General features: G+C 68.0%; 53 protein-coding genes (1 of these 53 running past the window's edge). 43 read left to right on the top strand and 10 right to left on the bottom strand.

Annotation, left to right across the window (positions count from 1 at the left end; all coding sequences use genetic code 11):
* The 6 genes from ACZ6IE_RS09570 to ACZ6IE_RS09545 form a co-directional block, all read left to right on the top strand.
* Positions 1–340, top strand: partial view of a F0F1 ATP synthase subunit delta gene (locus tag ACZ6IE_RS09570; protein WP_464607748.1) — the 3' end only. The gene continues 476 nt to the left of window position 1, outside the view; 340 of the gene's 816 nt are visible here — the last part of the coding sequence; its start codon lies beyond the left edge, outside the window; its stop codon occupies positions 338–340.
* 110 nt (positions 341–450) lie between these two features.
* On the top strand, positions 451–2,088 hold the full coding sequence (gene atpA / locus ACZ6IE_RS09565; RefSeq protein ID WP_464607747.1) for a F0F1 ATP synthase subunit alpha: 1,638 nt from the start codon (positions 451–453) through the stop codon (positions 2,086–2,088).
* A 3-nt stretch (positions 2,089–2,091) separates the two neighbouring features.
* Positions 2,092–2,991 carry a F0F1 ATP synthase subunit gamma gene (locus tag ACZ6IE_RS09560; protein WP_077055383.1) on the top strand — a complete coding sequence of 300 codons (900 nt, stop codon included), beginning with the start codon at positions 2,092–2,094 and terminating at the stop codon, positions 2,989–2,991.
* A 30-nt stretch (positions 2,992–3,021) separates the two neighbouring features.
* Entirely contained in the window at positions 3,022–4,488 is a 1,467-nt protein-coding gene (gene atpD, locus ACZ6IE_RS09555) for a F0F1 ATP synthase subunit beta (RefSeq protein WP_077055384.1), read from the top strand.
* 2 nt (positions 4,489–4,490) lie between these two features.
* On the top strand, positions 4,491–4,760 hold the full coding sequence (locus tag ACZ6IE_RS09550; RefSeq protein WP_077055385.1) for a F0F1 ATP synthase subunit epsilon: 270 nt from the start codon (positions 4,491–4,493) through the stop codon (positions 4,758–4,760).
* 28 nt (positions 4,761–4,788) lie between these two features.
* Complete coding sequence (locus ACZ6IE_RS09545) at positions 4,789–5,565, top strand: YaaA family protein (RefSeq protein ID WP_464607746.1); 777 nt, start codon at positions 4,789–4,791, stop codon at positions 5,563–5,565.
* On the opposite strand, the gene ACZ6IE_RS09540 is transcribed toward ACZ6IE_RS09545, so the two are convergent.
* On the bottom strand, positions 5,525–6,061 hold the full coding sequence (locus tag ACZ6IE_RS09540; protein ID WP_464607745.1) for a methylated-DNA--[protein]-cysteine S-methyltransferase: 537 nt from the start codon (positions 6,059–6,061) through the stop codon (positions 5,525–5,527). The genes ACZ6IE_RS09545 and ACZ6IE_RS09540 overlap by 41 nt on opposite strands.
* Before the next feature lie 150 nt (positions 6,062–6,211).
* Here ACZ6IE_RS09540 and ACZ6IE_RS09535 point away from each other — a divergent pair, with 150 nt between their 5' ends.
* Complete coding sequence (locus ACZ6IE_RS09535; RefSeq protein ID WP_464607744.1) at positions 6,212–7,189, top strand: aldo/keto reductase; 978 nt, start codon at positions 6,212–6,214, stop codon at positions 7,187–7,189.
* A gap of 129 nt (positions 7,190–7,318) precedes the next feature.
* On the opposite strand, the gene ACZ6IE_RS09530 is transcribed toward ACZ6IE_RS09535, so the two are convergent.
* Positions 7,319–7,927 carry a TspO/MBR family protein gene (locus ACZ6IE_RS09530; protein ID WP_464607743.1) on the bottom strand — a complete coding sequence of 203 codons (609 nt, stop codon included), beginning with the start codon at positions 7,925–7,927 and terminating at the stop codon, positions 7,319–7,321.
* A gap of 152 nt (positions 7,928–8,079) precedes the next feature.
* Between ACZ6IE_RS09530 and ACZ6IE_RS09525 the strand changes: the two genes are divergently transcribed.
* Positions 8,080–8,859: a PP2C family protein-serine/threonine phosphatase gene (locus ACZ6IE_RS09525; protein ID WP_238592227.1), complete on the top strand. Its 780-nt coding sequence runs from the start codon at positions 8,080–8,082 to the stop codon at positions 8,857–8,859.
* Between the two features lie 117 nt (positions 8,860–8,976).
* On the opposite strand, the gene ACZ6IE_RS09520 is transcribed toward ACZ6IE_RS09525, so the two are convergent.
* Complete coding sequence (locus ACZ6IE_RS09520; RefSeq protein ID WP_464607742.1) at positions 8,977–9,984, bottom strand: asparaginase; 1,008 nt, start codon at positions 9,982–9,984, stop codon at positions 8,977–8,979.
* Positions 9,985–10,079: 95 nt separating this feature from the next.
* On the opposite strand from ACZ6IE_RS09520, the gene ACZ6IE_RS09515 reads away from it, so the two are divergent.
* Positions 10,080–10,556 carry an OsmC family protein gene (locus ACZ6IE_RS09515; RefSeq protein ID WP_464607741.1) on the top strand — a complete coding sequence of 159 codons (477 nt, stop codon included), beginning with the start codon at positions 10,080–10,082 and terminating at the stop codon, positions 10,554–10,556.
* 51 nt (positions 10,557–10,607) lie between these two features.
* On the opposite strand, the gene ACZ6IE_RS09510 is transcribed toward ACZ6IE_RS09515, so the two are convergent.
* Positions 10,608–11,288 carry a lysophospholipid acyltransferase family protein gene (locus ACZ6IE_RS09510; protein WP_464608622.1) on the bottom strand — a complete coding sequence of 227 codons (681 nt, stop codon included), beginning with the start codon at positions 11,286–11,288 and terminating at the stop codon, positions 10,608–10,610.
* A gap of 245 nt (positions 11,289–11,533) precedes the next feature.
* Here ACZ6IE_RS09510 and ACZ6IE_RS09505 point away from each other — a divergent pair, with 245 nt between their 5' ends.
* Positions 11,534–12,511, top strand: a complete 978-nt coding sequence (locus tag ACZ6IE_RS09505; RefSeq protein WP_464607740.1) for an FKBP-type peptidyl-prolyl cis-trans isomerase — start codon at positions 11,534–11,536, stop codon at positions 12,509–12,511.
* 128 nt (positions 12,512–12,639) lie between these two features.
* Positions 12,640–13,734: a 1-deoxy-D-xylulose-5-phosphate reductoisomerase gene (dxr, locus tag ACZ6IE_RS09500; RefSeq protein WP_464607739.1), complete on the top strand. Its 1,095-nt coding sequence runs from the start codon at positions 12,640–12,642 to the stop codon at positions 13,732–13,734.
* Between the two features lie 9 nt (positions 13,735–13,743).
* Here dxr and ACZ6IE_RS09495 read toward each other — a convergent pair whose 3' ends face one another.
* Positions 13,744–15,282: a Mur ligase family protein gene (locus ACZ6IE_RS09495; protein WP_464607738.1), complete on the bottom strand. Its 1,539-nt coding sequence runs from the start codon at positions 15,280–15,282 to the stop codon at positions 13,744–13,746.
* A 111-nt stretch (positions 15,283–15,393) separates the two neighbouring features.
* Here ACZ6IE_RS09495 and ACZ6IE_RS09490 point away from each other — a divergent pair, with 111 nt between their 5' ends.
* The 16 genes from ACZ6IE_RS09490 (at position 15,394) to rbfA (ending at position 33,415) form a co-directional block, all read left to right on the top strand.
* Positions 15,394–16,938, top strand: a complete 1,545-nt coding sequence (locus ACZ6IE_RS09490) for a M50 family metallopeptidase (protein ID WP_464607737.1) — start codon at positions 15,394–15,396, stop codon at positions 16,936–16,938.
* A gap of 102 nt (positions 16,939–17,040) precedes the next feature.
* Positions 17,041–18,561: a sensor histidine kinase gene (locus tag ACZ6IE_RS09485; RefSeq protein WP_464607736.1), complete on the top strand. Its 1,521-nt coding sequence runs from the start codon at positions 17,041–17,043 to the stop codon at positions 18,559–18,561.
* Entirely contained in the window at positions 18,558–19,220 is a 663-nt protein-coding gene (locus ACZ6IE_RS09480) for a response regulator (protein ID WP_464607735.1), read from the top strand. The genes ACZ6IE_RS09485 and ACZ6IE_RS09480 overlap by 4 nt, the downstream gene beginning before the upstream one ends.
* 119 nt (positions 19,221–19,339) lie before the next feature.
* The gene (locus tag ACZ6IE_RS09475) at positions 19,340–19,723 is read left to right on the top strand and encodes an SHOCT domain-containing protein (RefSeq protein WP_464607734.1); all 384 of its coding nucleotides are present in this window, start codon (positions 19,340–19,342) and stop codon (positions 19,721–19,723) included.
* 113 nt (positions 19,724–19,836) lie between these two features.
* A complete protein-coding gene (gene ispG, locus ACZ6IE_RS09470; protein WP_077055397.1) occupies positions 19,837–20,994 on the top strand; it encodes a flavodoxin-dependent (E)-4-hydroxy-3-methylbut-2-enyl-diphosphate synthase in 1,158 nt (385 codons plus the stop codon).
* 16 nt (positions 20,995–21,010) lie between these two features.
* Positions 21,011–22,075, top strand: coding sequence for an AAA family ATPase (locus tag ACZ6IE_RS09465; protein WP_464607733.1), 1,065 nt, complete (start codon positions 21,011–21,013; stop codon positions 22,073–22,075).
* Between the two features lie 19 nt (positions 22,076–22,094).
* On the top strand, positions 22,095–23,000 hold the full coding sequence (locus ACZ6IE_RS09460) for a DUF58 domain-containing protein (protein WP_464607732.1): 906 nt from the start codon (positions 22,095–22,097) through the stop codon (positions 22,998–23,000).
* Complete coding sequence (locus tag ACZ6IE_RS09455; protein ID WP_464607731.1) at positions 22,987–23,466, top strand: hypothetical protein; 480 nt, start codon at positions 22,987–22,989, stop codon at positions 23,464–23,466. The genes ACZ6IE_RS09460 and ACZ6IE_RS09455 overlap by 14 nt, the downstream gene beginning before the upstream one ends.
* Positions 23,457–24,455 carry a vWA domain-containing protein gene (locus ACZ6IE_RS09450; RefSeq protein ID WP_464607730.1) on the top strand — a complete coding sequence of 333 codons (999 nt, stop codon included), beginning with the start codon at positions 23,457–23,459 and terminating at the stop codon, positions 24,453–24,455. The genes ACZ6IE_RS09455 and ACZ6IE_RS09450 overlap by 10 nt, the downstream gene beginning before the upstream one ends.
* A complete protein-coding gene (locus tag ACZ6IE_RS09445) occupies positions 24,452–25,558 on the top strand; it encodes a VWA domain-containing protein (RefSeq protein WP_464607729.1) in 1,107 nt (368 codons plus the stop codon). The genes ACZ6IE_RS09450 and ACZ6IE_RS09445 overlap by 4 nt, the downstream gene beginning before the upstream one ends.
* Entirely contained in the window at positions 25,555–26,367 is an 813-nt protein-coding gene (locus ACZ6IE_RS09440; RefSeq protein WP_464607728.1) for a hypothetical protein, read from the top strand. The genes ACZ6IE_RS09445 and ACZ6IE_RS09440 overlap by 4 nt, the downstream gene beginning before the upstream one ends.
* Before the next feature lie 59 nt (positions 26,368–26,426).
* Complete coding sequence (locus tag ACZ6IE_RS09435) at positions 26,427–28,202, top strand: proline--tRNA ligase (protein ID WP_464607727.1); 1,776 nt, start codon at positions 26,427–26,429, stop codon at positions 28,200–28,202.
* Between the two features lie 140 nt (positions 28,203–28,342).
* Positions 28,343–29,332, top strand: a complete 990-nt coding sequence (gene nusA, locus ACZ6IE_RS09430; protein ID WP_079728384.1) for a transcription termination factor NusA — start codon at positions 28,343–28,345, stop codon at positions 29,330–29,332.
* A gap of 201 nt (positions 29,333–29,533) precedes the next feature.
* Entirely contained in the window at positions 29,534–29,779 is a 246-nt protein-coding gene (locus ACZ6IE_RS09425) for a YlxR family protein (protein WP_077055405.1), read from the top strand.
* An 84-nt stretch (positions 29,780–29,863) separates the two neighbouring features.
* Positions 29,864–32,698 (top strand): translation initiation factor IF-2, encoded by a 2,835-nt coding sequence (gene infB, locus ACZ6IE_RS09420; RefSeq protein ID WP_464607726.1) that lies wholly within the window; start codon positions 29,864–29,866, stop codon positions 32,696–32,698.
* Positions 32,699–32,848: 150 nt separating this feature from the next.
* A complete protein-coding gene (gene rbfA / locus ACZ6IE_RS09415; RefSeq protein ID WP_464607725.1) occupies positions 32,849–33,415 on the top strand; it encodes a 30S ribosome-binding factor RbfA in 567 nt (188 codons plus the stop codon).
* Between the two features lie 267 nt (positions 33,416–33,682).
* Here rbfA and ACZ6IE_RS09410 read toward each other — a convergent pair whose 3' ends face one another.
* Positions 33,683–34,606, bottom strand: a complete 924-nt coding sequence (locus tag ACZ6IE_RS09410; RefSeq protein WP_464607724.1) for an HhH-GPD family protein — start codon at positions 34,604–34,606, stop codon at positions 33,683–33,685.
* Positions 34,607–34,672: 66 nt separating this feature from the next.
* Here ACZ6IE_RS09410 and ACZ6IE_RS09405 point away from each other — a divergent pair, with 66 nt between their 5' ends.
* From ACZ6IE_RS09405 to ACZ6IE_RS09385, 5 genes are all read left to right on the top strand, one after another.
* Positions 34,673–35,347, top strand: coding sequence for a nucleoside/nucleotide kinase family protein (locus ACZ6IE_RS09405; protein WP_464607723.1), 675 nt, complete (start codon positions 34,673–34,675; stop codon positions 35,345–35,347).
* A 93-nt stretch (positions 35,348–35,440) separates the two neighbouring features.
* Complete coding sequence (gene truB / locus ACZ6IE_RS09400; RefSeq protein WP_464607722.1) at positions 35,441–36,364, top strand: tRNA pseudouridine(55) synthase TruB; 924 nt, start codon at positions 35,441–35,443, stop codon at positions 36,362–36,364.
* Entirely contained in the window at positions 36,361–36,729 is a 369-nt protein-coding gene (locus ACZ6IE_RS09395; RefSeq protein ID WP_464607721.1) for a hypothetical protein, read from the top strand. The genes truB and ACZ6IE_RS09395 overlap by 4 nt, the downstream gene beginning before the upstream one ends.
* Before the next feature lie 41 nt (positions 36,730–36,770).
* The gene (locus tag ACZ6IE_RS09390; protein WP_464607720.1) at positions 36,771–37,220 is read left to right on the top strand and encodes a hypothetical protein; all 450 of its coding nucleotides are present in this window, start codon (positions 36,771–36,773) and stop codon (positions 37,218–37,220) included.
* The gene (locus ACZ6IE_RS09385) at positions 37,217–38,155 is read left to right on the top strand and encodes a bifunctional riboflavin kinase/FAD synthetase (protein WP_464608621.1); all 939 of its coding nucleotides are present in this window, start codon (positions 37,217–37,219) and stop codon (positions 38,153–38,155) included. Before ACZ6IE_RS09390 ends, ACZ6IE_RS09385 begins: the two co-directional genes overlap by 4 nt.
* A 111-nt stretch (positions 38,156–38,266) precedes the next feature.
* Here the strand turns inward: ACZ6IE_RS09385 and ACZ6IE_RS09380 are convergent, their stop codons facing one another.
* Positions 38,267–38,965: a maleylpyruvate isomerase family mycothiol-dependent enzyme gene (locus tag ACZ6IE_RS09380; protein ID WP_464607719.1), complete on the bottom strand. Its 699-nt coding sequence runs from the start codon at positions 38,963–38,965 to the stop codon at positions 38,267–38,269.
* Between the two features lie 168 nt (positions 38,966–39,133).
* Between ACZ6IE_RS09380 and ACZ6IE_RS09375 the strand changes: the two genes are divergently transcribed.
* The 7 genes from ACZ6IE_RS09375 (at position 39,134) to ACZ6IE_RS09345 (ending at position 48,334) form a co-directional block, all read left to right on the top strand.
* Entirely contained in the window at positions 39,134–40,078 is a 945-nt protein-coding gene (locus ACZ6IE_RS09375; protein ID WP_464607718.1) for a sugar-binding transcriptional regulator, read from the top strand.
* A gap of 84 nt (positions 40,079–40,162) precedes the next feature.
* A complete protein-coding gene (deoC, locus tag ACZ6IE_RS09370) occupies positions 40,163–41,125 on the top strand; it encodes a deoxyribose-phosphate aldolase (protein ID WP_407668767.1) in 963 nt (320 codons plus the stop codon).
* Positions 41,126–41,184: 59 nt separating this feature from the next.
* Entirely contained in the window at positions 41,185–42,771 is a 1,587-nt protein-coding gene (locus ACZ6IE_RS09365) for an aldehyde dehydrogenase family protein (RefSeq protein ID WP_464607717.1), read from the top strand.
* A complete protein-coding gene (locus ACZ6IE_RS09360) occupies positions 42,768–43,628 on the top strand; it encodes an aldehyde dehydrogenase family protein (RefSeq protein WP_464607716.1) in 861 nt (286 codons plus the stop codon). Before ACZ6IE_RS09365 ends, ACZ6IE_RS09360 begins: the two co-directional genes overlap by 4 nt.
* Positions 43,629–43,768: 140 nt before the next feature.
* Positions 43,769–45,313 (top strand): SDR family oxidoreductase, encoded by a 1,545-nt coding sequence (locus ACZ6IE_RS09355; RefSeq protein ID WP_464607715.1) that lies wholly within the window; start codon positions 43,769–43,771, stop codon positions 45,311–45,313.
* Positions 45,314–45,545: 232 nt separating this feature from the next.
* On the top strand, positions 45,546–47,798 hold the full coding sequence (locus ACZ6IE_RS09350) for a DEAD/DEAH box helicase (RefSeq protein ID WP_464607714.1): 2,253 nt from the start codon (positions 45,546–45,548) through the stop codon (positions 47,796–47,798).
* A complete protein-coding gene (locus ACZ6IE_RS09345) occupies positions 47,798–48,334 on the top strand; it encodes a hypothetical protein (RefSeq protein ID WP_464607713.1) in 537 nt (178 codons plus the stop codon). The genes ACZ6IE_RS09350 and ACZ6IE_RS09345 overlap by 1 nt, the downstream gene beginning before the upstream one ends.
* A gap of 96 nt (positions 48,335–48,430) precedes the next feature.
* Here the strand turns inward: ACZ6IE_RS09345 and ACZ6IE_RS09340 are convergent, their stop codons facing one another.
* The gene (locus tag ACZ6IE_RS09340) at positions 48,431–48,688 is read right to left on the bottom strand and encodes a mycoredoxin (protein ID WP_077052809.1); all 258 of its coding nucleotides are present in this window, start codon (positions 48,686–48,688) and stop codon (positions 48,431–48,433) included.
* A 94-nt stretch (positions 48,689–48,782) separates the two neighbouring features.
* On the opposite strand from ACZ6IE_RS09340, the gene ACZ6IE_RS09335 reads away from it, so the two are divergent.
* Positions 48,783–49,811 carry a 6-phosphofructokinase gene (locus ACZ6IE_RS09335; RefSeq protein ID WP_077052810.1) on the top strand — a complete coding sequence of 343 codons (1,029 nt, stop codon included), beginning with the start codon at positions 48,783–48,785 and terminating at the stop codon, positions 49,809–49,811.
* Positions 49,812–49,891: 80 nt separating this feature from the next.
* On the opposite strand, the gene ACZ6IE_RS09330 is transcribed toward ACZ6IE_RS09335, so the two are convergent.
* Positions 49,892–52,027, bottom strand: coding sequence for a S9 family peptidase (locus ACZ6IE_RS09330; RefSeq protein ID WP_464607712.1), 2,136 nt, complete (start codon positions 52,025–52,027; stop codon positions 49,892–49,894).
* An 85-nt stretch (positions 52,028–52,112) separates the two neighbouring features.
* On the opposite strand from ACZ6IE_RS09330, the gene ACZ6IE_RS09325 reads away from it, so the two are divergent.
* The 3 genes from ACZ6IE_RS09325 to ACZ6IE_RS09315 all read left to right on the top strand — a co-directional run bounded on the left by ACZ6IE_RS09325 (position 52,113) and on the right by ACZ6IE_RS09315 (position 54,700).
* Positions 52,113–52,952, top strand: a complete 840-nt coding sequence (locus ACZ6IE_RS09325) for an aldo/keto reductase (RefSeq protein WP_464607711.1) — start codon at positions 52,113–52,115, stop codon at positions 52,950–52,952.
* 246 nt (positions 52,953–53,198) lie between these two features.
* Positions 53,199–54,371 carry an anion permease gene (locus ACZ6IE_RS09320; protein WP_464607710.1) on the top strand — a complete coding sequence of 391 codons (1,173 nt, stop codon included), beginning with the start codon at positions 53,199–53,201 and terminating at the stop codon, positions 54,369–54,371.
* The gene (locus ACZ6IE_RS09315; protein WP_079728401.1) at positions 54,368–54,700 is read left to right on the top strand and encodes a peptidase; all 333 of its coding nucleotides are present in this window, start codon (positions 54,368–54,370) and stop codon (positions 54,698–54,700) included. Before ACZ6IE_RS09320 ends, ACZ6IE_RS09315 begins: the two co-directional genes overlap by 4 nt.
* A gap of 85 nt (positions 54,701–54,785) precedes the next feature.
* On the opposite strand, the gene ACZ6IE_RS09310 is transcribed toward ACZ6IE_RS09315, so the two are convergent.
* On the bottom strand, positions 54,786–56,060 hold the full coding sequence (locus ACZ6IE_RS09310) for a uracil-xanthine permease family protein (RefSeq protein WP_464607709.1): 1,275 nt from the start codon (positions 56,058–56,060) through the stop codon (positions 54,786–54,788).
* Between the last annotated feature and the right edge of the window lie 90 nt (positions 56,061–56,150).

Raw genomic sequence — 56,150 nt, 5'->3', positions numbered from 1 at the left:
CGCGGGCAAGGCCTCACCGCAGACGGTCGAGATCGTCCGTCAGCTGGTGCAGCAGCCCCGTGGTCGCCGCATCCGCACGCTTCTGCGTTACGCGGCCGGCATCGCCGCCGACCAGAGCAACCTCACCGTCGCAACCGTCACGGCTGCGGCACCGCTCACCGAGGGGCAACTCGCCCGGCTCCGTGCCGGACTCAGCTCGCTCTACGGTCGAGATGTCAAAATCAACGTGATCGTAGACGCATCCATCATGGGCGGTCTGCGGGTGCAGGTCGGTGACGATGTCATCGACGGCAGCGTTGCATCTCGCCTGCACGACCTGAAGCTCCAGCTCGCCGGCTGATCCAGCTATGCACCGCTGATCCAGCCCAGAGCCGCACACAACACAGACGCACGATCCCTGGGATCGACACATCGGAAGCGCGAACCGTTTCCGCAACTCAAAGGAAAATGATGGCAGAACTAACGATTAGTCCTGATGAGATCCGGAGTGCTCTCAAGGACTTCGTCGCCGCATACGAGCCGGGCAAGGCCGGAACGACCGAAGTAGGCCACGTGATCGACGCCGGCGACGGCATCGCGCACGTCGAAGGTCTGCCGGGCGTCATGGCCAACGAGTTGATCCGCTTCTCCGATGGCACGCTGGGCCTCGCCCAGAACCTCGACGAGAACGAGATCGGCGTCGTCATCCTCGGTGAGTTCGCCGGTATCGAAGAGGGCATGGAAGTCACGCGCACGGGCGAGGTCCTCTCGGTCCCCGTCGGCGACGGCTACCTCGGCCGCGTGGTCGACCCCCTCGGCAACCCGATCGACGGCCTCGGCGAGATCGCCAGCGAAGGCCGCCGCGCCCTCGAGCTGCAGGCGCCCGGCGTCATGCAGCGTAAGAGCGTGCACGAGCCCCTGCAGACCGGTATCAAGGCCATCGACGCCATGATCCCCGTCGGCCGTGGCCAGCGCCAGCTGATCATCGGTGACCGCCAGACCGGTAAGACGGCCATCGCGATCGACACCATCATCAACCAGAAGGCCAACTGGGAGTCGGGCGACACCAACAAGCAGGTGCGCTGCATCTACGTCGCCATCGGCCAGAAGGGCTCCACCATCGCTTCGGTGAAGGGTGCCCTCGAAGACGCCGGAGCCATGGAATACACGACGATCGTCGCGTCCCCGGCCTCCGACCCCGCCGGCTTCAAGTACCTCGCCCCCTACACCGGTTCGGCCATCGGCCAGCACTGGATGTACGGCGGCAAGCACGTCCTCATCATCTTCGATGACCTGTCGAAGCAGGCCGAGGCCTACCGTGCCGTTTCGCTGCTCCTGCGTCGTCCGCCGGGCCGCGAGGCATACCCCGGCGACGTCTTCTACCTGCACTCTCGCCTGCTCGAGCGTTGCGCGAAGCTGTCCGACGAGCTCGGTGCCGGATCGATGACGGGTCTGCCCATCATCGAGACCAAGGCCAACGACGTCTCGGCCTACATCCCCACCAACGTGATCTCGATCACCGACGGCCAGATCTTCCTGCAGTCCGACCTCTTCAACGCCAACCAGCGTCCCGCGGTCGACGTCGGAATCTCGGTCTCGCGTGTCGGTGGTGACGCTCAGGTCAAGTCGATCAAGAAGGTTTCGGGAACGCTGAAGCTCGAGCTGGCTCAGTACCGCTCGCTCGAAGCATTCGCCATGTTCGCGTCCGACCTCGACGCCGCCAGCCGCCGTCAGCTCGCCCGCGGCGCCCGCCTCACCGAGCTGCTCAAGCAGCCGCAGTACTCGCCCTACCCGGTCGAAGACCAGGTCGTCGCGATCTGGGCCGGCACCAACGGCAAGCTCGACGAGGTTCCCGTCGAAGACATCCTGCGCTTCGAGCGCGAGCTGCTCGACTACCTGGGCCGCAACACCGACGTCCTGTCCAAGCTGCGCGACACCAACGTGCTGAGTGACGACATCGTCGCCAACCTCGAGTCGTCGATCGACACCTTCAAGAAGGAGTTCCAGACCGGTGAGGGCAAGCCCCTCAACTCGGTCGGCTCCGAGAAGTTCGAAGAGCTTCCGGCCGAAGAGGTCAACCAGGAAAAGATCGTCAAGGGACGTCGATAACCGATGGGCGCACAGCTCCGGGTCTACACGCAGAGGATCAAATCTGCGCAGACGACCAAGAAGATCACGAGGGCGATGGAGTTGATCTCCGCCTCGCGCATTCAGAAAGCGCAGGCGCGAGTCGCCGCCTCCGGTCCGTACAGCCGCGCGATCACGCGCGCTGTATCGGCCGTGGCGACCTACTCCAACGTCGACCACGTGCTCACCACCGAACCCGAGAAGATCGAACGCGCCGCGGTCGTCATCTTCGCCTCGGACCGCGGTCTCGCCGGTGCGTTCAGCTCACAGGTGCTTCGTCAGGCCAATGAGCTCACCGAGCTGCTGCAGTCGCAGGGCAAAGAGGTCACCTACTTCCTCGTCGGCCGCAAGTCGGTGGCGTACTTCGCCTTCCGTAAGCGAGCCTCAGAGGGACAGTGGACCGGCGGCACCGACTCCCCGTCGTTCGAAACGGCGCAGGAAATCGGTCAGGCCCTGCTGAAGAGCTTCCTCACGGATGCCTCTGAAGGCGGAGTCGACGAGATCCACGTGGTCTACAACCGCTTCGTCAGCATGGTGACGCAGACCCCCGAGGTCGTCCGTCTCCTGCCGCTCGAGGTCGTCGAAGGTGTCGAAGAACCCGACTCCAAGACCGTCCTGCCGCTGTACGAGTTCGAGCCCGACGCCGCAAACGTGCTGGATGCGCTGCTCCCGGTCTACATCGAGAGCCGCCTGTTCAACGCCATGCTGCAGTCTGCCGCGAGCGAGCACGCTGCCCGCCAGAAAGCCATGAAGTCCGCGAGCGACAACGCGGACAAGCTGATCACCGATTACACCCGTCTGCGCAACAACGCGCGTCAGGCGGAGATCACCCAGCAGATCGCCGAGATCGTCGGCGGCGCCGACGCTCTGTCGGGCGCCAAGTAAGACTCGACGGATAAAGAGAGAAGAAGAGCAATGACAGATACAGCGACAGCTGAGGCGGGAAGCGCCGGAGTGGCCACGCTCGCCGCCGGCCGCATCGCTCGCGTCACCGGCCCCGTGGTGGACATCGAGTTCCCCCACGACTCGATCCCCGAGGTCTACAACGCCCTCGAAACGACGATCACCATCGGCGACGAGCACACCGACATCACCCTCGAGGTTGCCCAGCACCTCGGTGACGACCTGGTTCGCGCCATCGCCCTGAAGCCGACGGACGGACTCGTCCGCGGCCAGGAAGTGCGCAACACGGGCGCTCCGATTTCGGTTCCCGTCGGTGACGTCACCAAGGGTAAGGTCTTCGACGTCACGGGCAAGATCCTCAACGGCAAGCCTGGCGAGACCGTCGAGATCACCGAGCGTTGGCCGATCCACCGCCGTCCGCCGGCATTCGACCAGCTCGAATCGAAGACGCAGCTCTTCGAGACCGGCATCAAGGTCATCGACCTCCTGACCCCCTACGTGCAGGGTGGAAAGATCGGTCTGTTCGGTGGTGCCGGTGTCGGTAAGACCGTTCTGATCCAGGAAATGATCCAGCGCGTTGCGCAGGACCACGGTGGTGTGTCTGTGTTCGCCGGTGTGGGCGAGCGCACCCGTGAGGGCAACGACCTCATCGCCGAAATGGAAGAGGCGGGCGTCTTCGACAAGACCGCCCTTGTCTTCGGCCAGATGGACGAGCCGCCGGGAACGCGTCTGCGCGTCGCCCTGTCGGCCCTGACGATGGCGGAGTACTTCCGCGACGTACAGAAGCAGGACGTGCTGTTGTTCATCGACAACATCTTCCGCTTCACGCAGGCCGGTTCCGAGGTGTCGACCCTTCTCGGTCGTATGCCTTCGGCCGTGGGTTACCAGCCGAACCTCGCCGACGAGATGGGTGTTCTCCAGGAGCGCATCACCTCGACGCGTGGGCACTCGATCACCTCGCTGCAGGCGATCTACGTGCCGGCCGATGACTACACCGACCCGGCTCCGGCGACCACGTTCGCCCACCTCGACGCCACCACCGAGCTGTCGCGTGAAATCGCGTCGAAGGGCCTCTACCCGGCCGTCGACCCGCTGACCTCGACGAGCCGCATCCTCGACCCCCGTTACTTGGGCGAGGACCACTACCGCGTGGCCACCACGGTCAAGCAGATCCTCCAGAAGAACAAGGAACTGCAGGAGATCATCGCCATCCTCGGTGTCGACGAGCTCTCCGAAGAAGACAAGGTCACCGTTTCGCGGGCCCGTCGCATTCAGCAGTTCCTCTCGCAGAACACCTACATGGCGAAGAAGTTCACGGGTGTCGAGGGTTCCACGGTTCCCCTCAAGGAGACCGTCGAGTCGTTCGATGCCATCGCCAAGGGTGAGTTCGACCACGTGGCCGAGCAGGCCTTCTTCAACGTCGGTGCTATCTCCGATGTCGAAGAGAAGTGGGCTCAGATCCAGAAGGAGAACGGCTGATCATGGCTTCCTCGAAGCTGCAGGTCAGCGTCGTCGCCGCCGACCACGAAGTGTGGTCGGGCCAGGCGTCGATGGTGGTCGCGAAGACGGTCGAAGGCGAAATCGGCATTCTGCCGGGGCACGAGCCTATGCTCGCCGTCCTGGCAGAAGGCCAGGTCCGCGTTACGACCGACAACGGTCAGAAGATCACCGCTGATGCGTCCGACGGATTCCTGTCCGTCGAGAACAACACGGTGACCGTCGTGGCTGGCAACGCCAGCCTCGTCAAGTAACTCCTCCTCTCTTCACCGCGTACGCCCCGTGCTTGTCATCCTGCCTCCGTCTGAGACGAAGCGGGATGGCGGCACGGGGCGTTCGTCGTATCTGGAGGAGTTGAGGTTCCCAGCGTTGACCCCCTACCGCCAGTCGCTCATCGAGCAACTCGCCGACCTCGCGGCCGACCCGGATGCATCTATGAAGGCCCTGAAGATCAGCGCCAGACAGATGGGTGAGGTCGAGCGCAACCGCGCGCTGCACACGGCCGCCGTGATGCCCGCCATAGACCGGTACACGGGTGTTCTCTTCGACGCCCTCGACGCTCCGACGCTCACCGAGGCGCAACGCGCGTTCGCCCACGAGCACGTCGTCGTGCACTCGTCGCTGTTCGGCCCGGTCGGTGCCCTCGACCCGATCCCCGCTTACCGCCTGTCGCACAGCTCCCGGCTGCCCGAGGGCGGGTTGCGTCAACAGTGGGGGCGCGGCATCAGGCACGAGCTCGCTCAGGTGCCCGGCCTTGTGCTCGACCTGCGCTCGGAGGGGTATGCCGAACTTGGGCCCCTCGAGTTGTCGGCGCAGCGGCTCTACGTGCGCGTGATGGCCCGCGGCGCCGATGGTGAGACGCGAGCCCTGAATCATTTCAACAAGAAGACCAAGGGGCTCTTCACCCGGGCCCTCGTGCAGAATCAAGTCGCATTCGACGATATCGATGGGCTGCGCGCCTGGGCCGCCGAGGTCGGCTTCGAGGTCGGCGACCCGTCTCCAGCCCATGAGATCGCACTCATCGCACCGACTCGAGAGATGACGCCCGCGGCTTCGTGACGTGGAACGGGATGCTCTCGAGGCGCAGGAGCCAGAGCTTGGTGTCGAGCCCCGAGCCGCGGTCGTAACCGACCGGGTTGCGTCGGGTGCCCAACACGCGGTGACAGGGCACGAGGAGCGGCACGGGGTTGGCTGCGACCGCTGCACCCACCGCACGGCCCGCCCGCGGTGCCCCGACGGCCGCGGCGATCTCGCCGTAGGTAATGGTGGAGCCGAACGGGATCGTCGCGAGTGTTCGCCAGACGGCGTGTTGGAAAGCCGTGCCCGAGACCTCGACCCGCAGGTCGAATGACACGCGGTCGCCGTCGAGGAAATCGAGGACCTGCTTCGCGGCGCCGCGCACGAACGCGGAGGGAGCGGACGGCGCAGGGCTTCCCGACGTCAGTGTCTCAGGCCGCCAGGTCGTCCGACCGATGTCGCAGCTGGTGATGAAGCCGCCCTCGGCCTGGAGCGTGATGACGCCGACAGGGGACGGAAACGAGATGATTGCTGGCATGTGGCCCCGATCGTTGTGTGCTCGTGCGAGCGGGTTGTTCGTCCTTTCAGATTAGGGATGGCGGGTGGAGTGCGGGGGAGTGGGCGAGACCTGTGGAGAAATTGATGGCCCAGAGGGCTGTGGAGAAGAAGGCGTCGTAGGGTGGATGACATGACCGACATGCTCTACCGTCCCCTCGGCCGCTCCGGATTGATGGTCTCGGCCGTCGGCGTCGGCTGCAACAACTTCGGGCGAGCGGACACCCTCACCGAAACGCAGGAGGGAACGACATCCGTCGTCGCTGCGGCCCTCGAGAGCGGCGTGAACTTCTTCGACACGGCCGACGTGTACGGCAAGCATCCCGGGCTCAGCGAAGAGCTGCTCGGGCGCGCGCTGGTGGGGCGCCGTGACGACGTGGTGGTGGCCACGAAGTTCGGCCACGCGACACTCGACGGCGGGATCAACCAGCCCTGGGCCCGAGGCTCGAGGCGTTATGTGCGACGCGCGGTCGAGGCATCCCTCAGGCGCCTCGGCACCGAGTGGATCGACCTCTACCAGCTGCACACGCCCGACCCGACGACACCCATCGACGAGACCCTGAGCGTGCTCGACGACCTCATCACCGAGGGCAAGGTGCGGTACATCGGGCACTCCAACCTGAGCGGGTGGCAGATCGCCGAGGCCGACTACGAGGCCGTGTTGGGCTCGCATCCCCGTTTCATCTCGGCGCAGAACGAGTTCAGCCTCATCGTGCGGGATGCCGAACGCGAAGTCCTTCCGGCGGTGCAACGATTCGGGCTCGGCTTCCTGCCCTTCTTCCCGCTCTACAACGGCCTCTTCACGGGCAAGTTCACGCGCGACGGCGGCCCCGCCGATTCCCGCATCATGCGCATTCGCAAACACCTTCTCGACGACGCTCCGTGGGATGCCATCGAGGCGCTCCAGTCCTTCGCCGAGGCGCGCGGGCGCACCCTGCTCGAGGTCACGTTCGGGTGGTTGCTGGCGCAGCCGAACCTCTCGAGCGTCATCGCGGGTGCGACGACGGCCGCCCAGATTCGCGAGAACGCCGCGGCGGGTGTGGCGTGGACGCCGGCCCCCGCGGAGGTGGCAGAGATCGACAGGCTGTTTCCGGGCCCGGCGAACTCCTGATCGGAGCGACCCAGACTTCAGAGTCACCCAGAGTTTTCGAGTAACCCCGAGTTTCGAGCCATCCAGAGTTTCGAGCCAGAGCCGGCACAGCTCGAGTCAGAGCCGAGGCCGGCAGAGCCAGAGTCGCCTTCAGCTGTTGAGCACGGCCAGGGCCGCGTTCAACGTCGTCGCGAAGAGCACCCACGCCCAATAGGGGATGAGCATCACGGCCGACGCCTTCCGGATCGGCCAGAACCGCAGCATGGTGATCAACACGGCGACGTCGAGCAGCACGATGATCGCGAGCGCGAGCCACAGCGCGGCGGGGCCCATGACCGGGTACAGGCCGAAGAAGACCGGGGTCCAGATGCTGTTGAGCACGAGTTGCACCACATACGCCATCAAAGCGGGCCGCGTATCGACACTGTAGCGCCGCCGCCACACGAGCCAGGCGGCCATCGACATGAGCAGATAGAGAACGGTCCACACGGGGCCGAACAAGAAGTTGGGCGGGTTCCACGGCGCCTTCTCGGCCGTGGCGTACCATCCGTCGACGTTCCCGGCCGTGCCGATCGAACCGATCGCCGCCACCGCGAACGAGATGGCGATGAAGACGATCAGCATCAGGATGTCGCGACCCAGGCTCGTGGGCCGCGGTCGATTCGCGCCCGACGTCATCGCGCCACCGCGCGGGCCGTGGCTTTCGCTGCTATCGCGGTTGTTGCGGCGGTTGTGGTCGACGCGGTCGTCGTGTGTCATGATGCTGCCTCCTCGATATCGTTCCCCCAACTTAGTAAGCTAGCTGACTAATGTGAAGGGCTTGAAGTGACGCGCGCCGTATGCCACTGAGATCGGCTCAGAGACACTAGACTTTTGCACACTGCCTTGTTCCCCTGCCGAAAGGACCCCGGGTGACCGACATCGACGTGCGAACCGGTTCGGGCGCTGTCGACCTCTCCGACGGGCGCACCCTGTCCCTCAATTGGGCCGCGGTCACCGACACCGGTCGCAAACGCCAGGTCAACCAAGACGCGCTCATCGTCGAGTTGCCCGTCTTCGCCGTTGCCGACGGCATGGGCGGTCACGACGCCGGCGAGGTCGCGAGCGCGGCTGTCGTCGAGCGGTTCCGCGGGCTGGTGGCAGAAGGCAAGCACGTCGATCGAGAGACCATCGAAGAGGCCCTGCGCGACGCCGTCGAGGACATGTTCAACCAGGTCGGTCAGAGCGACCTCGGCACGGGCACGACCGTGACCGGGCTCATGCTCGCCAGCACGCCGACCCCCGGCTGGACCGTGTTCAACATCGGCGACTCCCGGGTCTACCGGCTGCTGGGGGATGAACTCATCCAGGTCACGCTCGACCACTCGGTCGTGCAAGAGCTCATCGCGATCGGTGCCATCACGCCCGACGAGGCCGAGACGCACCCGCACGGCAACGTCATCACGCGCGCGGTCGGTTTCACCGAAGATCCCGTGCCCGACTACACGGATGTCCCCGCCACCTCGGGTGCCCGCTGGCTCGTCTGCTCCGACGGGCTCACGAAAGAGCTCACCGACTACGGTCTGCAGCACTTCCTCATGCGCGCCGAATCGCCGAAAGAGGCGGTCGAGCTCATGGTCACGGCAGCGCTCGACAACGGCGGCCGCGACAACGTGTCGGCGATCGTGCTCGACGAGCTCATCACGCCGTAGCGAGCCGGGTGCCGAGCGCGGCGCGCTGACTGCACGGCGCCGGGACGCGCTGACTGCACGGCGCCGCGACGCGCAGACTGCACAGCGCTGCGTGCCGACCGGGCAACCGCTCGCCCGTTAGAGGCCGGGCGACACCTGGATCATGCCGACAGGCTGGCCGCCGCCCAGAACCTCGAGGTGCAGCTGAGGCAGCAGGTCGTCGACATCGTTGCGGCTGAGCGCACCCGCGTCGGTGAGCAGTCGCAGGGCCACGACCGTCGCCGCGCGCAGGCTGCCGTCGAGAATCTTGGCCGCGACCGTGGTGCCGTCGGGGGCCGCCATGACCATGACGCCCTCGGCGCCGAGCTTCGCCAAGACTCCTAGGCGGTCGATGACGAGCGTGTTGTCACGGCCGACGCCGTCGAGCGCCCAGCCATCCGCCAGCACGGCCTGCGTCAGGATGCCCGCGTTGCGGTAGAGCGCGAAGGGCGAGGTGGGCGACGACGTGCGCACCCGACCGATGCCGCGGGCGAGACCGGCGAGGCTGATGGCGTGCACGGGCGCCCCGCATCCGTCGACCGCGGTGGCCTGGGGCTTCTCACCCGTGAAGCGCTCGATCACGTCGAGGATGGCGCGCTGCAGCGGGTGGTCGACGTCGAGGTACGTGTCGATGGGCCAGCCATTGGTGGCGCAGGCGAGCAGCATGGCGGCGTGTTTGCCCGAGCAGTTCATGTAGACGGGGGAGGGGCCGCTGCCGTCGCGCACCAGCTCGTCGCGCGCGGCACTGTCGGCCGGCCAATCGGCGGGGCACTGCAGCGCATCTTCGGTGAGACCGGCCTGGGCCAGGATGCTGCGCACCACCGACACGTGGCGCTGCGTGCCCGCGTGGCTCGCCGTCGCCAGCACGGCGGCGGCACCGCGCAGGCCCACCCCCGCGTTCATGACGGCGATGGCCTGGAACGGCTTGAGGGTGGAGCGCGGGATCACGGGCGCCTGCGGGTCGCCGATCTCGCGGATGACGTCGGCGTGTTGGTCGATGACGATCGCCGAACCCAGGTGCCGCGACTCGACGAAGCCGTTGCGCACGACCACCGCGAGCTCTCGGGCTGAGGATGCGGGGAAGGTTTCTGCGGTGATGTCTGACACGTGTTGGTTCTCCGTTTTTCTGCGGCGCCCGACGCTCCGCCGCAACAAGCGTAGCGGCCCGAGCGCACCTGTGCCGAGCGTGGCAGACTGGGGGGATGACCGGTCCCGAGCATGTGTACACGATCAACGCCGAGTGGACGGGTAACACCGGAACGGGCACGTCGAGCTATCGCGAGTACAGCCGCGATCTCACGGTGCGCGCGTCGGGCAAACCCGACATCCTGGGGTCGGCCGACGTCCCTTTCCGCGGTGATCCGGCGCGATGGAACCCCGAAGAGCTCCTGCTCGCGGCCCTCGCCCAGTGCCACATGCTGTCCTACCTCTACGTCGTCACGACGGTCGGCGTCGTCGTCACCGACTACCGCGACGAGGCCCTCGGAACGATGGTCGAAGACGGCAAGGCCGGGGGCGAGTTCACGCAGGTGCTGCTGCGGCCCGTGGTGACGGTGGCCGACGCATCCATGGTGGATGCCGCGCGCACGGCGCACAAGCGCGCCTCAGAACTCTGCTTCATCGCGCGTTCGATGAACTTCCCGGTGCTGCACGAACCAGAGATCCGCGTCGCGTCCTGATCAGATCAGCCGCATGGGCGCGAGACGGCGTCGAGGCCCGCTGTCGACCCGCTAGAACCGTTCGCGCCGCAGGATGTTGCGCTTGAACTTCTCCATGGCGTCCGCGGGCGGGGACTCGTTGTAGGCGTGCGCCAACTCCTGACCCGTCAGGGCGTGGATGGCGGCCATGATCTCGTCGGTCGCGGCTCGTCTGGCGCGTCCGCTCGTCGCGGGTCCGTGGTGCGACACGTCGATGGGCTCGCCGAAGATGACGCTGACCTTCTTGAGTTTCGGCATCTTGGTGCCGACGGGCATGAGCTCGTCGGTGCCGATGAGCCCGACGGGCACGACGGGGGCGCCGGTCGAGAGCGCGAGCCAGGCGACACCCGTGCGACCGCGATAGAGGCGGCCGTCGAGCGAGCGGGTCCCCTCGGGGTAGATGGCGAAGGCACTCTCGGATTCGAGGATTTTCTTGCCCTCGTCGAGCGCTTCCTGCGCGGCCGCTCCCGCACCGCGGCGCACGGCGACGGCGCCGATGGACTCGAAGAAGACTCGAGACATCCAGCCCTTGGCGCCGGTGCCCTCGAAGTAGGTCGACTTGGCCAGGAACTGCACGCGCCGCGGCGTGACGACGGGGATGGCGATGCTGTCGATGAACGACTGGTGGTTGCTGGCCAGGATCACCCGGCCGTGGCGGGGCACGTTCTTGCGCCCCACGACTTTCGGGCGGTAGATGAGGCGTGCGATGGGCATGAGCACGAGGCGCCCGAGCGCATAGACGGGGCCCGACGACGACGCGACGTCGGCAGTTTCTCGTGTTTCTTCCTCGGCTGGCACGCAGATGAGGCTACAGGGCAAGACATTCCACGGCCGGAATGGTCTGGTCGTCCGCGTGTTGCGAACCGAGCGGCACGGATGATCTGAGCCTGATCGCGTGCGGCAATACACAGTTTCGTCGGGCAGACTAGTCGCATTCCCCTTCAACGAAAGTGATCGTCGTGCAGAAACGTGTTCCCGCGCTGTTGGCCGCTGCCGCAGCATCCGCCCTTCTGTTGAGCGCGTGTTCGGGCGGCGCCAGCCCCACCAGCACGCCGTCGGCCTCGTCGAGCGCCGCGGCAACCGCGTCGCCCTGCAAGGACACGCCGTCGGGCAGCGAAGTCGAATCGGTCAAGGTTTCGGGCAACCTGGGCGAGGCGCCCACGGTCGAGATCCCGGCCCCGCTCGCCATCGACGCCACGCAGCGCACCCTGGCGATCACGGGAACGGGCGACGAGACGAAGACGGGCGACACCGTCGAGGTCTCGATCACCATGTACAACGCCCAGACGGGTGCCGAGGTCGCGCCCATGCAGAAGGCCGCCGCCACGGTCGACGACACGCAGTTCCTGCCCGGCTTCGTGCGGGCCATCGAATGTGTTCCGGTCGGCTCGCGCGTGGTCGCCCTGGTCGACTCGGCCGACGCCTTCGGCACGACCGGCTCGAGCGACAGCGCCGTCAAGGCCGACGAAGACGTCGTCATCGTGGCCGACATCCTGAGCATCACCCCTGACCGCGCCACGGGAGAACCGCAGCCCGAGGTCGAGGGCATGCCCAAGGTCACGCTCGACGACGACGGTCGCCCCACGGTCACCATTCCCGACACCGAGGCGCCGAAAGACCTGAAGCTCGCGGTGCTGAAGCAGGGCGACGGCGAAGAGGTGCAAGAGGGCGACACGGTTTCGGTGCAGTACCAGGGCACCAACTGGACCACCGGCAAGGTGTTCGATGAGAGCTGGGGCAAGCAGATCGCGTCCTTCCAGACCACCGGCGTCGTCAAGGGCTTCTCGCAGGCCCTCGTCGGCCAGAAGGTCGGCTCGCAGGTGCTCGTGGTCATTCCGCCTGCCCTCGGCTACGGCGATGCCGGCCAGCCCAGCGCGGGCATCGGCGGCACCGACGACCTCGTCTTCGTGATCGATATCCTGCAGACCTCGCGCTAAGCGGTTCTGCTGCCAGTTCTTGGCCGCTCGCGACGCCCCGGATGCCGACAGGCCCGGGGCGTCGCTTCGTTCATGTCCGCGTCCGAGCGCAGGTCGTGCTTCCGGCCCACCGGGCTAGGGTGGACAACATGCGACGCGTCATCATCCTCGGCAGCAGCGGTTCGATCGGCACCCAGGCGCTCGACGTCATCCGGGCCAACCCAGAGAAGTTCGAGATCGTCGGCCTCGGCACGGGCTCCAATGCCGCCGTGCTGGCCGAGCAGGCCGAGGATTTCGGGGTCGAGCACACGGCGCTCGGTGCCGACGAGGCCGAGCAGCTGGTGACGGATGTCGAAGCCGACGTCGTCATCAACGGCATCACGGGTTCGATCGGCCTCGGCCCGACCCTCGCGACGCTGCGCGCGGGAAAGCAGCTCGCGCTTGCCAACAAGGAATCCCTCATCGTCGGCGGCGACCTCGTAAAGCAGCTCGCCGCGCCCGGCCAGATCGTGCCCGTCGATTCGGAGCACTCGGCCATCGCTCAGGCCCTGCGCTCGGGCTCGGCGGCCGAGGTGCAGCGACTCGTGCTGACGGCATCCGGCGGCCCCTTCCGCGGGCGCACGCGCGCCTCACTCGCGGACGTCACACCCCGGGAGGCTCTCGCTCACCCCACCTGGGACATGGGGCTCATGGTCACCACGAACTCGTCGACCCTCGTCAACAAGGGCCTCGAAGTGATCGAGGCCCACCTCTTGTTCGACGTGGCCTATGAAGACATCGCCGTGACCGTGCATCCGCAATCGATCGTGCACTCGATGGTCGAATTCGTGGATGGCTCGACCATCGCCCAGGCGTCGCCGCCCGACATGCGTCTGCCCATCTCGCTCGGTCTCGATTGGCCGAACCGGGTCTCGGGCGTTGGAAAGCCGCTCGACTGGACGACGGCGCAGAGCTGGACGTTCGAGCCGCTCGACGACGAGGCATTCCCCGCCGTCTCGCTGGCCAAGAAGGTCGGGCGCGCCGGGGGCACGTACCCGGCCGTCTTCAACGCGGCCAACGAGCAGGCCGTGCTGGCCTTCCATGATGGACGCATCGGCTATCTCGACATCCTCGACACCGTCGACCAGGTCGTCGACGAGCACGACGAGGTCGACACGCTCACGCTCGAGTCGCTGGCGGCCGTCGAGAGCGATGCCCGCCGGGCAGCGGACGCCGTCATCGCCCGCCGCAGCGCCCGCGCCTAGCGGCAGAGCCTAGGACGCGTCCCAGCCGGCCTCGTGCAGCGCCTTGCGGGCTTCCTCGCGCGCCGAGTAGGGCGTGCGCACGCCACGGATATCGCGATAGTCCTGGTGTCCCGGGCCCGCCCACAAGATCGCGTCGCCCTCGCGCGCCAGCGAGACGGCCTCGCGGATGGCGGCTTCGGGCGGAGACACTTCGTGGATGTCGCCGTCGGGCCGAGCCGCACGAGCGCCTTCGACGAGCGTCGCGCGAATCGAGTCGGGGTCTTCGAAGCGCGGGTGGTGGTCGGTGATCACGAGGATGTCGCTGCCGAGCACGGCTTCCTTCGCCATATCGTGACGTTTGGTCGCATCGCGGTCGCCGTCTGCACCGAAGACCATGATCACGCGGCCCGGGGTGACGCGGCGCACGGCCGCGAGCGTCTTCTCGAACGCGTCGGGGCTGTGGCCGAAGTCGACATAGACGGTGGGGCCCGTGTCGCCCGACACGCGTTCGGTGCGGCCCGGCAGGTAGGCCTTCACGCCGCCATCCCGCGTGAGCGCGGCGTCGATATCGGTGAACGGGATGCCGCCCTCGACCATCATGGCGATCGCGAGTCCGGCGTTCGCAGCCATGTGCGCCCCGATCAGCGGGATGCGCGAGTGCAGCGTGCCGTGGGCCGCGTGTGTGAGCGAGAACTCGGTGTATTCGGGCTTCTCGTCGCCGATCGTGACGATCCAGTTCGCTTCGGTGTCGGGCAGCGACGTGATGGTCACGACCGGGATGCCGGCGCGTTTCACGAGGCCTTCGCCCCATGCGGTGTCGAGCGACACGACGCCGCGGCGAGCGCGGTCGGGCTGGAACAGGGCGACCTTCGCATCCATGTAGTCGTCGAAGTCACGGTAGTCGTCGAAGTGATCGTGGCTCAGGTTGGTGAATGCGGCGACGTCGAACATGATGCCGTCGACCCGGTGGCGGCTGAGGGCCTGCGCGCTGACCTCGACGGCGACGGCCTGGACACCCGACTCGCGCATGCGGGCGAGCAGAGCGTGCATCTCGCTCGACTCGGGTGTGGTGAGCCGCGACACGATGGTCAGATCGCCGATGTGACGTTCGGCCGTCGAGCTCAGGCCCGTCACGAGGCCGACCTGCTGCAGGATGCCCTCGAGCAAGTGCGCGGTCGACGTCTTGCCGTTGGTGCCCGTGATGGCGTAGAGCGTGGGCATATCGGTGCCGGTGTCATAGACCCAGGCCGAGATCATGCCGAGCACGACGCGGGGCGACTCGGTGATGAGAACGGGCAGGCCCGCGTCTCGGGCCAACTCGGCGCCCGCGGCATCCGTCAAAATCGCGACGGCACCTTTGTCACGCGCGTCGGCGGCGAAGGATGCTCCGTGCCTGTTCGCACCTTGGATCGCGACGTAGACTTCGCCCCGCTGCAGATCGTTTGTGGAGAGGGTGATGCCGTTCAGGCTGACCCCGTCGATGTCGCCCTCGACCCCGAGTCCGAAATGCGTCGCCAGATCGGCGAGGGATTTCACGGGCGGGGTGTCGGGCCGGAGTACCGGCGGCATACGCGATTCCACGGAGATTCGTCCTTCTTTCTCGCTTGCCTGGTGGGAAGCCATCCCATCGTCTCATAGCCCGCACAGCAACTTTCGAGCGCCGGGCGGTATCTTCTCAAGGTGGAATCGGCGCTTCTCTATGTTCTCGGTGTGCTCATCGTTCTGGTGGGCCTCATCGTGTCTATCGGCCTGCACGAAGTGGGCCACCTCGTGCCGGCCAAACTCTTCGGGGTCAAGGTCACGCAATACATGATCGGCTTCGGGCGCACGCTGTTCTCGCGGCGCCGAGGTGAGACCGAATATGGCCTCAAGCTCATTCCCCTGGGCGGCTACATCTCGATGATCGGCATGTATCCGCCGTCGAAGACGGGTGGAGCCGCGCGCAATGCCACGACGAGCGTTTTCGAGGCCATGGTGCAAGAGGGCAGCGCGGTGAAAACGCGGCGCGACGCCCGGCAGGCCGAGGGTCAGGCAGCGGATGGCTCGGCCGACACGCTCGAGGGCGGCCCCGGGGCATCCGTGCCGATCGACCAGTCCCCGGATGCTCGCGTCGAGGTCGTCTCGGCGGGTGCGACCGACTTCCCACCGCTCGACGAGGGCGAGCGGCGCCGCTTCTTCGGATCGATGGCCGAGGATGCCCGCGAGGGCAGCGCCGAGACCATCGGGGAAGGTGAGGACCACCGGGCCTTCTACCGTCTGCCGGTCTACAAGCGCATCATCATCATGTTGGGCGGGCCCTTCATGAACCTGGTGCTCGCCTTCGTCTTCTTCGGCATCTCACTCGTCGCTTTCGGTGCGCCCGTGCAGACCACGACCCTGTCGATGGTGAGCGAATGCGTGCTTCCCGCAGGCAGCACCCAGACGGCGTGCGACGCCTCCGACCCGCTCGCCCCGGGCGCCGCCGCGGGCCTCAAGCCGGGCGACACGATCGTGTCGATCAATGGCACGCAGGTCTCCACCTGGGCCGAGTCGACCGCGATCATCCGTCAGTCCTCCGGTGACGCGCTCGACGTCGTCATCGAGCGCGACGGGGCCGAGCAGAGCGTCACGCTCACGCCGCTGCTGACGAAGCGATACGTCTACGACACCGCCAACCGTGTGGTCGAGAACGCCGATGGCTCGCCGAAGACCGAAGAGGTCGGTTTCGTCGGCATTTCGTCGACACAAGAGGTGCAGCAGCAGCCCGTCACAGCCACGGGCCCCATGGTGTGGCAGAGCGTCTCGGGCGTCGCCGACATCATCATCCACCTGCCTCAGCGCATGGGCGACGTGCTGAACGCGGCATTCGGGCCGGGCGAGCGCGACCCGAACGGCCCCATCAGCGTGGTCGGCGTCGGGCGCATCGCGGGCGAAGTGGCGGCGTCAGATCAGATCCCGTTCGTGTCGAAGGGGGCCTCGCTCTTCGCCGTGCTGGGGTCGCTCAACATCGCGCTCTTCGTCATCAACCTGGTGCCGCTCATGCCGCTCGACGGCGGACACGTCGTCACGGCGCTGTGGGAGGGCATTCGCCGGTTCTTCGCCAAACTGTTCGGGCGACCCGATCCGGGGCCGGTCGACGCGGCTAAGCTCATGCCGCTGACGTTCGTCGTGGTGATCTTCTTCATGGCGATGAGTGCCATCCTGATCTACGCCGACATCGTGAAGCCCGCGAACCTTTTCGGCTAGCTGCGTCCTCTGCGACGGCCGTACTCCCGGGGGAGTAGTGCCGCTTTTCCGCTCGTTCGACGGGCCGATTCGCGCGCGATGCCTGGCGGGTACGCTTCAGGAATGACGCCGCCCCCTCCGCCCGCCCCGCTGTTCGACGGGCGTCGTTCCGGCCCTCCGCGTGCCGTGCGCGTGTGGATGCCTGTCGTGGTGTCGCTCGTCGTGCAAGTTCCCGCAGCGCTCCTGCTCCTCGCCCATCAGATCTCCGGTTGGCTGGGCGCGGGGGGCCCCGCACGTGGCCCGGGCCCCGGCCCCGATCTCGGCGGCGGCATCGGGCCGGGCTCCGACGCGTTCGAGGTCGCGTTCGGTGCGATCGGCTCGATCTGGATCTCCGTTCTGGCCCTCGTGCTCGCTGTGCTCACCTCGTTCGCGCTCGCCGTCATCCGGCGTTACCCGCGCACGGTCGTGGTCGCCATCATCGCGGCGACCTCGGGCGAGGCGCTCCTGTCGCCCGTCGGCCCGCCCTTCGTATCGGTGGCCTTCGCGGTGATCCTCGCCGTGCGTCACGGCGCCCGGGCCTGGGCCTACATCTCGCTCGCGGCAGCCTGGATGCTCGTGGTGTTCCTGGGGCCGCTCTCGGGCGCCCCGTGGGCCCCGCGCCTCGTCGCGCCCACCACTCTCGGCCTACTCGTCGTCGTGGGCGCGGCCGAGTTCTCGAAGCGCCGCAGCGATGTGCGCCAGAAGTTCTATGAAGATGCCGTGGCGCGACGCCGCGCCGACGAGGCCCGACAGGAGGCGGCGGGTCAGCAGGAGCGCGTTCGTATCGCCCGAGAGTTGCACGATGTGCTCGGGCACTCGCTCTCGCAGATCACCGTGCAGGCCAACGCGGGCCTGCACCTCATGGATCGAGACCCGGCCGAGGCGCGGCGCGCGCTCGTCAATGTGAAGGAGACCTCTGCGGCGGCGCTCGCCGAGGTGCGTAGCGTGCTCGGCATCCTGCGCGACCCGGGGCCCGGCGGCGACGTGTTCGGGCACCGCGACGACGGGTGGCGGTCGAATACCGGCGTGCTCGACGGGTCATCCGCGCCCGCCGGCTCGCGGTCGGGCTCCGGCGACGATCCCGGCCACATGACGAGCGCGCCGGGGCCGCGCGCCCCCGGGCCGGGCCTCGACCGGCTCGACGACCTCTTCGAGACCGTACGGGCCGGCGGTGTGAACGTCGACGGCTCGGTGTCGCTCGCCGATACGGCCGGTGTGCCGCTGAGTGTCGGCCAATCGGTCTATCGCATCGTTCAAGAGTCGTTGACGAACGTCGTGCGCCACAGCTCATCCGTCTCGGCCCGCGTTCGAGTGGAGCGCGGCGTCGACACGGTGGTCGTCACCGTCGAAGACGATGGCGGCAACGGAAACGGAAACGGAAACGGAAACGGCAACGGCAACGGCAACGGCAACGGCAACGGCAGTGGCAGCGGCAACGCCGGCGACGCCGCGTCGCCTGATCCCGTGCCGCCCGTTTCGCCCGGCAACGGTCTGCTCGGCATGCGCGAGCGTGCCGAGTTGCTGGGCGGCACGTTCTCTGCGGGGCCCACATCCACCGGCGGTTGGCGTGTCGTCGCCGTCTTCCCTCTGGAGGTTCGCGCATGATCCGTGTGCTCCTGGCCGACGATCAGGCCCTCATCCGCGCGGGTTTCCGCGCGATCCTGCACGCCGAAGAGGGCATCGAGGTGGTGGCCGAAGCGTCGACGGGAGAGGAGGTGGTGGCGCTCGCGACGGTGCATCACCCGGACGTGGTCCTGATGGACATCCGGATGCCTCGGGGCGACGGCATCTGGGCCACCGGGCAGATCGTCGCCGATCCCGCCCTCGCATCGACCCGGGTCGTCGTCGTCACGACGTTCGAACTCGACGACTACGTCATCGACGCCATAGCCGCCGGTGCGAGTGGTTTCCTCGTGAAAGACACCGAACCGGTCGAACTCATCCGCGCCGTGCGGGTCGTCGCGTCCGGTGACGCACTGCTCTCGCCCGGGGTCACTCGCACACTCCTGCAGCGCGTGTCGCCCGCGCTCAGGCAGACGGTGGACACCGAGGCGCTCGCCCCGCTCACCGAGCGTGAGCGGGAAGTGCTCGCCCTCGTCGGGCGCGGCCTCAGCAATGACGAGATCGGCGCGACCCTGTTTCTCAGCCCGCTCACCGCCAAGACCCACGTGTCGCGCATCATGCAGAAACTCGATGCCCGGGACCGCGTGCGACTCGTGGTCGTGGCCTATGAGTCGGGGCTCGTAGCGCCCGGCTGGGGGTAACGCGCCCGCCGTGCGCCCCGGGGAGTAGCGGCGAAGCATCCCGAGGGCAGATGTGGCGCGAGCCGGGCGGGAGGAGGCTTTCCTCAGGACGGTCGATCAGCGACCGTCGAGGAGGAAAGATGCTTGACACCGCACTCGCCACACTGGCTCAGCACTACCCCGGTTACGGCCCCGGCCCGGGAGCACACCTGTGGTTCCTGCTCATCCCGTTCTTCTGGCTGATCGTGGCCATCGTCCTCTTCGCCGTTTTCGGTCGCCGCTGGTCGAAGCGCGCCGGCGAACGGCGCGAATACATGCGCCAGCACTGGCAGTCCGAGGCACAGGGCGGCGCCGAGAAGGTGCTGGCCGAGCGTTTCGCGCGCGGCGACATCGACGAGGTCGAATACCGGGCCCGCCTCGAGGTCATCCGGTCGTCCAGCCTGCACTCGCCCCAAGGCCCCGGTTTCGGCGGCGGTTTCGGGCCCGGAGCGGGCACCGGCCCGGGGATGCCGCAACAGCGCTGATCGCAACAGCCCGGCTCGCTGCGGCACGACCAGCAGTGTAGCCGGGCGGTGCGGCGCAGGCATCCCTCACCGATTCGCAGCGCGTGCACACCAAGAGGACCTAAACTGAGCGAGTGGTAGCAGTCAATTTGGGTCTCCCTAAAGTCCCTGAAGTTCTGGCGCCGAGGCGTAAGTCCCGTCAGATCAAGGTCGGTAAAGTTCTCGTCGGTGGCGACGCTCCCGTGAGCGTGCAGTCGATGACCACGACACCCACCCCCAACATCAACGCGACACTGCAGCAGATCGCCGAACTCACGGCATCCGGCTGCGACATCGTGCGGGTGGCCGTTCCGAGCCGCGACGACGCCGAAGCTCTTCCGATCATCGCGAAGAAGAGCCAGATCCCCGTGATCGCCGACATCCACTTCCAGCCGAACTACGTCTATGCGGCCATCGACGCCGGCTGCGCCGCGGTTCGCGTGAACCCCGGCAACATCCGAAAATTCGATGACCAGGTCGGCGAGATCGCGCGCCGAGCCAAGGCCGCCGGCGTGTCGGTGCGCATCGGTGTCAACGCCGGTTCGCTCGACCCGCGCCTGCTGCAGAAGTACGGCAAGGCCACGCCCGAGGCCCTCGTCGAGAGCGCCGTCTGGGAGGCGAGCCTCTTCGAGGAGCACGACTTCCACGACTTCAAGATCTCGGTCAAGCACAACGACCCCATCATCATGGTCAAGGCCTACCGTCTGCTCGCCGAGCGCGGCGACTGGCCCCTGCACCTCGGCGTCACCGAGGCCGGCCCGTCGTTCCAGGGCACGATCAAGAGCGCCACGGCTTTCGGCATCCTCCTGTCCGAGGGCATCGGCGACACCATCCGCGTGTCGCTGTCGGCGCCCCCCGCCGAAGAGGTCAAGGTCGGCCTGCAGATCCTGCAGTCGCTCAACCTGCGCGAGCGCAAACTCGAGATCGTCTCGTGCCCGAGCTGCGGCCGCGCCCAGGTCGACGTCTACAAGCTCGCCAACGATGTCACCGACGGCCTCGAAGGCATGACCGTTCCGCTGCGCGTGGCCGTCATGGGTTGCGTCGTCAACGGTCCCGGAGAAGCGCGCGAGGCCGACCTCGGCGTCGCCTCGGGCAACGGCAAGGGCCAGATCTTCGTCAAGGGCGAGGTCATCAAGACCGTCCCCGAGTCCGAGATCGTCCAGACCCTGATCGACGAAGCCAACCGGCTCGCCGCGGAGATGCCCGCCGACGACACGTCGACCGGCAGCCCGGTGGTGACGGTCGGTTCCTAACGAAGGCAGTGGCCGCATGACCATTACCCCTCCGCCCGCAGCCGGACCGATCGGTGCGCCCCCCGCGCCCGGTCCGGCCTCCGGCGCGGGCACCGGTCCCATCACGCCCGATGAGTTGCAGCGCGCGCGCCGCATCTTCGACACGATCGTGGCCGGCTACAGCCAGAAGGTCGTGGGCCAGGACAGCCTGCGCACCACGCTGCTGGTCGCCCTGATCACGGGTGGGCACGTGCTGCTCGAGAGCGTCCCCGGTCTGGCAAAGACGACGGCGGCCGAATCTATCGCCGAGTCGGTGTCGGCCAGCTTCCGTCGCATTCAGTGCACGCCCGACCTCCTGCCCGCCGACATCATCGGCACGCAGATCTACGACCCGGCCACGGCCACGTTCGGCACACAGCTCGGGCCCGTCCACGCCAACTTCGTGTTGCTCGACGAGATCAACCGGTCGAGCGCGAAAACCCAATCGGCCATGCTCGAGGCCATGCAAGAGCGGCAGACGACGATCGGCGGGGAGAACCATCCGCTGCCCTCGCCGTTCATCGTGCTCGCGACGCAGAACCCCATCGAGCAGGAGGGTACCTACCACCTGCCCGAGGCGCAGCTCGACCGCTTCCTCGTGAAAGAGGTGCTCGGCTACCCGAGCCCCGCCGAAGAAGCCGAGATCGTGCGCCGCGTCAACGCCGGCGTCTACGAACCGGGCGGCACCCACGGCCAGGCCGTCACGCTCGATGACGTGCGTTTTCTGCAAAAGCTCGTCCATCGCGTCTACCTCGACCCGGCCGTGCTCAACTACATCGTGCAGGCCGTCTATGTCACGCGTCACGCCGAGCAATACCTGCCGCCGGCACTCGCGGGCTATGTCGAATACGGCGCAAGCCCACGTGCCAGCATCGCCTTCGCCAGCGTGGCCCGCGCCCTCGCGCTGCTGTCCGGCCGCGGCCACGTGATCCCCGAAGACGTGAAGAGCTATCGCTACCAGGTCTTGCGGCACCGACTGATCCTCGGTTTCGAAGCCGACGCCGACGGGGTGACACCCGAGACCATCATCGACGCGATCTTCGGCGCCATCCAAGCACCCTGATCGCCCCAGAAGCCGAACCGTGCCTGCGCTCCTGCCCCGCGTGAAGACCACGCTGTCGATCGTCGCCCACCGTCGCGTGCGAGGCTGGCTCGACGGCGAGTATCGCTCGGTGTTCCACGGCAAATCGCACGACTTCGACGACCTGCGGCCGTACGTGCCTGGCGATGAGATCCGCGACATCGATTGGAAGGCGACGGCGCGGCACGGCGCGCCGCTCACGAAGCGGTACATCGCCTCGCGCAAACAGGCCGTCATGATCGTCGTCGATTCGGGGCGTGACCTGGCGGCCGTGAGCGCGTCTGGCGAACCGAAGCGCGACCTGGCCATTCAGGCGGCCGGCGTCCTGGGCTACCTCGCGCACCGCCACGGCGACCAGGTCGGGCTCGTCACGGGTGACGCCGCGGGCAGCGCCCTCGTGCCGCTCGGCGGCACCGAGGGTCACCTCGAGCGGCTGCTGCAGATCATCCACGCGCGCGCCAGCCTGCAGGGCAGCCCCAGCGATTTCGCGGGGCAGCTCGACTATGTGGCACGGCGGTTCCGGCGGCGCATGCTGCTCGTGATCATCAGTGACGACCAGGCGCTGACGGGCACGGGCTCGACCGCATCCGATCTGCGCCCTGTGCTGCGGCGCCTGCATGCCCGGCACGAGATGCTGTGGGTGTCGATCGCCGACGCCGATCTCGTTGCTGCGAGCCCGCGCGGGGCCGAGCTGCTCGACGTTCAGACCTTCGGCGAGCTGCCCGAGTTCCTCAGGCGCGACCCGCAGGTGCGGCGGGAGTACACCGAACGCGCGACGGCGCAGAAGACCGAGACCCGAGACATCCTCGACCGCATTGGCATCGCCTCGACGCGCATCGAGTCGACCCGCGACGTGGTGCCTAAGCTCTTCCGACTGCTCGAGAGGCACAATCATGCCGGGCGGTGACTACTATCCGCTGGCCGACTTCTCGCCGTGGTGGGCCGTCATCGCGGCAGCCCTCGTGCTGCTCGTAGCGGCCTGGTATGCCTTCGTCATCTGGTTCCCGCGCTGGAAGCACCGTCCGAGGGGTGCCGCTGCCATCCCCGAGCCGGCGCCCTGGCAGCGTCAGCAGCGCATCAGTGAGCACTACCTGGCCGAGATCGACCGGGTCGAGCGCGATTACGCCGACGGGCGCGTCGATGTGCGGGCGGCCCACGTGCGCCTCGCCGAGATCGTGCGTCGCTACACGCTCGAGGCGCGAGGCATCCCGACGCTGCCCATGACCCTGCACGAGTTGCGACAGGCGCGCCTGCCCGAACTGGCCGAGGTCGTGCAGGGCCTGTACCCGAGCGAGTTCGGGGCCGAAGCATCCGGCTCGGTGCACGGATCTGCTCAAGCGGCCCGGCGGGCGGTGACGTCGGCATGGAACTGAGCTTCTGGTGGATGCCCCTCCTCTGGCTGTTCGTCATCGCGGGCGTCGTGGCCCTGGCCTTCGTGCTGACCCGTCGGCGGATGCGGCGACGCCCGGCCCGCGCGGCCGTGCCCGTCGCCCACACCGAACGTCTCACGGCCCTGCCCGCCTACCGTCGCGCCCTGACGCGATACCGCACGCTCCTCGCGCTGAGCATCGCGGCCGTCGTGGTCGCACTCGTGGCCGCCGTCGTGCTGAGCGCCCGCCCTGTCGCCGTCTCGGCGTACCAGCCCGAGTTGCGCAACCGCGACATCGTGTTGTGCCTCGACGTCTCGGGCTCGATGGTCGACTACGACGCCGAGATCGTCGACACGTTCAGCGACCTGGTCGACGAGTTCGACGGCGAACGCATCGGGCTCGTGCTCTTCAACGCCTCGGCGGCGACGGCTTTCCCCCTGACGAGCGATTACGGGTTCGTCGAGGAGCAGCTCAGCACGCTGGGCGAGAAGATGAGAAATGCCGACGAGGACTACTCGTTCGCGAATGGCACCCTGCTCGGCAACGGCTCATCGCTCATCGGCGACGGGCTCGGTTCGTGCGTGATGCGCTTCGACGATATCGGGCAGGAGCGGTCGCGCTCGATCATCCTCGCCACCGACAACTTCGTCGCCGGGGAGCAGATCGTCACGCTGCCCGAGGCGGGCCAATTCGCCACCGAGAACGACGTGACCGTCTATGGCATCAACCCGGGCGACGTGGCGAGCAAGTCCTACATCAAGGATCTGGCCGACGAATTCGAACAGGTCGTCACCGACACGGGCGGCGCCTACTACGCGCTCGACGACCCCGGCGCGATTCCCGCCATCGTCGAGCAGATCCAGTCGGAACAGGCCGCCGATATGACGGGTGCGACGCAGATCGTTAAGACCGACATCCCCGTCTGGCCGATCGTGGCGGGCCTCTTCGGCACCGCGGCCCTCATGGTCCTCGGGTGGAGGCTCAAGCGATGATCTTCCACCCCATCTTCACGCCGCCCGTGCTCATCGTGGTCTTCGGGGGGCTCGCGGCTTTCGCGCTCTGGCAGGCGGCTCGCAACATCCGTCGCCCGGGCGGCTGGCACTGGTTCGTGCGGCTCGCGCTCGTGGGTCTTCTGTTCGGCACGTCGATGCGGCCGGGGCTGCCCGAGACCGAGCATCCGCCCGTCGCCGCCGCGCAGACCGACGTCTACTTCGTGCTCGACACCACCTCGAGCATGGCTGCCGAGGACTACGGCGACGACCAGCCGCGCCTCACGGGGGCCAAAGCCGATATCGAGGCCATCGCCGACCGCCTCGCCGGTTCGCGATTCTCACTCATCACCTTCGACGCCGACACCGTGCAGCGCCTGCCCCTGACCACGGATGCCTCAGCACTCGCGTCCGGCGTCGCCTCCACCACGCAGGAGATCAGCGTCTACTCGCGCGGCAGCAGCATCGGCCAGCCCGCCGCGTTCCTCGAGAAGCAACTCGCCGCCGACAAGGATGCGGCCCCCGACCGCACGCGCATCGTCTACTACCTGGGCGACGGCGAACAGACCGTGAGCACGGCACCGGAGTCCTTCGCCCCCCTCGCCGACCTCGTCGACGGGGGAGCCGTGCTCGGCTACGGCACCGAGGACGGCGGCCCCATGCGCACGTTCTCGGGTTACCGCGACGACTTCTTCGGCGACGACCAGTCCGATGATCAGGGGTCGGACGGATCGAACACCGACGATCCCGACGCCGCCGACCCGGGCGCGGCCGACGACTACATCCAGTACTACGGCCCGAACGGCCAGGAGACCGCCATCTCGATGATCGACGAGAAGGCGCTGGGCACCATCGCCGGGCAGCTCGGCGTCGAGTACGTGCACTCCGAGCCCGGCAGCGACGTCGTGCTGCAGGCGACGCGCGGCATCGAAGTCGGGGCCGCGACATCCGCCCCGAGTGGTCCGCCTTCGGCACCCGAGTTTTATTGGCTGCTCGCCATCCCGTTCGGCCTCTTGCTCCTGACCGAACTCGTGCCGCTGCTGCTCACCCTGCGCGCGCTTCGACGCCCCGCCGCCAGCCAGGCCCACACGGAGGTTCCCCGATGACCCTGTTCTCGCAAGATCTCCAGACGCCGGGCGCCGGGCCGCAGACACCGGGTGGCCCCTTCCAACACCCGCGCCGACCCCAGCCCCCGCAGCACCTCGTCCGGCGCACGCGCCGCCGTCTCTTCTGGTGGTCGCTGCCCGTCGTGCTCGTCATCCTCGCGATCGCGTGGAAGCTCGTGAGCCTGCAACTCACCACCGATGGCGCCAAGGATGATTTCGCCGCCGGTGATTACGAGGGGAGCGCCGACCGGTCGGGCTCGCTGCTCGTGGCCAATCTCATCGAGCCGTGGATCCCGTACTACAACCGCGGCACCGCCCTCGCCACCTTCCAGAACTACACGCCCGCCACCGACGACCTCGGTGAGGCACTCACGCGGGCTCCCGCATCCGAACGTTGCATGGTGCGTGTCAACCTCGCGCTCGCCTGGGAACAGCAGGGGGATGCCTATCGCGGCGCCGGCTATGAGGAGGGCGCCATCCGCCTCTACGAGACGTCGCTCGCCGTCATCCGCGACGGAGCTGCCGACGGCTGCCAGACCGACGAGTCGTCGCGCTCGCTCGAACAGCGCGACACGCTGCAGACCGCCGACGAACGCGTGCAGGCGAAGATCGATCAGCAGCCGCCGCAGGTGCTCCCGCAACCCGGTCAGGATGATGCGCAGGGTGAGGGTTCGTCGGGGGAGAACGACCCGAGCGCCGAGGAGAAGCTGCAGGAACGCGGCGACCAGGCGGCCGAAGAGAAGGCCAAGCAGGACGCCGAGGAACGTGGCCGCAACGGCGGCGGCCGCACGACCGACAAGCCCTGGTAGCGACGCACCGTCGCGGCCACCCGGCGCGGCAACCCGGCCCCTCCCGCTAGCATGGTCAGGTGGTCACGCGTCTCAGTAATTACTTCCTCCGCACCCTCCGTGAAGATCCCTCCGATGCGGAGGTGACGAGTCACCGGCTGCTGGTGCGCGCGGGCTACATCCGCCGCCAGGCCCCCGGCGTCTTCGCCTGGCTGCCCATCGGTCTGCGGGTCAAGAACAAGATCGAGCAGATCATCCGCGAGGAGATGGCCGCGGCCGGCGCGCACGAGGTGCATTTCCCGGCGCTGCTGCCGCGCGAGCCCTACGAGATCACCAACCGGTGGACCGAGTACGGCGACGCCCTCTTCCGTCTGCACGACCGCAAGGGTGCCGACTACCTGCTCGCCCCCACGCACGAAGAAGCGTTCACGCTGCTCGTGAAAGACCTCTACGGCAGCTACAAAGACCTGCCGCTCTCGATCTTCCAGATCCAGGACAAGTACCGCGACGAGGCCCGTCCCCGCGCCGGCCTCCTCCGCGGTCGCGAGTTCACCATGAAGGACGCCTACTCGTTCGACTACACCGACGCCGGCCTCGACGCGAGCTACCAGGCCCAGCGCGACGCCTACGAGCGCATCTTCCAGCGCCTCGGCCTCGAATACGTCATCGTCAAGGCGGATGCCGGGGCCATGGGTGGCTCGCGCAGCGAAGAGTTCCTGCACCCGACCCCCGTCGGCGAGGACACGTTCGTGCGCTCCGACCACGGCTACGCGGCCAACGTCGAGGCCTTCACGACCGTCGTGCCCGAGGCGCTCCCCGTCGAGGGGCTGCCCGAGGCCGTCGTGCGCGACACACCGAACACCCCCACCATCCAGACGCTCGTCGACGTGGCGAACGCCGAGGCGCCCCGCGACGGTGCCCCCTGGACGGCCGCCGACACCCTGAAGAACGTCGTGCTCGCGCTCACCCACCTCGATGGAACGCGCGAGCTCGTCATCGTGGGCCTGCCGGGCGACCGCGACGTCGACCTGAAGCGCGCCGAGGTGGCGTTCGCGCCCGCCGAGGTCGAAGCGGCCACCGCCGAGGACTTCGCCAAGCACCCCGGACTCGTCAAGGGCTACATCGGGCCCGGCGATCAGAGCGGCCTCGTGCTCGGCGAAAACGGCAGCACGGGCATCCGCTACGTGCTCGACCCCCGCGTCGTCGACGGCACGTCGTGGATCACGGGCGCCAACGAGGACGGCAAGCACGTCTTCGGTCTCGTCGCGGGCCGCGATTTCACAGCCGACGGCGTCGTCGAGACGGCCGCCGTGCGTGAGGGCGACGAGGCACCGGATGGCTCGGGCCCCGTGCACCTCGCCCGCGGCATGGAGATCGGCCACGTGTTCCAGCTCGGCCGCAAGTACGCCGAAGCGCTCGGCCTCAAGGTGCTCGACGAGAACGGCAAGCTCGTCACGGTCACCATGGGTTCCTACGGCATCGGTGTCACGCGCGCCCTGGCGATCATCGCCGAGGGCAACAACGACGAGAAGGGCCTCGTCTGGCCCGAGAACGTCGCACCTTTCGATGCCTATGTCATCGCGACCGGCCGTGACCAGGCGGTCTTCGAGGCCGCCGATGGTGTCGCCCAGGCGCTCGAGGGCGCCGGTTACGACGTGCTCTACGACGATCGCCCCAAGGTCTCGCCCGGTGTGAAGTTCGGCGATGCCGAGCTCATCGGTGTGCCGAAGATCGTGATCGTCGGCCGCGGTGTCGCGGACGGCGTCGTCGAATTGTGGGACCGCCGTTCGGGGGAGCGCACCGAGGTGCCCATCGCCGAGGTCGTCGAGCGCCTGCAGGCCCAGCGCACCATCTGAGCGAACCTCGATACGCGCGCTCACGAGCGGACCGCCGATGGTCCGCTCGGTGCGTGGTGTCGTGCGGGCGCAGAGTCCGGTACGCTAGCAAGTTGTTCCGTTCTTGGTGAACGGATGTATCTGAATAGAGGAGGCCGCCGGTGGATATCGACCTCACCGTTTTGAAGATGATGGAGCGGGAACGAGAGATCCCGTTCGACGAGCTCGTGCACATCATCGAGCAGGCGATTTTGACCGCCTACATCAAGAGTGAGACGCAGGGCGGCCAGGATGCTCCAGAAGCCCGGGTCGAACTCAACCGCAAGACCGGCCACGTGTCGGTCCTTATTCCCGAGCGCGACGAAGAGGGTGTCGTCATCGGTGAATCCGAGACCATGCCGGATGACTTCGGCCGCATCGCCGCTTTCGCCGCCAAGCAGGTCATCAACCAGCGTCTGCGCGACATCGCCGACGACGCGGTTCTCGGCCAGTTCAAGGGCCGCGAGGGCGACATCGTCGCCGGTGTGATCCAGCAGGGTCCGAACCCGCGCATGATCCACGTCGACCTGGGAACGGTCGAGGCCATCATGCCTCCCGAGGAGCAGGTGCCGGGCGAGGACTACAAGCACGGCTCCCGCATCCGCGTCTACGTCACCTCGGTGGCGAAGGGGCAGAAGGGTCCGCAGATCACGGTCTCGCGCACCCACCCGGGTCTCGTGCGCAAGCTGTTCGCGCTCGAGGTTCCCGAGATCGCTTCGGGTGTCGTCGAGATCATCTCGCTGGCCCGCGAGGCCGGCCACCGCACGAAGATCGCGGTGAAGGCCAACGACCCGAGCGTCAACGCCAAGGGTGCCTGCATCGGCGAACTGGGCCGTCGCGTGCGCGCCGTCACCGACGAGCTCGGCAACGAGAAGATCGACATCGTCGACTACTCGCCGAACCTGCCGGTGTTCGTGGCCAACGCCCTGTCGCCCGCCAAGGTCTCGAGCGCTTTCGTGCTCGACGAGGCCACGAAGGCCGTCCGCGCCCTGGTGCCCGACTATCAGCTCTCGCTCGCGATCGGCAAGGAGGGCCAGAACGCCCGCCTCGCCGCGAAGCTAACGGGCGCGAAGATCGACATCCAACCGGATTCCGTCATGGAATCCGACTAGAGGTCGATCTTCGCGCCGGGGAGAGACGGCGAATCAGCCGTCTCTCCCCGGTCTCGGGCGCAGCCCGAGCACAAACACAGCCATCCAGCCACCACGGCGCGGCACCTAGCTCATGCAACTCCAACGCGTCACCCCTACCAGCCACTCACACTTCCCCCCAAAAGAGAGTGGCTGAACCCATGTCAGGAGGGGAGTGCTAAGATGGAACCACTACGAACGTGCGTCGGATGCCGTTCACGTGCCCCACAAACCCACCTCTTGCGATTCGTCGCGCGCGGTACGGAGCTCGTCGTCGATGAGGCGGCGGTTCTGCCCGGTAGAGGGGCATGGATCCATCCGAATCTCGATTGTTACCACCTCGCAGAGAAACGCCGAGCTTTCGGTCGCGCTCTTCGCGCTGGCAACGCCATCGACACGACACACCTAGAGAAATGGCTGAACGGCTAATGGACAACTAATGAGCGGCTCGAAATGAGACCCGTCCGTAAGTGAGGTCTGCCCTGTCCGGGGTCAGACCCAGACAGGAGAATAGTGGCTGGAAAACCACGCGTACACGAGATCGCATCCGAACTCGGTGTCGACAGCAAGGTCGCCCTTGCAAAACTGAAAGAGCTTGGCGAGTTCGTCAAGTCCCCGTCTTCGACGATCGAACCCCCCGTCGCGCGCAAGCTGCGTGCCGCGCTGGAGTCCGAGGCGTCTCAGGCATCCGGTGCCCCCGCACCGAAGGCCCCCGCGGCCAAGGCCCCCGCAACGGGCGCCAAGTCCGCCGCTAAGCCGTCGTCGGGCCCCACGCCCGCAACGGCCAAGAAGGCTCAGGATGCTCCGGCTCCCGCGCCCGCTCCGGCAACCCCGGCCCAGGCTGCTCCCGCTCCGGCGGCGCCCGCCGCGCCGGCCGCCGAGAAGCCCGCTGCTGCATCCGCTCCGACGCCGGCAGCCGCCGCGCCGAAGTCCGAAGCTGCACCCACGTCCGATGCTGCCCCGGCAGAGTCGTCCGCAACCCCCTCTTCCTCGAAGCCGACCCCCGGCCCCGCCGCTCCTCCCCGTCCGGGTGGCGCAGCAGGTGCCCGTCCGGGCGCCCCGCGTCCGGGTAACAACCCCTTCGCGTCGTCGCAGGGCATGGGTCAGCGCCCGCCGCGTCCCGGCAACAACCCCTTCGCCAGCGCGCAGGGCATGGGCCAGCGTCCGACGCCGGCCAACATCCCTCGCCCGCAGGCTCCTCGCCCCGGCAGCCCCCGTCCCGGTCAGCCGGCACAGGGTCAGCGTCCCGGCGGTCCCGGTCGTCCGGGTGGAGCAGGTCGCCCCGGTGGCGGCGGCTTCCAGCGTCCCGGCGGTGCCGGTGGCGCCCCCGCGGCTGGTGGCTTCCAGCGTCCCGGCTTCGGCCCCTCGCGTCCCGCGGGTGGCGGCGGCGGTCGCGGTCGTGGCCCCGGTGGTGGAACCGCCGGTGCGTTCGGTCGTGGCGGCGGCAAGAGCAAGTCGCGCAAGTCGAAGCGTACGAAGAGGCAGGAATTCGAGCTGCGGGAGGCCCCGTCGCTGGGTGGCGTGAGCGTTCCCCGCGGCGACGGCAACACCGTCATCCGCCTGCGTCGCGGCGCCTCGATCTCCGACTTCGCCGACAAGATCGACGCGAGCCCCGGAAACCTGGTCACGGTTCTCTTCCACCTCGGTGAGATGGCCACGGCGACCGAATCGCTCGACGAGGCCACCTTCGAGGTGCTCGGCGACGAACTCGGCTACAAGATCCAGATGGTTTCACCCGAGGACGAAGACCGCGAGCTGCTCGAGGGCTTCGACATCGACCTCGATCAGGAGCTCGAAGACGAGGGCGACGACCAGCTGGTCATCCGTCCCCCCGTCGTCACGGTCATGGGTCACGTCGACCACGGTAAGACCCGCCTGTTGGATGCCATCCGAAACGCCAACGTCGTCGCCGGCGAGGCCGGTGGCATCACGCAGCACATCGGTGCCTACCAGGTGGTCACCGAGCACGAGGGCCTCGAACGCGCCATCACCTTCATCGACACCCCGGGCCACGAGGCGTTCACCGCCATGCGTGCACGTGGTGCGCAGGTGACCGACATCGCGATCCTCGTTGTCGCGGCCGACGACGGCATCATGCCGCAGACGGTCGAAGCCTTGAACCACGCCCAGGCGGCCAACGTGCCGATCGTGGTCGCGGTCAACAAGATCGACAAGCCCGACGCCAACCCGGCCAAGGTTCGTCAGCAGCTGACCGAATACGGTCTGGTTGCCGAGGAATACGGTGGAGACGTCATGTTCGTCAACGTCTCGGCTCGCGAGAACGTGGGCATCCAGGACCTGCTCGACGCCGTTCTGCTCACCGCAGACGCCGGGCTCGACCTGCGTGCAAACCCCGACAAGGACGCACGTGGTGTGGCCATCGAAGCGAAGCTCGACAAGGGCCGCGGTTCGGTTGCGACCGTGCTCATCCAGTCGGGAACGCTGCGCGTCGGAGACGCCATCGTCGCCGGCACGGCTTACGGCCGTGTGCGAGCGATGGTCGACGAGAACGGCGACACCGTCGCCGAGGCCGGTCCGTCGCGCCCCGTGCAGGTTCAGGGTCTGTCGAGCGTTCCCCGCGCCGGCGACACGTTCCTCGTCACCGAGGAAGACCGCACGGCACGTCAGATCGCCGAGAAGCGTGAAGCCGCCGAGCGCAACGCCTCGCTGGCCAAGGCCCGCAAGCGCATCAGCCTCGAGGACTTCACCCGCGCACTCGAAGAGGGCAAGGTCGAGTCGCTCAACCTCATCATCAAGGGCGACGTGTCGGGTGCTGTCGAAGCGCTCGAAGAATCGCTGCTCAAGATCGAGGTCGACGACAGCGTTCAGCTGCGCATCATCCACCGTGGTGTGGGTGCCGTCACCGAGTCCGACGTCAACCTGGCGACGATCGACAACGCGATCATCATCGGGTTCAACGTCCGCCCCGACCCGAAGGCCCGTGAGCGCGCCGCCCGCGAGGGTGTCGACATCCGGTTCTACTCGGTCATCTACAACGCACTCGAGGATGTCGAGCAGAGCCTGACCGGCATGCTCAAGCCCGAGTACGAAGAGGTTCAGTCGGGTGTGGCCGAGATCCGCGAGGTGTTCCGTTCCTCCAAGTTCGGCAACATCGCGGGTGTCATCGTCCGCTCCGGAACGATCACGCGAAACGCCAAGGCTCGCGTCATCCGCGACGGCGTCGTGGTCGGCGACAACCTGGCCATCGAATCGCTGCGTCGCTTCAAGGACGACGTCACCGAGGTGCGCACGGACTTCGAGGCCGGTATCGGTCTCGGCAAGTTCAACGACATCCAGATCGGCGATGAGATCGAAACCACCGAGATGAAGGAAAAGCCGCGCGGCTAATCCTCACCTCCAAACCGGAGCCGGTCGGTCGCCCCAGGGCGGTTCGACCGGCTCCGGCCGTTAACGGGTGCCGCTGCCACGACGGGGCGCTCCGGCATCCGATCACCGAGCGATAAGCTCGAACTCGCAGATTTACAGAAAGAGGACACCATGGTCGATCACGCACGCGCCCGCAAGATGGCTGACCGCATCAAAGTGGTCATCGCCGAACGCCTCGACCGCGGCATCAAAGACCCGCGGCTCGGGTTCGTCACCATCACCGACGTTCAGGTGACGGGCGACCTGCAGCACGCCAGCGTCTTCTACACCGTCTACGGTTCCGACCAGGAGCGTGCCGACACGCAGGCCGCGCTGAAGTCCGCGACCGGCATGCTGCGCTCCGAGGTGGGCAAGAACATCACGGCGCGCCTGACGCCGTCGCTCGAATTCATCCTCGACGCCATTCCCGAGAACGCGCAGCACATCGAAGACCTGCTGCGCACGGCGCGCGAGCGTGACGCCGAGGCGCTGAAGTTGGCGCAGGGCGCAAGCTACGCCGGCGACGAGAACCCCTATGTCACCGATACCGACGACGAGGACGACGAGGCGGATGCCGCCGCGGCACCTGCGCCTGCCGTCGCACCTGTCGCAGTCGACGAGGCTGCCTCGTCTGACGACGAGAGCGCCTCGGCCGGTGACGACGAAACCGTCTCGGGCAACGAAGACGACACGAAGTAGCGCGAGCATTCCTCGGCGCTGAGCTGGGAAACTCAAGCGATCGGTAGACCGGCGGGCACAGGGTGTCCGCCGGTTTTCTGTTCCTGTCGAGAGGCCGGCCTCGAGTGACAGCCGCAGACGACATCGACAGGCGAGAGCGTGTGGCAGCGCGGCCGACGCGTCAACGTGTGCCCAGGCACTCGGCTTCCCGGGAAGGGTGAAGGAGCCCGCGTCGGCGAACCCCGTCTTGCGGCCTAGCGTGCGGCCGCTGGGAGGCCAGGGCTGGATTTACGGCAGGACGTAGCCCTCGTCTTCGGGCACGGCCAGGCCGTCGGCGACGAGGCCCGCCAGGGCGCGCTGCAACTGGTCGACATCGGGCCAGAGACCGGCGATCTCGGCGGGGGAGACCGGGCGGTGCGTGTGCCGCAGTTCGGCCATGATGAGTCCACGAACGTGACGGTCAGAGCCCTCGTACTTCTTCTGCACGGCCTTCTTTTGGCCCGTGAACTCGGGGTAGCCGGCTGCGCGCCAACGGCAGATGTCGCGGAGCGGGCACGCGTCGCACTGCGGGGAACGAGCCGTGCAGCGGATGGCTCCGAGCTCCATGATGCCCGCGTTGAACGCACGCGCGTCGGCGAGATCATCCGGAAGCAGTGCCGTCATGGCGGGGAGGTCGCGTCTGGCCGACGGGGGTCCGGGCTGGCCGTTGCCGTCGACGGCGCGCGCGATGACGCGGCGCACATTCGTGTCGACGACGGGGTGCCGCAGGCCGTAGGCGAAGACACTGACGGCGCGGGCGGTGTAGTCGCCGATGCCCGTGAGGGCCAGCAGCTGGTCGACGTCGGAGGGGACGACCCCGCCGTGGCGCTCGGTGATCTCGACGGCCGCGCGATGCAGCCACAGGGCCCGCCGGGGATAACCGAGGTTGGCCCACGCGCGCACGGCCTCCCCGGGCGGCGAGGCGGCCAGGTCGGCGGGTGTGGGCCAGCGGGCGAGCCACTCGTCGAGGCGCGGGATGACGCGGGCAACGGGCGTCTGCTGAAGCATGAATTCGCTGACGAGCGTTCCCCACGCCGTGAAGCCGGGGCGCCGCCAGGGCAGGTCGCGGGCGTTCTCGGCGAACCACGCGATGATCGGTGTTGCGACATCTATCGGCGAGGCTTGCTCGCGTTCTGCGACGTCGGGCAGCGGCGATTCGGATGATTGGCGCATCGGTTTCAGAGTACCCGCTGGTCGACCGCTCGAACGCCTCTCGGGCGTGCGGAGTAGGCTGAAAACATGATGCTGGCGAACACTCCGAGGGTTGTCCTTCTGCGCGATCTGCGCGACGAGATCTCGCACAACTATGGCGTCGGGCGCACGATCGTGGCGGTCGACGGCATCGGCGGGTCGGGTTCGGCCGAGTTCGCCGACGGGCTGGCCGAGGTGTTCCGCGAGCAGGGTCGCGCAGCTTTCCGGGCATCCATCGACGATTTCCACCGGCCGCGCACCGAGCGCTACCGCCGCGGCGAGAACGACCCTCGGGGCTACTACGACGACTCGTTCGACTACAGCTTGTTCCGGCGCGTGCTCATCGAGCCCTACCGCCTGGGCGGCAGCGCGGGTTTCCAGCTCGTGGGCTTCGACGAGCGGCGCGATCAGACGGCGCAGTCGGCCTGGGTCACTGCGCCGCGCGACGCCGTGCTCATCGTAGACGGGGTCTTCCTCAACCGTGACGAGCTGCGCGGCCTGTGGCACTATTCGATCCGGCTCGACGTGCCCTACAGCGAGGCCTACCGCCGGCTGCACGAGACGCTCGGTGTCGACGCCGATCCCGAGGCCGCCTCGAACGCGCGCTACGTGGGCGGGCAGGACCTCTATGAGGCCGAAGGCGACCCGCGCACGCGCGCCACGGCCGTGATCGACAACGCCGACCCCGCGCATCCACGCCGCCTGTTTCTCGACAGCTGCTGACCGCCATCAAAGCGGTTCCTCGATCGGCCCCCGCACGGGTCGAGGTGCCGGTTATGGCAGGATTCTTGCGGGGCTGATCGAGGAGTGACGAACGTGGTGTCTGCAATATTGCTGGTCGACAAGCCGATGGGCGTGACCAGCCACGACGTCGTCGCCAAGACGCGCCGCGCCGCCGGAACCCGCAAGGTCGGCCACGCGGGCACCCTCGACCCCATGGCGACCGGCCTCCTCATCCTGGGCATCGAATCGGCCACGCGGCTGCTCACCTATGTGGTGGGCGCCGACAAGGAGTACTTCGCCACGATCCGTTTGGGGCAGACGTCGTCGACGGATGACGCCGAAGGCGAGCTGGGGGAGCGGGCAGAGTCCGCGGCGCTCGGCGCGGCGACCGACGAGACGATCGCCCAGGGGATCGCCGCGCTCACGGGCGAGATCTCGCAGCGCCCCTCGAGCGTCAGCGCCATCAAGGTCGACGGAAAACGGGCCTACGCGCGCGTCCGCGAAGGCGAAGAGGTCGTGCTTGCCGAACGGGGCGTCACCGTTTCCACGTTCGAGGTGCTCGACCGCCGCGACGTCGACGGTTTCATCGACCTCGACGTGCGCGTCGAATGCTCATCGGGCACCTACATCCGCGCCCTTGCGCGCGACCTGGGCGACGGGCTCGGGGTCGGGGGACACCTCACGGCTCTGCGTCGCACGCGCGTGGGCCCCTTCCGCGTCGAGGGTGCCCCAACGTTGGCCGAGGTCATGGCCGAGGGGTTCGACGTCGCCGGCGCGTCCATTACTCCCGCCGATGCGGCAGCCGCGCTGTTCCCGGTCGTGAACCTCGACGAGCACACGGCCGTCGACCTGGGTCACGGCAAGCGCATCCCCGCCGACATCCTGCCCGACACCGACGGCCCGATCGCGGCGATCGCTCCCGACGGGCGCCTCATCGGGCTCGTCGAGAAACGCGGTGGCGCCGGCAAGTCCGTCGTCAACTTCCCGCCCGATACGGCCCAGGGAGGAGCACGATGATCGAATGGTTCACCTACGTGCAGGTGGCTGTGGCCGTGGCGGCGGCGCTGATCTGCTTCGTCGCGGGTCTGGCGGGCAAGAAGCCCAACGACCTCACCATGGGCGCGACCGCGCTCGTCGAGGTGCTGCTGATCGTGCAGCTCGTGGTGGCCATCGCGGCGCCGTTCGTCGGCAACGAGGCGTCCGGCAGCGTGCCCGAGTTCTACGTCTACCTCATCTCGGCCCTCATCCTGCCCGCCGCGGCCGGGTTCTGGGCGCTGCTCGACCGCAGCAAGTGGAGCACCGTCATCCTGGGCGTCGCGTGCATCGCCATAGCCGTCATGGTCTACCGCATGTACCAGATCTGGGCGGTGCAGGGCGCCTGAGCGCGAGCGTCCCGCGGCAACGAGAATAGAATCGACACGATATGACTGAGCAGAGCGCATCCGCCCCCACACCCGCCGGAGCCCCCGCATCCGGCCGCATCACCGGCATCGGCCGACTCCTCGTGGTCGTCTACGCCATCCTGGCGCTCGGCGCGACGGGCCGCTCGGTGTTCCAGCTCGCCACCAAGTTCGACGAGGCGCCCGTTGCCTATTCGCTGTCGGCCGTGGCCGCCGTGGTCTACATCGTCGCGACCGTCGCGCTCGTCCTCTCGCGACGCGGTGCCGCACGACTCGCCTGGATCACCATCGGCTTCGAGCTCGCCGGCGTGCTCGTCGTGGGCCTCTGGAGCGTGCTCGACCCGGCGCTCTTCGCGCACCCCACCGTCTGGTCGTACTTCGGCGTCGGCTACCTGTTCATCCCGCTCGTGCTGCCCGTGCTCGGCCTGATGTGGCTCGCGGGACAGCGCAAGCGCGAGCGGACGGCCGCCTGATGCTCTACACCGATCTCAGCGAGATCCCCGCCGCATACGGGCCGTCGGCTGTCACGATCGGCAAGTTCGACGGGGTGCACGCCGGGCACCGAGCCGTCATCCAGGAACTCTTGGAAGAGGCATCCGCACGCCACGCCACGAGCGTCGTCGTGACCTTCGACCGGCACCCGCTCGCGCTGCTCAACCCCGAGAAATGCCCGTCGTCGCTCGTCGGCAACCGGCAGAAGGCCGACCTCATCGCCCAAACGGGCGTCGATGACACGGTGCTGCTGCGCTTCGACGAGGCGTTCAGCCAGAAGAGCCCCGACGCGTTCGTGCGCGACATCCTGGTCGAGGCCCTGCACGCCGTCGTCGTCCTCGTCGGCGCCGACTTCCGCTTCGGCTACAAAGGCGCCGGCACGGTCGAGACGCTCACCGAGTTCGGTCGGCAGTACGGCTTCGAGGTGCGCGTCGTCGAAGACGTCGCCCCGAAAGACGGTCGGCGTGTGTCGTCCACGTGGATCCGCGAGCTGCTCGCGCAGGGCGAGGTGCGCCAGGCCGCCGAGTTGCTGGGCCACCTTCCCACCGTCAGCGGCGTCGTCGTGCACGGAGCAAAACGCGGGCGCGAGCTCGGTTTTCCCACGGCGAACCTCTCACCCGACTCGGATGGCCTCATCCCGAGCGACGGCGTCTACGCGGGCTGGTTGGTGCGCGGCGACGTCTCCTACCCGGCCGCCATCTCCGTGGGCAACAACCCGACCTTCGACGGTGTGCCGCAGAAACAGGTCGAGGCTTACGTGCTCGACGAGACGCTCGACCTCTACGACGACGTGGTCGACGTGAAGTTCGTCGAGCGCCTGCGCGGCCAGGTCGCCTACCGTGGCATCGAATCGCTCATCGAGCAGATGCACGAAGACGTCGCCAAGGTGCGCGACATCCTGACCCAGGCGGCGTGACCGAAGGGTACTCGACGCACTGCCGCGGTTATCGCCCCGGCGAGTCGCCCGTAGGCGGCCGAGCGGCGACGGCTGAGCGGCGGCGGCGACGAAACCTGACCTCGAGGGCTTCTAGGCCAGCTCGGGCCCGCGGAACGGCGCATTGCCCGGCGCCTCGATATGCGTGCGCGCCAGCTTCGCCGGATTGGGCCCCTGCGCCTTGCGGCCCGTCAGATAGAGGATGATGCTCGCGGCGTCGGCCACGATGGGCGAGCCGTTTCCGATGCTCCAGCCCGCGTCGCCCGCCACGAGACGGCGATTGCGCAGCAGGAGTCGCGCGTCGCGGCCGGCCGTAGCCTGAGCCATCCTCGCCACCTGGTGGGTCGACTCGGGGGCGAAACCGAGCGGCACGTTGAGGGGTTGCAGGGCGTCGTAGCCGTGCACGATCGCCTCCATGAGCTCGGCCGGATTGGTGCGGCCGACGCCCTTCGACTTCTGGGCCGCGATGCGCCGCAGCTCTGCCACGAGCATCGGGATGCTGCGCGCCTGCCCCTCGCGCCGCGCGATGTCGTCCATCGAGGCCATGGGGTTGAGGTGCCGCTTCTGCGCCGTCGTCACGAGGATGTCGCCCACGAACCGGTGGGTGGGGCTGCCGACGCGCCACACCAGGTGGCCCACGACATCGCGCGTCGACCATCCGTCGCACAGGCTCTGGTGGCCCCACTGCTCGTCGCCGAGCGTGTCGAGCGCGTCGGCGACGACCCCGAGGGCCATGCCGATCGGGCGCCCCCTCGATGCGGTGCGGCCGGTGTGCAAACGCTGAGCTGCCATGGAGCAACTTTAGTCCGAGGTCGCCAACGCCCGCGGGCGAACTTCGCCGAAAGCTGCTCACATGAGCAAAACACCCCGCATGTGTTGAAACGAGCAAAGGCCACCCGTAGCCTGGACACAGCCCGATCGGGCGTCCGACCGCCGACCGCCACCGCGAAGGAGTGCAGCATGTCCGACAGTGACGAACTCCTCTCCATCCGCGCGGCCGAGCTCTACTACGACGAAGACAAGACGCAGGACGAGGTCGGCCAGATCCTCGGCCTGACGCGCTGGAAGGTCGGGCGACTGCTCGCCCAGGCCAAGGAAAAGGGCTACATCCGCATCGAGATCGTGCACCCGCGTGCCCGCAAGCTCGGCCTCGAACGCGAGCTGCGCGATTCATTCGGCCTCGCCGATGCCATCGTCGTGCCGGTCTCGGGGGCGAAGAACGACGCCGAGATCCGCGACCGCGTCGCCCAGGGTGCCGCCGACTACCTCACGGCGCTCCGCCCCGTTCCGCGCACGCTCGGCATCAGCTGGGGCCGCACCCTCGACGATGTCGCCGCCAAGCTCACCGACGGCTGGGCCACACGCGTGAACGTCGTGCAGATCAACGGCGGCGTCACCCTCAACCAGCGCGCGGGCACGGCCGCAGCCACGGCCGTCTCGATCGCCAAGAAGGCCTCGGGCGACGCCACTCTGCTGCCGAGCCCCGCCATCCTCGAACGCCTCGAGACGAAGAAGAGCATCGAGGGCGACCGCATGGTCGCACAGGTGCTGGGCATGGCGGCCGAAGCATCCGCCTATCTGTATTCGGCCGGTGTGGCCGGGCCCGATAGCGCCCACGTGCACAGCGGCTACCTCACCACCGAGAACGTGCGCGAACTCGTGCGCCGCGGCGCCGTGGGGGATGTCGTGGGCCGCTACATCGACGCCAACGGCATGATCGTCGACCCCTCGCTCGACGAGCGCACGCTCGGCCTCAGCCTCGACCAACTGCGCGCCGCCCCCACGAGCATCGCCGTCATCGCGGGGCTGGCCAAACAGGCCGTCGCCCGCGCCATGGTGTCGTCGGGCCTCTGTACGGTGCTGGTCACCGACGAAGAGACCGCCCGCGCGGTGCTCAACCCCTGAACCTCTGAAACCCAGCACCACAGAACGAGAAGAGACCTCATGCACGACGCCGGAAAAGAACTGGCACGGCCGACGGCCCTCGAGATGCTCGACGGCCCCATCACCGACGCGAGCCTGCGCCGCTACCTCGACGGCATCCCGGGTGTCGACGCCGTGGGCCTCGAGCAGCGCGCCGCCGACCTCGGCAGCCGCAGCATCAAGACCACCTCGAAGGCGTGGGCGCTCGACACCATCATCCGCCTCATCGACCTGACCACGCTCGAGGGTGCCGACACCCCCGGCAAGGTGCGCTCGCTCTCGGCCAAGGCCGTGACTCCGGATGCGTCAGACCGCAGCACCCCGCAGGTGGCGGCCGTGTGCGTCTACGGCGACATGGTTCCCTACGCCGTCGAGGCGCTCGGCGCGCACCACTCCGTGGGCGGCGAGGGCGGCATCAACGTCGCAGCCGTCGCCACCGCGTTCCCGTCGGGCCGCGCGTCGCTCGCCGTCAAACTCGCCGACACGGCCGACGCCGTCGACGCGGGGGCCGACGAGATCGACATGGTCATCGACCGCGGGGCGTTCCTCTCGGGCCGCTACGGCCAGGTCTACGACGAGATCGTCGCCGTGAAAGAGGCATGCCGCCGCAGCGATGGCAGCTACGCACACCTTAAGGTCATCCTCGAGACCGGCGAGTTGAACACCTACGACAACGTGCGCCGCGCCTCGTGGCTCTCGATCCTCGCGGGGGGCGATTTCATCAAGACGTCGACCGGCAAGGTCTCGCCCGCCGCAACCCTGCCCGTGACGCTGCTCATGCTGCAGGTCGTGCGCGACTGGCACCTGCTGACGGGCGAGAAGGTGGGCGTGAAGCCCGCCGGCGGCATCCGCTCGTCGAAAGACGCCATCAAATACCTCGTGACGGTCGCCGAGACCGTTGGTGAGGAATGGCTGCAGCCGCACCTGTTCCGGTTCGGCGCGTCCAGCCTGCTGAACGACGTGCTGCTGCAGCGCCAGAAGCTCACCACGGGCCAGTACTCGGGCGCCGACTACGTGACCATCGACTGACCCGCAGCCGGCCCACCCCACCCACTTTCGCTCTGCCAGCATCCATAGAAAGGCACGACATGAGTTTTCTCGACTACGCCCCGGCGCCCGAGTCCACCTCCGTCCTGAACCTGAAGAAGCAGTACGGCCTCTTCATCAACGGCGAATTCGTCGACGGTCGCGGGGATGGTTTCGCCACCATCTCGCCCGCCACCGAGAAGCACATCGCCCAGATCGCCACGGCCACCGACGCCGACGTCGACGACGCCGTCCGCGCCGCCCGCCGCGCTTATGACACCGTGTGGTCCACGATGTCGGGCAGCGACCGCGGCAAATACCTCTTCCGCATCGCTCGCCTCGTGCAGGAGCGTGCCCGCGAGCTCGCGGTCGCCGAGAGCCTCGACAACGGCAAGCCCATCAAGGAGAGCCGCGACGTCGACGTGCCGCTCGTGGCCGCGTGGTTCTTCTACTACGCAGGCTGGGCCGACAAGCTCGACTACGCGGGCCTCGGTGCCAACCCGCGCTCACTGGGCGTCGCCGGCCAGGTCATCCCGTGGAACTTCCCGCTGCTCATGCTGGCGTGGAAGATCGCGCCCGCCCTCGCCGCCGGCAACACCGTCGTGCTGAAGCCCGCCGAGACCACACCCCTCACGGCGCTCATCTTCGCCGAGATCCTGCAGCAGGCTGAACTGCCCGCGGGCGTCGTGAACATCGTCACCGGTGCGGGGGCGACGGGCCGCGCGCTCGTGGCTCACCCGGGCATCGACAAGGTCGCCTTCACGGGTTCGACCGCCGTGGGCCGCGAGATCGCGCGCACCATCGCGGGCACCTCGAAGCGCGTCACGCTCGAACTCGGTGGCAAGGCCGCCAACATCGTCTTCGACGACGCGCCCATCGACGAGGCCGTAGAGGGCATCGTCAACGGCATTTTCTTCAACCAGGGTCACGTGTGCTGCGCCGGATCGCGCCTGCTCGTGCAGGAATCCATCCACGACGAGGTCATCGAGCGCCTGAAGCGCCGCATGGCCACGCTGCGCGTCGGCGACCCGCTCGACAAGAACACCGACGTCGGCGCCATCAACTCGCGCGAACAACTCGACCGCATCCGTGCGCTGAGCGACCAGGGCGAAGCCGAGGGCGCCGAGCGCTGGAGCCCCGACTGCGAGTTGCCGACCGACGGCTTCTGGTTCAAGCCCACCATCTTCACGGGCGTCTCGACGAGCGACACCATCGCGCGCGAAGAGATCTTCGGGCCCGTGCTGTCGGTTCTCACGTTCCGCACGCCGGCCGAGGCCATCGCCAAGGCCAACAACACGCCCTACGGTCTGTCGGCGGGCATCTGGAGCGACAAGGGCAGCCGCATCCTGGCCGTGGCCGACAAGCTGCGCGCCGGCGTGATCTGGGCCAACACCTTCAACAAGTTCGACCCGTCGTCGCCGTTCGGCGGCTACAAGGAGTCGGGCTACGGGCGTGAGGGCGGCAAGCACGGGCTCGGCGCCTATCTGGCGACCGCGGCATCCGTCACGTCGCTGCCCTCGAGCATCGCCCCCTCGGTGCCCGCCGAGCTGACGACGCCCACCGAGCTGACGACGCCCACCGAGCCGAGCGCCGCCGCACAGGCACCCACGACCGAGACCACCACCGCCCCGAACGGAGCAGCAGAATGAGCCGCCTGACCGTGCCCAAGACGTACAAGCTCTACATCGGCGGAAAGTTCCCGCGCAGCGAGTCCGGCCGCACCTACGAAGTGCGCGCGGCCGACGGCGGGTTCCTCGCCAACGCTGCGAAGGCCTCCCGCAAGGACGCCCGCGATGCCGTGGTCGCCGCGCGCGCCGCAGTATCCGGATGGTCGGGTGCAACGGCCTACAACCGCGGGCAGGTTCTCTACCGCATCGCCGAGCTGCTCGAGGGCCGTCGCGCCCAGTTCATCGACGAGATCGTGCAGGTCGAGGGCGTCTCGTCGGCCGAGGCCACCGCGCAGGTCGACCAGGCCATCGACCGCTGGGTCTGGTACGCCGGCTGGGCCGACAAGTACCAGCAGGTCACGGGCAACGCCAACCCCGTTTCGGGCCCGTACTTCAACCTGAGCGTCGCCGAGCCCACGGGTGTCGTGGCCGTCATCGCCCCGCAGGAGAACAGCCTCATCGGCCTGGTCGGCGTCGTCGCGCCCGCGCTCGTCGCCGGCAACACCGTCGTCGTCGTGGCCTCAGAGGCCGCGCCTCTGTCGGCCATCAGCCTGGCCGAGGTGCTCGCGACGAGCGATGTGCCCGGGGGCGTCGTCAACATCCTCACGGGTTCGCCGGCCGAGATGGCGCCGTGGCTCGCCGGTCACGCCGACGTCAACGCGATCGACCTGACGGGCGCGACCGAGCTCGACTGGGTCGACCTCGAGATCGCGGCCGCCGAGACGCTCAAGCGCGTGCTGCGGCCCGCCGGTGGGGTGGATGCCGCAGCCCCCGCCCTCGAGCGCATCACGTGGCTCACCGAGACGAAGACCGTCTGGCACACCAAGGCGCTCATCTAGGTCACCCGGCCGCATCCCGGCGTATCCCGCCGCTGCGCTCCGCTCGCCTCCTCGACGGCCCCGCCCCGTGCTCGCATGCACAGGTCGGGGCCGTCGTCAACGCATCGGGCAGTGTCGGTTGTCACGCGTAGGGTCGGAACATGGACCAGCCTCACGCATCTTCCCGCCACATCCTCGTCACCGGCGCGACCGGTTACATCGGCGGGCGCCTGGTTCCGCGGCTGCTCGAGGCGGGGCACACCGTCACGGTGCTCGCGCGCAGCCCGCAGAAGCTGAGCGATGTGCCGTGGGCGTCCGAGGTGACGGTCGTCGAGGGCGACCTCTCCGACCGCGAGGCCGTGCGGCGCGCGGTCGACGGCGTCGACGTCGTCTACTACCTCGTGCACTCCATGGGGCAGAAGGGCGACTTCGAGCAGGCCGATCGCGAGGCGGCCGCGACCATGGCCGAGGCCTCGGCGCGCGCCGGTGTTGCGCGCATCGTCTACGTGGGCGGGCTGCATCCCGACGACCCCGACCTGTCGCGCCACCTGCGCTCGCGCGTCGAGGTGGGCAACGTGTTCCTCGATTCGGCCGTCCCCGCCATCGTTCTGCAGGCGGGCGTCGTCATCGGTTCTGGCTCGACCTCGTTCGAGATGATCCGGCATCTCACCGATGTGCTGCCCTACATGCCCGCGCCCAAGTGGGTGCGCAACAAGATCCAGCCCATCGCCGTGCGCGATCTGCTCTACTACCTGGTCGAGGCGGCCGTCGTGCCGGGCGAGATCAACCGCACGTTCGACGTCGGCGGTCCCGATGTGCTCCGCTACGGCCAGATGATGAACGGCTACGCCCTCGAGGCCGGTCTGCGCCAGCGCGGCATCGCGGCCCTGCCCGTGCTCACGCCGTGGCTCGCGTCGCAGTGGGTCAACCTGGTCACACCCGTGCCGCGCTCGCTGGCGGTGCCCATCATCGCGTCGCTGCAACAGAACTGCGTCATGCGCGAACACGACATCGACAACGTCATCCCGCGCCCGCCCGAGGGCTTGCTCACCTACCGCCAGTCGGTGCGCCTGGCGCTGCAGCGCGTGAAAGACGGCGAGGTCGAGACCAGTTGGCGAAACGCCTCGGTCGAGGGCGCGCCGAGCGATCCGCTGCCGAGCGACCCCGATTGGGCCGGGCACACGGTCTGCATCGACAAACGACAGCAAGAGACGGAGGCCTCGCCCGCCGAGCTGTGGCGGGTCATCGAGGGCATCGGCGGCGAGAACGGGTGGTACTCGTTCCCGCTGGCCTGGGCCATCCGAGGCTGGATGGACCGCATCGTCGGGGGAGTGGGCCTCCGCCGCGGCCGCAGCAACCCCGCGCGCCTCAACACGGGCGACGCCCTCGACTTCTGGCGCGTCGAGCACATCGAGCGCGGCCGCCTGCTGCGCCTGCGCGCCGAGATGCGGGTGCCGGGAGGCGCCTGGCTCGAGATGGGTGTCGAACCGCGCGGCGACGGCGGATCGACCTACACGCAGCGTGCCGTCTTCTTCCCCAAGGGGCTGGGCGGCCGGCTCTACTGGTATTCGCTGGTGCCGTTCCACGGCGTGATTTTCACGGGGATGGCGAACCGCATCACCGCGGCGGCCCTCGCCCAGACGAAGAAAGACGAGAAGACGGCCGGCACCGCAACAGATACCGCAACGCCGCAGCCCGCCTCTTGACCCCGTTTCTCGCTGGCGGCCCAGGCGTGGTGGCCTGAGCCGTCTCCTCCGCCCGGCGCGGCACACCGACGCCACACCGGCGTCATCCAGGCCCCGCAGAGTAGACTCATCGTGCGCCCGTCGTTTGTGATGCCGAGCCGCGAGTCTTCTCGCGTTGATCGATCATCCCCGCGCCGCCCGCACCCATCGACCACCGGCCTCGCGGCCGGTACTTCGACTGCTCAGGAGGAGCATGCCGTACTCCGGCTTCGGCCAATCATCGGGGGGCCGTTCTGCCGGCTCCCGTTCATCAGGGGGCCGTTCAACGGGCCGCGCCACCACCCGGGGCGGTTCGTCGGGCCGCTCGGGCCGCGGGCAGGGCTCCCGCCAGTCGTCCCGCCACGACGACGCCGCGCCCATCATCCCGATCCTCGCCCGCAAGGTGCGCGAGGTCGAGGCCAAAGCGCAGAAGGGCAAGGTCGGCCCCACTAACCGCACCAAGTTCCAGGTCATCGCGTTCCTGGTGCGCGAAGAGCGCGCCAAGGTCAAGGCCGACCAGGAGATGGACCCGGCCATCCGCACCGAGCTGCTCAAGCGCCTCGACGGTGTGGCCACCATCCTCGCCAAGACAGCCGCGCGCGACACCTCGCTCATCACTCTGCTCGAGGCGGATGCCGCCACCACCCCCGTCGCCCAGAAGCTGCGCCGCGACTGGTTGCTCGAATCGGGTGCCGAGCTGAGCCCCGACGAGCTCATCATCACCACCACGAAGCCCGCGCCCGCCGAGGTGGTTCCGCCCGAGCTGGCGCAACGCCAGGTCATCCCGCAATCGGTCAAGGCGCGCCAACTCGCCAACCCGTTCCTGCCGCCCGACTTCAGCAAGGTGCAGCCCACCGAGGCCCCGCGTCGTCGCCTCGACGGCTGGGAACTCATGGGCCCGCTCTACAAGGCCTTCGAAATGGGGTCGGGTGGGTCGGTCGCGTCGATGGAGCTGCCGGAGGCCCCCAAGCTCGACCGCATCTCGCCCCCCGGCCGCGAGGTCATGAAACACCAGGCGCGTTTCGTCGAAAGCGTGCGCCTCGGCCACCGCAGCTTCCTGCTGGCCGATGAACCCGGCCTCGGAAAGACCGCGCAATCGGTCCTCGCAGCCTCGGTCGCCGACGCCTACCCGCTGCTCGCCGTCGTGCCCAACGTCGTCAAGATGAACTGGGCGCGCGAGGTCGAGCGGTGGACGCCCAACCGCCGGGCCACCGTCATCCACGGAGACGGGGCCACGCTGGATGCCTTCGCCGACATCGTCGTCGTCAACTACGAGGTGCTCGACCGGCACCTCGCCTGGCTCGGCACCCTCGGGTTCCGCGGCATGGTCGTCGACGAGGCGCACTTCATCAAGAACCTGCACTCGCAGCGCTCGCAGCACGTGCTCAACCTGGCCAACCGCATCCGCAGCAACACACCGGGCGGCGACCCGCTCATGCTGGCGCTCACGGGAACGCCGCTCATCAACGACGTCGAAGACTTCAACGCCATCTGGCAGTTCCTCGGCTGGGTCAAGGGCGACCGCCCCTCGCCCGAACTCATGGAGCGGCTCGAAGAGACGGGTCTCACGCCCGCCGACCACGGCTTCTATCCCGCGGCCCGCACGGCCGTCATCGACATGGGTATCGTGCGCCGGCGCAAGACCGACGTGGCCAAAGACCTGCCCGACAAGCTCGTGGCCGATCTGCCCGTCGAACTCGACGACGAGGTGGGTCGCAGCATCCGCCAGGCCGAGCGCGAGCTGGGCGACCGCCTGCGCGCCCGCTACGACCGCATCATCGAGGCGCGGCCCGACCGCCCCGACCGCATCACGCGCTTCGGCGAGCCCGACGAAGACATCATGCGCCTCGTGGCGCAGGGCGAACTCGACGAGGCCAAGGGTTCCGGCGGCGCCGAGAACGTCTTCACCATGGTGCGCAAGATCGGTCAGGCCAAGGCCGGGCTCGCGGCCGACTACACGGCTCAGCTCGTTCGTTCGGTGGGCAAGGTCGTGTTCTTCGCCAAGCACATCGACGTCATGGACACGGCCGAGCGCGTCTTCGCCGAGCGCGGTCTCAAGACCGTCTCGATCCGTGGCGACCAGACCACGCCCGTGCGCCAGAACGCCATCGACGCGTTCAACAGCGACCCCGACGTGCAGGTCGCGGTGTGTTCGCTGACCGCGGCCGGCGTGGGCCTCAACCTGCAGGCCGCCTCGAACGTCGTGCTCGCCGAGCTCAGCTGGACGGCAGCCGAACAGACGCAGGCCATCGACCGCGTGCACCGCATCGGGCAGGGCGAACCCGTCACGGCGTGGCGCATCATCGCGGCGCACACGATCGACACCAAGATCGCCGAACTCATCGACTCGAAGCAGGGTCTCGCGGCCCGCGCCCTCGACGGCAGCGATCAAGATGTCGCGTCGAGCGATTCGGTGCAGCTCAACGCCCTCATCCACCTGTTGCGATCGTCGTTCGAGGTCATCTAGTGGCGGGGCGCACCTCACGCCCGGCCTCGGGTGGCGGCGACGAGCGGAAGAGCGCATTCCAGCGCGGACGGGAGGCTGCTGCGCGGGGCGACTCGTTCCGTTCGGGTTCCGCCGCGGGTTCGCGGTCGGGCTCCGGCGGGAGCTCGTCCTCCTCGGGCGCGCGTGGCCGTGGCCGCGGCCGCACACCCGAACCGATTCCGACGCGCCCGGCGCTCGCGCCCGCCCTCGTGGCGGCCATCGCGCTGTTCGCGGGTGTCGCCCTCATCGGCAACACGTGGTTCGTCGTCATCCTCTATGTCGTGGCCATCTTCGCCGCGATCATGGCCGTATACGCCGTGCAGGCGGGCAAACCGTTCTGGCTCGCACTCTTCGTGCCCGTCATCGTGTTGTGGAACCCGATCTACCCCTTGCCCTACGCGGACTGGTTCGCGCAGAGCGAGGGGCTGCCGTGGATCATCGCGCAACCGGTTGCGGCCGTGCTGCTCGTGCTCGCGGGCATCTTCATCCGGGGCGAGCGCATCCCCGAACACGACTGAGCGCGAGCATCCGGCGCGCGACGCACACGACACGACGCAAACACAGAGAAAGGGCCGATCGCATAACCGATCGGCCCTTTCTCGTCACCGGTGAAACTACACGCCGAGGCGCTGCTTCACCTCGATGACGGACGGGTTCGTGGCCGTCGAGCCGTCGGGGAAGATGACGGTGGGCACGGTCTGGTTGCCGCCGTTGGCCTTCTCGACGATCTCGGCCGTGCCGGGGACCTCTTCGATGTTGACCTCGGTGTAGCCGATGCCGGCCGACGTCAGCTGCTGCTTCAGGCGGTTGCAGTAGCCGCACCACGAGGTGCTGAACATGGTGATGGTTCCGTTTTCGGGGGTGTAATCCATGATGTCGATCCTCTCAGACGCTGGGGCGCGCTATCTTGGTTGAAGCGCAGACGCTGCCTCTTTCATTCCCCCAGCACTAGAGGAACAGAACTTTATGAGAATTGGTGTGCTCACCAGCGGTGGAGATTGTCCGGGACTCAACGCGGTCATCCGCGGGGCCGTGCTCAAGGGCACGAAGATCTACAACCAGGAGTTCGTCGGCATCCGCGACGGCTGGCGGGGGGTCGTCGAGGGTCTGACGATGCCGCTCGACCGGCATAGCGTGCGTGGTTTGTCGAAGCAGGGCGGCACGGTGCTCGGCACGAGCCGCACCAACCCGTTCGAGGGTCCGCACGGCGGCCCGAAGAACGTGCAGGCCACACTCGATCGCCTCGGCATCGACGCGCTCATCGCCATCGGTGGCGAGGGCACGCTGGCCGCGGCCAAGCGCCTCACCGACGAGGGCCTCAAGATCGTGGGCGTTCCGAAGACCATCGACAACGACCTCGACGCCACCGACTACTCGTTCGGGTTCGACACGGCCGTCGAGATCGCCACCGAGGCCATCGACCGCCTGCGCACCACGGGCGAGTCGCACAAGCGCTGCATGGTGGTCGAGGTCATGGGCCGCCACGTCGGTTGGATCGCGTTGCACGCCGGCATGGCCGCCGGGGCCCACGCCATCCTCATTCCCGAGCGCCCCCAGTCGGTCGACCAGATCTGCGATTGGGCGAAGAGCGTGGCCGACCGCGGCCGCGCGCCCGTCATCGTCGTGTCAGAGGGCTTCACGCTCGACACCATGGAATCGGCGCACTCCGAGAAGGGTCTCGACGCCTTCAACCGCCCCCGCCTCGGCGGCATCGGCGATGTGCTCGCCCCCATCATCGAGGAGCGCACGGGCATCGAATCGCGCTCGACCGTCCTCGGGCACCTGCAGCGCGGCGGCGTGCCGAGCGCCTACGACCGCGTGCTGTCGACGCGCCTCGGCATGGCGGCCATCGACTCGGTCATGAACGGCGAGTGGGGCACCATGGTGGCCCTCCGCGGCACCGAGCTCGTCAACGTTCCGTTCGCCGACGCACTCGGCGGGTTGAAGAAGGTTCCCGCTGCACGCTACGACGAGGCCGCCATCCTCTTCGGCTGATCGGCTAGCCGAAACAACGGGCCCCGGATGCTTCAGCGTGACGCTGAGTCATCCGGGGCCCGTTTCGTGCAGTTCGGCTCTTAGGCCTCCGAGCTCGTCTCGTCGGCCAACCCCAGTACGTCGAGGACCCACGCGAGCTCGTAGGCGCGTTCGTGCCAGGCGTTGTACCGCCCGCTCACGCCGCCGTGCCCGGCACTCATCTCGGTTTTCAGCAGCACGGGCGCCCCGACCTCACGCAGGCGCCCGACCCACTTCGCGGGCTCGACGTAGAGCACGCGCGTGTCGTTGATGCTCGTCACGGCCAAGATTCGCGGGTACTGCACATCGTCGCGCACGTTCTCGTACGGGCTGTAGGACTTCATATAGGCATACACATCGGCGTCGTCGAGCGGGTTGCCCCATTCATCCCATTCGATGACCGTGAGGGGCAGCGACGGGTCGAGGATGCTCGTCAGCGGGTCGACGAAGGGCACGGCCGCCAGGATGCCCGCGAAGGTCTCGGGCGCCAGGTTCGCGACGGCGCCCATGAGCAGGCCTCCCGCGCTGCCACCCTCGGCGACGAGTCGCTCGGGCGTGGTGTAGCCCGCCTCGATCAGGTGGTGTGCGGCATCCACGAAGTCGGTGAACGTGTTCTTCTTCGTGAGCGTCTTGCCGTTCTCGTACCAGGTGCGGCCCATCTCGCCGCCGCCCCGCACGTGAGCGATGGCGAAGACGACGCCGCGGTCGAGCAGCGAGAGCCGGGCGACCGACATCGACGGGTCCATGCTGGCCTCATAGGAGCCGTAGCCGTAGAGTTCGAGCGGAGCGGGCAGCGTCACGCCCTTTTTCCACACGAGCGAGATCGGCACACGCGTTCCGTCGGCCGCCGTGGCCCATTCGCGTTTCTGTTCGTAGTCGGAGGCGTCGTAGCCGCCGCGCACGGGCTGCTGCTTCAGCAGCACGCTCGTTCCCGTGACCACGTCGTAGTCGAAGACGGTGGAGGGCGTGACGAGCGAGCCATAGCCGTAGCGCACGGTCGGCTGCGACCATTCGGGGTTGGAGGACGCGCCCACCGAGAACAGCGGTTCGTCGAACGACAGCTCGCGCGGCACGAGGTCGTCGATCGACGAGTCGGCGTCGAGCGGCCACACGGCCAGGCGCGTGAGGCCGTCGCGGCGGTAGCCGAACAGCAGGTGCTTCTCGAACGCCTCGACGTCTTCCAGGCGCACATCGTCGCGGTGGGGGAGGACGGCGCGCGCATCGGCCGGCCCGGTTCCGGGGTTCGACGGCGACACCGTCACGAGCTCGAAGTTCAGCGCTCCGTCGTTGTGCAGGATGAGGAGGTGGTCTTCGCCCCCGATCACGGCGTGCTCGACCGAGTATTCGACGTCGTCGCGCCGCGGCCACACGACGGTGGCTTCGCCCTCGGGGTCGGCCGCGTCGAGCAGGTGCCACTCGCTCGTCACGCTCGACGACGACACGAACACGATGTATTTGCCCGAACGGGTCGTGCCGGCGCCCACCCAGAAACTCTCGTCGGGTTCGGTGAAAACGGCCACATCGTCGGATGCCGCGCTACCCACCCGGTGGCGCCACACGGTGTCGGGCCGCCAGCTGTCGTCGACGGTCGTGTAGAACACGTAGCGCCCGTCGGGTGAGAACGACGCCCCGTGGAACGTGTTGGGAATCTCGTCGGGCAGGTTCTGGCCGGTCTCGAGGTCGCGGATCTTGAGCGTGAAGCGCTCGTCACCCGACGTGTCGACGCCGTAGGCGAGGTAGCGCCCGTCGAGCGACACATCGTAGGAGCCGATCGAGAAGAAGTCCGAGCCGGCCGATTCGACGTTGCCGTCGAGCAAGATCTGTTCGCCCGGCACGGGTTCGCCGGCGACGAGCTGCGGCGGCGTCCAGTCGTTCGGCGAGTCGAGCGGAGCGCGGCAGTTCAGCGTGTACTGCTGCCCCTCGACGCTGCGCGAGTAGTACCACCACGAGCCCTCGCGCACGGGAACGCTCAGGTCGGTCTCCTGCGTGCGGTTCTTGATCTCGTCGAAGATGCGCCCGCGCAGGCCCTCGAGGTGCGCGAGCTGCTGCTCGGTGTACGCGTTCTCGGCCTGCAGGTGGCCGATGACGGCGGGGTCTTCTTTGTCGCGCAGCCACTCGTAGGGGTCGATCACGGTGTCGCCGTGGTGTTCGCGGGTGCTCGGTCGTCGGGCCGCGGTGGGCGGCGTCAGTTCTGGCATGAGTTAAGGCTAGTCCGCTCGGGCGTGCGCGTCCGATCCCGCAAGGGGCTGTGCGCTCCGCTCGAGCGGGCATAGTGTCGTTTTCATGACGACTATTCCGGTTCATGCACTCAACGACGGCAACCAGCTTCCGGCCATCGGCTTCGGAACCTACCCTCTGAAGGGCGACGAGGGCGCGGATGCCGTGGCCAGCGCCCTCTCGTTCGGCTACCGTCTTCTCGACACCGCGGTCAACTACCGCAACGAGGATGCCGTGGGGCGCGGCATCCGCCAATCGGGTCTGCCGCGCGAAGAGGTGCAGGTCACGACGAAGTTGCCGGGCCGCCACCACGCCTACGAGGATGCGCTGCGTTCGTTCGAGGAGTCGCGCAAGCTGCTCGGCGTCGAATACGTCGACCTCTACATCATCCACTGGCCAAACCCGTCGGTCGGCAAGTTCGTGGATGCCTGGAAGGCGCTCGTGACCCTGCAGAACGACGGCCTCGCCCGTTCGATCGGCGTGTCGAACTTCACGCCCGAGCACATCGGCCAGATCGTGGATGCGACGGGTGTCGTGCCCGCCGTCAACCAGATGGAGGTGCACCCGTACTTCCCGCAGGAGGAGCTCATCTCCTTCCACCGCGAGCACAACATCCTCACCGAGGCGTGGTCGCCGCTCGGCAAGGGTTCGGCGCCGGGGGAGGAGCAGGTGGTGCAGGATGCCGCCGCGGCCCACGGTGTGAGTCCGGCCCAGGTGCTGTTGCGCTGGCACACGCAGCGCGGTGTCGTGCCCATCCCGAAGTCGTCGAAGCCGGAGCGCCAGCGCGAGAACCTCGACATCTTCGGCTTCGAGCTGACCGACGACGAGGTCTCGGCCATCACGGCTCTCGGACGCGCGGACGGACGCCTCTTCGGGGGTGACCCGAACACGCACGAAGAGCAGTAGGCCACCGAGCGGGAGGCGATCCATCCCGCAACTGCCCGGGTCGGCGCACATATCGGTGCATATGCCGCGTGTACCGCCCCGGGTAGTGTCATGCCCGCGGGAGTCCTCGTCAAAGTTGACGCCCGCCGCGCGGGGTGTAAGTATCGATACGGCCTCGCCAATTGGCAACCTCACCCGCACGAATTCTCCCCGAACTTTGGGTGAACGGTGTGTGGCGGGGGCGTCCCGAACCAGAGAATCGTGCCGGTGGACATCACCCTCATTGTTGTACTCGTCGTAGCGTTCGCGCTCTTCTTCGACTTCACGAACGGTTTCCACGACACCGCGAATGCGATGGCCACGCCCATCGCCACCGGTGCCATGAAGCCCAAGGTCGCGGTGGGTCTCGCCGCCATCCTCAATCTGGTGGGAGCCTTCCTCTCCACCGAGGTGGCCAAGACCATTTCCGGCGGCCTGATCAAAGAGGGTGACGGCGGCGTGTTGATCACGCCAGAGCTCATCTTCGCCGGCCTCATCGGCGCCATCGTCTGGAACATGGTGACCTGGCTCTTCGGTCTGCCGTCCTCCTCGTCGCATGCGCTCTTCGGTGGCCTCATCGGTGCCGCCATCGTGGGCTTCAGCTTCGGGGCGATCGACTACGGCGTGCTGCTGTCGAAGGTGATCCTGCCCGCCCTCATCGCGCCCGTCACGGCCGGCCTCATCGCCTTCACGGCCACGCGCCTGGCCTACGCCATGACGCGCCGCTACGACGGCAAACCCGACGGCCGAGACGGCTTCCGTTACGGCCAGATCTTCACGTCCTCACTCGTCGCCCTGGCGCACGGCACCAACGACGCGCAGAAGACCATGGGTGTCATCACGTTGACGCTCATCACGGTCGGCGCCCAGGCCGCCGGCACGGGCCCCGAGTTCTGGGTCATCGCCGTCTGCGCCCTGGCCATCGCGCTCGGCACCTACATGGGCGGATGGCGCATCATCAAGACGCTCGGAACGGGTCTCACCGATGTGAAGCCCGCCCAGGGTTTCGCGGCCGAGACAGGCACGGCGGCCACCATCCTGGCGTCCTCCCACCTCGGCTTCGCTCTCTCGACCACGCAGGTCGCGTCGGGTTCGGTCATCGGCTCGGGTCTCGGGCGCCGCGGCTCGAAGGTGCGCTGGGGCACGGCCGGCCGCATCGCGCTCGGCTGGTTGCTCACCCTGCCCGCCGCGGGCATCGTGGGTGCGCTCGCGGCGCTCATCGCGCACCTCGGCCCCATCGGCATCACGATCGACGCCGTCATCGGCATCGGCGTGATCCTCGGCATCTTCCTGCGCTCGCGCAAGGACAAAGTCGACCCGCACTCCGTCTCCGAGGTCGCGGCATCCGGTCAGGCCGTCAAGATCAAGCGGAACCCCAAGCCCAAGAAGGTGCGCAAATGATCGACTGGGGTGCGTTCCTCATCGTCTTCGTCTCGGCCATCATCGCCACGATCATCGTGGTGGGGCTGTATTCGCTCGGCCTGCGGTTGCTGACGCGTGCGGGCCGCGTGCCCGTCGTCGGCCCCGCCGAGTTCACCGACGCCATCACGGTCATCACCGAGGCCGAGGCGCAGCACGCGGCCAAGCGTGCGGCCAAGGCGGCGCGCAAGAGCCCGCTCACCGACGCGCAGAAGAACGTGGCCCGCTTTGGCGCCTACCTGTGCTTTGCGGCGTGTGGCGCGGCCGTTCTCTATGGCATCTACCTGATCGTCCCGTACTTCCACCAGTAGCCCGGCGGCGCCGGACACCAGGCACACTGGCTTAACGAGAAGAGCGGATGCCGAGGCATCCGCTCTTCGTCATTCGTGGCGCGTGTCAGTCGGTGCCGCGCGCCCGACCGATGGCGTTCATGACGTGATAGATCACGATGGCGGCGATGGTGCCGAGCGCGATGCCGTTGAACACGAGCGAACCGGCCGTGAACGAGAAGTTCGCGATGCCGACGATGAGTGCCGTCGCGGCCGTGAACTGGTTCTTGGGCTTCGAGAAGTCCACGCGGTTGTCGAGCCAGATCTTCACGCCGATGATTCCGATCAGGCCGTAGAGGGCCGTGGTGACGCCGCCCAGCACGCCAGCCGGCACGGTGGCGATGAGCTCTCCGAACTTGGGCGAGAGGCTCAGCAGGATGGCGAAGAGGCCGGCCACCCAGTAGGCGGCCGTCGAGTAGACGCGCGTGGCGGCCATGACGCCGATGTTCTCGCCGTAGGTGGTCGTGCCCGAACCGCCGCCGAAGCCGGCCAGCAGTGTGGCGAGGCCGTCGGCGAAGAGCGCGCGCCCCGTGACCTTGTTGACGCTCGGGTCGGTCATCTGGGCGACGCCGCGGATGTGTCCCACGTTCTCGGCGATGAGCACGAGCACGACGGGGATGAAGGCCGGCACGACAGCCCACAGCGCCGGGTTCTGGAACGGGTTGTCCATGATCTGGAAGGTGGGGAGCCCGAGCCAGGCGGCCTGTTCGACCTTGGTGAAGTCGAGCTGGCCCTGGAACGCGGCGGCGATGTAGCCCACGACGACGCCGACGAAGATGGACAGTCGCCCGAGCATCCCTCGGAAGAGAACGGTCGTGAGGATGACGGCGGCCAGCGTGATGAGCGCCGTCAAGGGGCCCTTGTTGTAGTTGTCGAGGGCCGCTGGCGCGAGGTTGAGGCCGATGAGCGCCACGATGGCACCCGAGACGACGGGGGGCATGAGCGCGTCGATCCAGCCGCTGCCCGTGACGCGCACGATGAGGCCGACGATCGCGAGCAGAAGGCCCACGAGGAAGATGCCGAAGAGCGCGCTGCCCATGCCCTGAGCGGTCGTGGCCACGGTGATGGGCGCGATGAACGCGAACGACGAGCCCAGGTAGCTCGGCAGGCGGTTGCCCGTGATGAGGAGGAACAGCAGCGTGCCGACGCCCGAGAAGAACAGGGTCGCGCTGGGCGGGAAGCCCGTGAGCACGGGCACGAGGAACGTCGCGCCGAACATGGCGACGACGTGCTGGGCGCCGAACCCGATGGTGCGCGGCCAGCTCAGGCGTTCGCCCGGCTGAACCACCTCCAACGCTCCGACGTTCTTACCGTCTCCGTGCAGTTTCCAGGGCAGCGCCATCGTTTTCCAGCTTTCGTCGCGGGGCGGGGGTGGGGTCCGGCGACGTTGCCGGCGAGAATTGCTCTCGTTACCGTATCGGTCCCTAGCGCA

It is taken from the genome of Okibacterium sp. AC114, from assembly GCF_979253355.1.
The sequence above is the reverse complement of the archived record's forward strand: the minus strand, read 5'-3'. Positions and strand labels throughout refer to the sequence as shown.

What these genes read in the sequence shown, in the direction of transcription:
- ACZ6IE_RS09550 (WP_077055385.1), top strand. Translation starts at nt 4,491, where the DNA reads ATGGCTTCCTCGAAGCTGCAGGTCAGCGTCGTCGCCGCCGACCACGAA.
- ACZ6IE_RS09330 (WP_464607712.1), bottom strand. Translation starts at nt 52,027, where the DNA reads ATGCCAGAACTGACGCCGCCCACCGCGGCCCGACGACCGAGCACCCGC.
- atpD (WP_077055384.1), top strand. Translation starts at nt 3,022, where the DNA reads ATGACAGATACAGCGACAGCTGAGGCGGGAAGCGCCGGAGTGGCCACG.
- ACZ6IE_RS09375 (WP_464607718.1), top strand. Translation starts at nt 39,134, where the DNA reads ATGTCCGACAGTGACGAACTCCTCTCCATCCGCGCGGCCGAGCTCTAC.
- ACZ6IE_RS09440 (WP_464607728.1), top strand. Translation starts at nt 25,555, where the DNA reads ATGACCCTGTTCTCGCAAGATCTCCAGACGCCGGGCGCCGGGCCGCAG.
- ACZ6IE_RS09360 (WP_464607716.1), top strand. Translation starts at nt 42,768, where the DNA reads ATGAGCCGCCTGACCGTGCCCAAGACGTACAAGCTCTACATCGGCGGA.
- ACZ6IE_RS09535 (WP_464607744.1), top strand. Translation starts at nt 6,212, where the DNA reads ATGACCGACATGCTCTACCGTCCCCTCGGCCGCTCCGGATTGATGGTC.
- ACZ6IE_RS09425 (WP_077055405.1), top strand. Translation starts at nt 29,534, where the DNA reads ATGGAACCACTACGAACGTGCGTCGGATGCCGTTCACGTGCCCCACAA.
- rbfA (WP_464607725.1), top strand. Translation starts at nt 32,849, where the DNA reads ATGGTCGATCACGCACGCGCCCGCAAGATGGCTGACCGCATCAAAGTG.
- ACZ6IE_RS09315 (WP_079728401.1), top strand. Translation starts at nt 54,368, where the DNA reads ATGATCGACTGGGGTGCGTTCCTCATCGTCTTCGTCTCGGCCATCATC.
- ACZ6IE_RS09340 (WP_077052809.1), bottom strand. Translation starts at nt 48,688, where the DNA reads ATGGATTACACCCCCGAAAACGGAACCATCACCATGTTCAGCACCTCG.
- ACZ6IE_RS09495 (WP_464607738.1), bottom strand. Translation starts at nt 15,282, where the DNA reads ATGCCGCCGGTACTCCGGCCCGACACCCCGCCCGTGAAATCCCTCGCC.
- ACZ6IE_RS09515 (WP_464607741.1), top strand. Translation starts at nt 10,080, where the DNA reads ATGACCGGTCCCGAGCATGTGTACACGATCAACGCCGAGTGGACGGGT.
- ACZ6IE_RS09510 (WP_464608622.1), bottom strand. Translation starts at nt 11,288, where the DNA reads ATGCCCATCGCACGCCTCATCTACCGCCCGAAAGTCGTGGGGCGCAAG.
- ACZ6IE_RS09350 (WP_464607714.1), top strand. Translation starts at nt 45,546, where the DNA reads ATGCCGTACTCCGGCTTCGGCCAATCATCGGGGGGCCGTTCTGCCGGC.
- ACZ6IE_RS09475 (WP_464607734.1), top strand. Translation starts at nt 19,340, where the DNA reads ATGCTTGACACCGCACTCGCCACACTGGCTCAGCACTACCCCGGTTAC.
- ACZ6IE_RS09365 (WP_464607717.1), top strand. Translation starts at nt 41,185, where the DNA reads ATGAGTTTTCTCGACTACGCCCCGGCGCCCGAGTCCACCTCCGTCCTG.
- ACZ6IE_RS09530 (WP_464607743.1), bottom strand. Translation starts at nt 7,927, where the DNA reads ATGACACACGACGACCGCGTCGACCACAACCGCCGCAACAACCGCGAT.
- ACZ6IE_RS09540 (WP_464607745.1), bottom strand. Translation starts at nt 6,061, where the DNA reads ATGCCAGCAATCATCTCGTTTCCGTCCCCTGTCGGCGTCATCACGCTC.
- dxr (WP_464607739.1), top strand. Translation starts at nt 12,640, where the DNA reads ATGCGACGCGTCATCATCCTCGGCAGCAGCGGTTCGATCGGCACCCAG.
- ACZ6IE_RS09390 (WP_464607720.1), top strand. Translation starts at nt 36,771, where the DNA reads ATGACTGAGCAGAGCGCATCCGCCCCCACACCCGCCGGAGCCCCCGCA.
- ACZ6IE_RS09325 (WP_464607711.1), top strand. Translation starts at nt 52,113, where the DNA reads ATGACGACTATTCCGGTTCATGCACTCAACGACGGCAACCAGCTTCCG.
- ACZ6IE_RS09410 (WP_464607724.1), bottom strand. Translation starts at nt 34,606, where the DNA reads ATGCGCCAATCATCCGAATCGCCGCTGCCCGACGTCGCAGAACGCGAG.
- ACZ6IE_RS09455 (WP_464607731.1), top strand. Translation starts at nt 22,987, where the DNA reads ATGCCGGGCGGTGACTACTATCCGCTGGCCGACTTCTCGCCGTGGTGG.
- ACZ6IE_RS09335 (WP_077052810.1), top strand. Translation starts at nt 48,783, where the DNA reads ATGAGAATTGGTGTGCTCACCAGCGGTGGAGATTGTCCGGGACTCAAC.
- ACZ6IE_RS09380 (WP_464607719.1), bottom strand. Translation starts at nt 38,965, where the DNA reads ATGGCAGCTCAGCGTTTGCACACCGGCCGCACCGCATCGAGGGGGCGC.
- ACZ6IE_RS09465 (WP_464607733.1), top strand. Translation starts at nt 21,011, where the DNA reads ATGACCATTACCCCTCCGCCCGCAGCCGGACCGATCGGTGCGCCCCCC.
- ACZ6IE_RS09560 (WP_077055383.1), top strand. Translation starts at nt 2,092, where the DNA reads ATGGGCGCACAGCTCCGGGTCTACACGCAGAGGATCAAATCTGCGCAG.
- ACZ6IE_RS09450 (WP_464607730.1), top strand. Translation starts at nt 23,457, where the DNA reads ATGGAACTGAGCTTCTGGTGGATGCCCCTCCTCTGGCTGTTCGTCATC.
- deoC (WP_407668767.1), top strand. Translation starts at nt 40,163, where the DNA reads ATGCTCGACGGCCCCATCACCGACGCGAGCCTGCGCCGCTACCTCGAC.
- ACZ6IE_RS09310 (WP_464607709.1), bottom strand. Translation starts at nt 56,060, where the DNA reads ATGGCGCTGCCCTGGAAACTGCACGGAGACGGTAAGAACGTCGGAGCG.
- ACZ6IE_RS09395 (WP_464607721.1), top strand. Translation starts at nt 36,361, where the DNA reads ATGATCGAATGGTTCACCTACGTGCAGGTGGCTGTGGCCGTGGCGGCG.
- ACZ6IE_RS09355 (WP_464607715.1), top strand. Translation starts at nt 43,769, where the DNA reads ATGGACCAGCCTCACGCATCTTCCCGCCACATCCTCGTCACCGGCGCG.
- ACZ6IE_RS09445 (WP_464607729.1), top strand. Translation starts at nt 24,452, where the DNA reads ATGATCTTCCACCCCATCTTCACGCCGCCCGTGCTCATCGTGGTCTTC.
- atpA (WP_464607747.1), top strand. Translation starts at nt 451, where the DNA reads ATGGCAGAACTAACGATTAGTCCTGATGAGATCCGGAGTGCTCTCAAG.
- ACZ6IE_RS09405 (WP_464607723.1), top strand. Translation starts at nt 34,673, where the DNA reads ATGATGCTGGCGAACACTCCGAGGGTTGTCCTTCTGCGCGATCTGCGC.
- ACZ6IE_RS09485 (WP_464607736.1), top strand. Translation starts at nt 17,041, where the DNA reads ATGACGCCGCCCCCTCCGCCCGCCCCGCTGTTCGACGGGCGTCGTTCC.
- ACZ6IE_RS09480 (WP_464607735.1), top strand. Translation starts at nt 18,558, where the DNA reads ATGATCCGTGTGCTCCTGGCCGACGATCAGGCCCTCATCCGCGCGGGT.